Source organism: Neobacillus citreus, from assembly GCF_018343545.2.
Classification (GTDB): domain Bacteria; phylum Bacillota; class Bacilli; order Bacillales; family Cytobacillaceae; genus Neobacillus; species Neobacillus citreus.
Genome location: NZ_JAGYPE020000036.1, coordinates 11,588 through 57,507 on the forward strand (window position 1 = coordinate 11,588; position 45,920 = coordinate 57,507).

Annotated in this window: 48 protein-coding genes and 1 riboswitch; of the genes, 15 read left to right on the forward strand and 33 right to left on the reverse strand. The window is 45.7% G+C overall.

Translation table 11 applies throughout. The features are described from left to right. Positions 1-167: single-stranded DNA-binding protein (locus KHB02_RS18050; RefSeq protein WP_420848095.1), on the reverse strand; the 167-nt coding region annotated here is incomplete at its 3' end. A 212-nt stretch (positions 168-379) separates the two neighbouring features. Here KHB02_RS18050 and KHB02_RS18055 point away from each other — a divergent pair. Further along, positions 380-814 (forward strand): YwpF-like family protein, encoded by a 435-nt coding sequence (locus KHB02_RS18055; RefSeq protein WP_213148019.1) that lies wholly within the window; start codon positions 380-382, stop codon positions 812-814. 118 nt (positions 815-932) lie between these two features. Continuing rightward, entirely contained in the window at positions 933-1,190 is a 258-nt protein-coding gene (locus tag KHB02_RS18060) for a hypothetical protein (protein ID WP_213148018.1), read from the forward strand. 46 nt (positions 1,191-1,236) lie between these two features. On the opposite strand, the gene KHB02_RS18065 is transcribed toward KHB02_RS18060, so the two are convergent. The 5 genes from KHB02_RS18065 to spoIIID all read right to left on the reverse strand — a co-directional run bounded on the left by KHB02_RS18065 (position 1,237) and on the right by spoIIID (position 4,651). Continuing rightward, positions 1,237-1,599, reverse strand: coding sequence for a hypothetical protein (locus KHB02_RS18065; RefSeq protein WP_213148017.1), 363 nt, complete (start codon positions 1,597-1,599; stop codon positions 1,237-1,239). A 213-nt stretch (positions 1,600-1,812) separates the two neighbouring features. Then, positions 1,813-2,247, reverse strand: coding sequence for a 3-hydroxyacyl-ACP dehydratase FabZ (gene fabZ / locus KHB02_RS18070; protein ID WP_213148016.1), 435 nt, complete (start codon positions 2,245-2,247; stop codon positions 1,813-1,815). A gap of 91 nt (positions 2,248-2,338) precedes the next feature. Next, positions 2,339-2,659 (reverse strand): DNA-directed RNA polymerase subunit beta, encoded by a 321-nt coding sequence (locus tag KHB02_RS18075; RefSeq protein WP_213148015.1) that lies wholly within the window; start codon positions 2,657-2,659, stop codon positions 2,339-2,341. A 494-nt stretch (positions 2,660-3,153) separates the two neighbouring features. Beyond that, complete coding sequence (gene mreB, locus KHB02_RS18080) at positions 3,154-4,155, reverse strand: rod shape-determining protein (RefSeq protein WP_213117187.1); 1,002 nt, start codon at positions 4,153-4,155, stop codon at positions 3,154-3,156. Positions 4,156-4,378: 223 nt separating this feature from the next. Beyond that, positions 4,379-4,651: a sporulation transcriptional regulator SpoIIID gene (gene spoIIID, locus KHB02_RS18085; RefSeq protein ID WP_007086083.1), complete on the reverse strand. Its 273-nt coding sequence runs from the start codon at positions 4,649-4,651 to the stop codon at positions 4,379-4,381. A 640-nt stretch (positions 4,652-5,291) separates the two neighbouring features. Here spoIIID and KHB02_RS18090 point away from each other — a divergent pair. Further along, positions 5,292-5,657 (forward strand): MGMT family protein, encoded by a 366-nt coding sequence (locus tag KHB02_RS18090; protein ID WP_277398297.1) that lies wholly within the window; start codon positions 5,292-5,294, stop codon positions 5,655-5,657. A 752-nt stretch (positions 5,658-6,409) separates the two neighbouring features. Here KHB02_RS18090 and KHB02_RS18095 read toward each other — a convergent pair. The 4 genes from KHB02_RS18095 to KHB02_RS18110 all read right to left on the reverse strand — a co-directional run bounded on the left by KHB02_RS18095 (position 6,410) and on the right by KHB02_RS18110 (position 12,137). Further along, positions 6,410-8,461 carry a penicillin-binding transpeptidase domain-containing protein gene (locus tag KHB02_RS18095; protein WP_213148013.1) on the reverse strand — a complete coding sequence of 684 codons (2,052 nt, stop codon included), beginning with the start codon at positions 8,459-8,461 and terminating at the stop codon, positions 6,410-6,412. Between the two features lie 245 nt (positions 8,462-8,706). Then, positions 8,707-8,910, reverse strand: coding sequence for a hypothetical protein (locus KHB02_RS18100; protein WP_241113943.1), 204 nt, complete (start codon positions 8,908-8,910; stop codon positions 8,707-8,709). After that, positions 8,885-10,648, reverse strand: a complete 1,764-nt coding sequence (gene thiC / locus KHB02_RS18105; RefSeq protein WP_213148012.1) for a phosphomethylpyrimidine synthase ThiC — start codon at positions 10,646-10,648, stop codon at positions 8,885-8,887. The genes KHB02_RS18100 and thiC overlap by 26 nt, the downstream gene beginning before the upstream one ends. 153 nt (positions 10,649-10,801) lie before the next feature. Next, a riboswitch (TPP riboswitch) is annotated at positions 10,802-10,914 on the reverse strand. A 365-nt stretch (positions 10,915-11,279) separates the two neighbouring features. Next, positions 11,280-12,137 carry a stage II sporulation protein SpoIIQ gene (locus tag KHB02_RS18110; RefSeq protein ID WP_213148011.1) on the reverse strand — a complete coding sequence of 286 codons (858 nt, stop codon included), beginning with the start codon at positions 12,135-12,137 and terminating at the stop codon, positions 11,280-11,282. Between the two features lie 131 nt (positions 12,138-12,268). Here KHB02_RS18110 and KHB02_RS18115 point away from each other — a divergent pair, with 131 nt between their 5' ends. Then, positions 12,269-12,736 carry a VanZ family protein gene (locus tag KHB02_RS18115; RefSeq protein ID WP_213148010.1) on the forward strand — a complete coding sequence of 156 codons (468 nt, stop codon included), beginning with the start codon at positions 12,269-12,271 and terminating at the stop codon, positions 12,734-12,736. A 26-nt stretch (positions 12,737-12,762) separates the two neighbouring features. Here the strand turns inward: KHB02_RS18115 and KHB02_RS18120 are convergent, their stop codons facing one another. The 7 genes from KHB02_RS18120 to KHB02_RS18150 all read right to left on the reverse strand — a co-directional run bounded on the left by KHB02_RS18120 (position 12,763) and on the right by KHB02_RS18150 (position 19,354). Further along, on the reverse strand, positions 12,763-13,734 hold the full coding sequence (locus KHB02_RS18120; protein WP_213148009.1) for a nuclease-related domain-containing protein: 972 nt from the start codon (positions 13,732-13,734) through the stop codon (positions 12,763-12,765). An 824-nt stretch (positions 13,735-14,558) separates the two neighbouring features. After that, entirely contained in the window at positions 14,559-15,596 is a 1,038-nt protein-coding gene (spoIID, locus tag KHB02_RS18125; RefSeq protein WP_213148008.1) for a stage II sporulation protein D, read from the reverse strand. A gap of 390 nt (positions 15,597-15,986) precedes the next feature. Beyond that, positions 15,987-17,297, reverse strand: coding sequence for a UDP-N-acetylglucosamine 1-carboxyvinyltransferase (murA, locus tag KHB02_RS18130; RefSeq protein ID WP_213148007.1), 1,311 nt, complete (start codon positions 17,295-17,297; stop codon positions 15,987-15,989). A 32-nt stretch (positions 17,298-17,329) separates the two neighbouring features. Continuing rightward, on the reverse strand, positions 17,330-18,166 hold the full coding sequence (locus tag KHB02_RS18135; protein ID WP_213148006.1) for a YwmB family TATA-box binding protein: 837 nt from the start codon (positions 18,164-18,166) through the stop codon (positions 17,330-17,332). A 202-nt stretch (positions 18,167-18,368) separates the two neighbouring features. Further along, positions 18,369-18,602, reverse strand: coding sequence for a DUF1146 family protein (locus tag KHB02_RS18140; protein ID WP_213148005.1), 234 nt, complete (start codon positions 18,600-18,602; stop codon positions 18,369-18,371). 167 nt (positions 18,603-18,769) lie between these two features. After that, on the reverse strand, positions 18,770-18,949 hold the full coding sequence (locus KHB02_RS18145; protein WP_241113944.1) for a hypothetical protein: 180 nt from the start codon (positions 18,947-18,949) through the stop codon (positions 18,770-18,772). Positions 18,950-19,027: 78 nt separating this feature from the next. Then, a complete protein-coding gene (locus KHB02_RS18150) occupies positions 19,028-19,354 on the reverse strand; it encodes a YflT domain-containing protein (protein WP_213148004.1) in 327 nt (108 codons plus the stop codon). 213 nt (positions 19,355-19,567) lie between these two features. On the opposite strand from KHB02_RS18150, the gene KHB02_RS18155 reads away from it, so the two are divergent. Both KHB02_RS18155 and KHB02_RS18160 read left to right on the forward strand, forming a co-directional pair. Then, a complete protein-coding gene (locus KHB02_RS18155; RefSeq protein WP_213148003.1) occupies positions 19,568-19,885 on the forward strand; it encodes an IDEAL domain-containing protein in 318 nt (105 codons plus the stop codon). A 130-nt stretch (positions 19,886-20,015) separates the two neighbouring features. Then, positions 20,016-20,270 (forward strand): GlsB/YeaQ/YmgE family stress response membrane protein, encoded by a 255-nt coding sequence (locus KHB02_RS18160; RefSeq protein ID WP_213148002.1) that lies wholly within the window; start codon positions 20,016-20,018, stop codon positions 20,268-20,270. 51 nt (positions 20,271-20,321) lie between these two features. Here KHB02_RS18160 and KHB02_RS18165 read toward each other — a convergent pair whose 3' ends face one another. Both KHB02_RS18165 and KHB02_RS18170 read right to left on the reverse strand, forming a co-directional pair. Next, positions 20,322-21,221: a CheR family methyltransferase gene (locus KHB02_RS18165; RefSeq protein ID WP_213148001.1), complete on the reverse strand. Its 900-nt coding sequence runs from the start codon at positions 21,219-21,221 to the stop codon at positions 20,322-20,324. After that, positions 21,214-23,964: a CHASE3 domain-containing protein gene (locus tag KHB02_RS18170; RefSeq protein WP_213148000.1), complete on the reverse strand. Its 2,751-nt coding sequence runs from the start codon at positions 23,962-23,964 to the stop codon at positions 21,214-21,216. The genes KHB02_RS18165 and KHB02_RS18170 overlap by 8 nt, the downstream gene beginning before the upstream one ends. Before the next feature lie 180 nt (positions 23,965-24,144). On the opposite strand from KHB02_RS18170, the gene KHB02_RS18175 reads away from it, so the two are divergent. Then, positions 24,145-24,615, forward strand: a complete 471-nt coding sequence (locus KHB02_RS18175) for a Dps family protein (RefSeq protein WP_213147999.1) — start codon at positions 24,145-24,147, stop codon at positions 24,613-24,615. A 303-nt stretch (positions 24,616-24,918) separates the two neighbouring features. Here the strand turns inward: KHB02_RS18175 and KHB02_RS18180 are convergent, their stop codons facing one another. The 5 genes from KHB02_RS18180 to KHB02_RS18200 form a co-directional block, all read right to left on the reverse strand. Continuing rightward, positions 24,919-26,055: a PP2C family protein-serine/threonine phosphatase gene (locus KHB02_RS18180; protein ID WP_213148119.1), complete on the reverse strand. Its 1,137-nt coding sequence runs from the start codon at positions 26,053-26,055 to the stop codon at positions 24,919-24,921. Positions 26,056-26,233: 178 nt separating this feature from the next. Next, entirely contained in the window at positions 26,234-27,025 is a 792-nt protein-coding gene (sigB, locus tag KHB02_RS18185; protein WP_213148118.1) for an RNA polymerase sigma factor SigB, read from the reverse strand. Next, on the reverse strand, positions 26,991-27,464 hold the full coding sequence (gene rsbW / locus KHB02_RS18190; RefSeq protein WP_213147998.1) for an anti-sigma B factor RsbW: 474 nt from the start codon (positions 27,462-27,464) through the stop codon (positions 26,991-26,993). The genes sigB and rsbW overlap by 35 nt, the downstream gene beginning before the upstream one ends. A gap of 12 nt (positions 27,465-27,476) precedes the next feature. Continuing rightward, positions 27,477-27,788, reverse strand: a complete 312-nt coding sequence (locus tag KHB02_RS18195; protein ID WP_213147997.1) for an anti-sigma factor antagonist — start codon at positions 27,786-27,788, stop codon at positions 27,477-27,479. A 179-nt stretch (positions 27,789-27,967) separates the two neighbouring features. Beyond that, on the reverse strand, positions 27,968-28,894 hold the full coding sequence (locus KHB02_RS18200) for a magnesium transporter CorA family protein (RefSeq protein ID WP_213147996.1): 927 nt from the start codon (positions 28,892-28,894) through the stop codon (positions 27,968-27,970). Positions 28,895-29,019: 125 nt separating this feature from the next. On the opposite strand from KHB02_RS18200, the gene KHB02_RS18205 reads away from it, so the two are divergent. Both KHB02_RS18205 and KHB02_RS18210 read left to right on the forward strand, forming a co-directional pair. Then, entirely contained in the window at positions 29,020-29,292 is a 273-nt protein-coding gene (locus KHB02_RS18205) for a hypothetical protein (RefSeq protein WP_241113945.1), read from the forward strand. Between the two features lie 209 nt (positions 29,293-29,501). Further along, positions 29,502-30,188, forward strand: coding sequence for a hypothetical protein (locus KHB02_RS18210; protein WP_213147995.1), 687 nt, complete (start codon positions 29,502-29,504; stop codon positions 30,186-30,188). A 210-nt stretch (positions 30,189-30,398) separates the two neighbouring features. On the opposite strand, the gene KHB02_RS18215 is transcribed toward KHB02_RS18210, so the two are convergent. Next, positions 30,399-31,697: a hemolysin family protein gene (locus tag KHB02_RS18215; RefSeq protein ID WP_213147994.1), complete on the reverse strand. Its 1,299-nt coding sequence runs from the start codon at positions 31,695-31,697 to the stop codon at positions 30,399-30,401. A gap of 72 nt (positions 31,698-31,769) precedes the next feature. Beyond that, positions 31,770-33,272, reverse strand: a complete 1,503-nt coding sequence (locus KHB02_RS18220; RefSeq protein WP_213148116.1) for a mechanosensitive ion channel — start codon at positions 33,270-33,272, stop codon at positions 31,770-31,772. A gap of 205 nt (positions 33,273-33,477) precedes the next feature. On the opposite strand from KHB02_RS18220, the gene KHB02_RS18225 reads away from it, so the two are divergent. The 6 genes from KHB02_RS18225 to KHB02_RS18250 all read left to right on the forward strand — a co-directional run bounded on the left by KHB02_RS18225 (position 33,478) and on the right by KHB02_RS18250 (position 38,859). After that, positions 33,478-33,723, forward strand: a complete 246-nt coding sequence (locus KHB02_RS18225; RefSeq protein WP_213147993.1) for a hypothetical protein — start codon at positions 33,478-33,480, stop codon at positions 33,721-33,723. 69 nt (positions 33,724-33,792) lie between these two features. Beyond that, positions 33,793-33,963: a CsbD family protein gene (locus KHB02_RS18230; protein ID WP_213147992.1), complete on the forward strand. Its 171-nt coding sequence runs from the start codon at positions 33,793-33,795 to the stop codon at positions 33,961-33,963. Between the two features lie 48 nt (positions 33,964-34,011). After that, entirely contained in the window at positions 34,012-34,791 is a 780-nt protein-coding gene (locus tag KHB02_RS18235) for a general stress protein (protein ID WP_241113950.1), read from the forward strand. A gap of 242 nt (positions 34,792-35,033) precedes the next feature. Continuing rightward, entirely contained in the window at positions 35,034-36,131 is a 1,098-nt protein-coding gene (locus KHB02_RS18240; RefSeq protein WP_213147991.1) for a GerAB/ArcD/ProY family transporter, read from the forward strand. A gap of 12 nt (positions 36,132-36,143) precedes the next feature. Then, the gene (locus tag KHB02_RS18245) at positions 36,144-37,679 is read left to right on the forward strand and encodes a spore germination protein (RefSeq protein ID WP_213147990.1); all 1,536 of its coding nucleotides are present in this window, start codon (positions 36,144-36,146) and stop codon (positions 37,677-37,679) included. Between the two features lie 31 nt (positions 37,680-37,710). Further along, a complete protein-coding gene (locus KHB02_RS18250) occupies positions 37,711-38,859 on the forward strand; it encodes a Ger(x)C family spore germination protein (RefSeq protein WP_213147989.1) in 1,149 nt (382 codons plus the stop codon). A gap of 408 nt (positions 38,860-39,267) precedes the next feature. Here the strand turns inward: KHB02_RS18250 and nuoN are convergent, their stop codons facing one another. The 7 genes from nuoN to KHB02_RS18285 all read right to left on the reverse strand — a co-directional run. Beyond that, entirely contained in the window at positions 39,268-40,806 is a 1,539-nt protein-coding gene (gene nuoN / locus KHB02_RS18255; protein WP_213147988.1) for an NADH-quinone oxidoreductase subunit NuoN, read from the reverse strand. A gap of 6 nt (positions 40,807-40,812) precedes the next feature. Next, complete coding sequence (locus KHB02_RS18260; protein ID WP_213147987.1) at positions 40,813-42,318, reverse strand: NADH-quinone oxidoreductase subunit M; 1,506 nt, start codon at positions 42,316-42,318, stop codon at positions 40,813-40,815. Beyond that, the gene (gene nuoL, locus KHB02_RS18265) at positions 42,315-44,183 is read right to left on the reverse strand and encodes an NADH-quinone oxidoreductase subunit L (RefSeq protein ID WP_213147986.1); all 1,869 of its coding nucleotides are present in this window, start codon (positions 44,181-44,183) and stop codon (positions 42,315-42,317) included. The genes KHB02_RS18260 and nuoL overlap by 4 nt, the downstream gene beginning before the upstream one ends. A 169-nt stretch (positions 44,184-44,352) precedes the next feature. Continuing rightward, positions 44,353-44,667, reverse strand: a complete 315-nt coding sequence (gene nuoK, locus KHB02_RS18270; RefSeq protein ID WP_213147985.1) for an NADH-quinone oxidoreductase subunit NuoK — start codon at positions 44,665-44,667, stop codon at positions 44,353-44,355. Continuing rightward, complete coding sequence (locus KHB02_RS18275; protein WP_213147984.1) at positions 44,664-45,191, reverse strand: NADH-quinone oxidoreductase subunit J; 528 nt, start codon at positions 45,189-45,191, stop codon at positions 44,664-44,666. Before KHB02_RS18275 ends, nuoK begins: the two co-directional genes overlap by 4 nt. Continuing rightward, positions 45,188-45,607 carry an NADH-quinone oxidoreductase subunit NuoI gene (nuoI, locus tag KHB02_RS18280; protein WP_213147983.1) on the reverse strand — a complete coding sequence of 140 codons (420 nt, stop codon included), beginning with the start codon at positions 45,605-45,607 and terminating at the stop codon, positions 45,188-45,190. The genes KHB02_RS18275 and nuoI overlap by 4 nt, the downstream gene beginning before the upstream one ends. A 79-nt stretch (positions 45,608-45,686) precedes the next feature. Then, the coding region (locus KHB02_RS18285) for an NADH-quinone oxidoreductase subunit H (protein WP_241113946.1) at positions 45,687-45,920 on the reverse strand (234 nt) is incomplete at its 5' end.

Sequence of the window (45,920 nt, forward strand, 5' to 3'; positions counted from 1 at the left end):
TCAAATTCGCCATTGTGATTGCGGAAGTTCCGGTTCACCGCCAGGGTAATGTGCGATACCGGCGTTCCCTCCGTCGTTTGATTCAATTCCGGGTCCCTCGTCAAGCGGCCAACCAGCGTTACTTGATTAATCAAGGTATCATCTCCTCCAACATTTGATGATTTCATCTTAGACCCGGGCCAGAGCAAAGTAAAATTGCGATACAGCCCGTTTCAAGGTCGATTTTTCTCGAAAAAGCAATTTTCGAGAGGGTTTTTGTCACGGACGGGGTCAATTTTTTACAAATAAATTAAAAATCCTATTTCGGTCAAATATTTTTCGACATTTGCTTCTTTTTTGCGTATGTTATAATTAGGAAAAAACAAACAGGAGGTTGGTAATGAAGACGTTTAAATTATTCTCGCTGGAAGTTGTGGAAAATGACAAATCGGTTGAAGTTCCGCTTGAAGACGGCCTGATTCTCAACAAAGAAGACGAACGCTCCACCTGGTTGATTGAGGCGTACACCACTGATCTCTCCCTGTATGATTATTTTAAAAAAATATCTGAGCAAAACCGCGAAGTCATTGTCGAGGCAGTTATTACGAAGAAGGAAAACGCACCCGCTTATTTTCAAACGAAAATCGCTTCGCTGACGAAATTCGAAAGACACGCAAGCGTTCTGTTTTTAGGCCACCTGCGCCGCAACAAAAGCGACTATTCTGAGCTATTGCTCGACAGCCTCATTCAAAAAGGCTTATCAGGAGACGCCCTCCTTGCCGAATTCAAGGATAAAATGAAGAGCAAGCCGAAGCTGAAGGTCCACAATACGTAAAGTGTATACCAGTCTTCGGACTGGTTTTTTCTTGGAAAAATTATCTTGCTTTTTCGACAAATCCTCCCCATACTATTGATATATATGGAGAAATTTGGGAGGGAGGCAGAAGAAAGAGATGAGTTGGACTAGTTGGATTGTAAACGTCATAATTGCAATTTTTTTAGCCGTGGACGCACCGAAGCGCGGTAAGAGGCCCTGGCTATGGGCGATATTGGGATTTTTCTTCGGGGCCATTGCGCTTGGAATTTATTTAATTCAGACCGGACGAAAGGTGCTTGGCTGGATTATCACGATTTTGGCCATTATTGTTTATATTTTGATTTTCATTTTTGCTATTCTCGCAGCAGCATTAATGATGACGGGATTTTCTTAAAAAAAAGGGGACAAGGCGCTACCGTTCTAGCGCCTGTCCCATTTTTTTATTCGTCTTTGTTGTCGCGGTCTTTGCGGTCGATATCATCCTCGATAATATCTTCTTGCTTGGTGTTGTTGTCCTTAATCCAGTCCTTGTCAGTTGGTGTGTTCTTGTCCTCAGACTCCGGATAATGGTTGCGTCGATCCATCGGATTGTCATTTAGATCGTTGTTCAACCGGTTGTTTAGCCTGTTACGATCGTTCAGGTCATTCCGATTGTTCAGGTCGTTCCGATCCATATTGTCATTCAAATCGTTATCAACCCTCGGCGGTGGCGGGTTAATGTCGTTCCTTGCATTATTACAGCCAACCAGCATCATCGCCGACAATACAGAACCGGTGAGCAGCATAAACAGCTTCTTCTTCAAGCAAAAAACTCCCTTCAACTATCATGTTATTGCCTAACACTTATAGCTTTCCCGTTGTTTTTTAAAATTTGAATGGAATTTTTTGCATATATAAAAGGCCGAGGGTTGTCCCCCGGCCTTTACTCGTCAGTTCTGTAGTTTTACTCGCCTAATTGCAGAATTTACTCGCCTAAAACCAAATTTTACTCTCCAAACCCCACAGACAGCCTAAATTTATTCCCTTTTTTCCCCAAGCGCAAAAGTAATTTCCGCTTCGCAGGCGATTTCACCGTCAACGGTCGCCACGGCTTTGCCCTTGCCAATTGGTCCGCGCAAACGCACCATTTCCACCTCAAGGCGAAGCTGGTCACCCGGCTTTACTTGCTTTTTAAAACGGCAGCTGTCTATTCCTGCAAAAAATGCCAGCCGGCCGCGGTTCTCTTCCTTTTTCAAAACAGCGACTGCCCCGACCTGCGCGAGTGCTTCAACGATTAAAACCCCCGGCATGACCGGATAATCCGGAAAATGGCCGTTGAAAAATTCCTCATTGGCGGAAACATTTTTAATGCCAACCGCTCTTTTTCCCTCTTCCACCTCTAAAATTCGATCCACTAGCAAAAATGGATAGCGGTGTGGGATGATTTCTTTGATTTCATTAATATCAAGCATTTTGAATTAGTACCTCCTACTAGGAACAGATATTTATTTCTTATTGTACTATTTGTGATATGTAAAAGGGAAGGGCTAAGCCCTTCCCGGTTTATTTTTTATCAACTAAATCCTGAATATGTGTCCAAGTTGATTGCTTAAAGACATCGGCTGCATTGCCGCCGCCAAGGATGCCGTAACCGACCGCCGCCCCAGCTACAAGGCTGACAAATACAAACACCACCAAGAGTACAAGGCGAAGCCAAATTGGAATAAGCCGCACTCTGATGCGGGCATGGTTCTGCGGCTCTGCCTCCGCTGTCTTTCTTTCTTTAACAGAGGCTGTGTCCACCTTTTGCAAGGCATCTGTCTTTGCCTTTTTATATTCCTCTCGCGATTGAAATTGCTGTTGTTCTACATTATTTAATGACATTTTAATTTCCCCTTTGAATCCCGCCATTCCTTTTAAAGGATTTTGCCTATCAACCAACACGGGACTAGAGTTAATACATATTATAACCATTTTGAAGCCACACACGATGCTCATTTTATTCTATTATAAAAAATTATTCATGATTATACATTAACTTTTTGCGAGAAAAAGTAAATTGATGTAAAAAAAGCGCAGAAAATGAGGTCAAGCTGGAGGTCCAAGGGGTGTTTTCTGGAAGTTCATTTCCAATACTTTCCGAGTTTGAGGATTTACTTTCCGATTTGGAAATTTACTTTCCATGTTGGGTATTTTACTTACCTATTTTTGAGGTTTACTTCCCTTTTGGGTCCATTTACTTTCCTGAGTCCATTTTGAGGCACGAGAACCGTCCCCATGTCCCCATGCATCAAAAAAAGCCCAATGACCCAGGCTTGTCCAGCCGTTATCATTAGACTTTTGGTAATTGGTAAGAGGTCTTACCACATTCAGTTTTATTATCCTAGTTTACGGCCTGGAATTCGGTCGATGTTATCTAGCATGATGCCTGTTCCGATGGCGACACAGTCCATTGGATTTTCCGCTACTAAAACAGGTACCTTTAGCTCTTCCGCAAGCAGCATGTCGATGCCGTGAAGAAGTGCACCGCCGCCTGTTAAGATGACGCCGCGGTCGATGATGTCTGCTGATAGCTCAGGTGGTGTGCGCTCAAGAACGCTTTTTGCAGCCTGGACAATAACTGACACAGATTCCCGCAATGATTGCTCGATTTCCTCTGAACGAACGGTGATTGTGCGCGGCAGCCCGCTGACCATGTCACGGCCGCGAATTTCCATTTCCTCAGAACGAGAGCCTGGGAAAACAGTAGCGATGTTGATTTTGATGTTCTCAGCTGTGCGCTCACCAATCAACAGCTTGTATTCGCGCTTGATGTGGTTCAAGATCTCCATGTCGAACTTATCGCCCGCCATTTTGATGGAGGAAGAAGTCACGATATCGCCCATTGATAGAACGGCCACATCCGTCGTTCCTCCCCCGATATCCACTACCATGTTGCCGCTTGGCTGGAAGATGTCCATGCCCGCGCCAATCGCTGCCACTTTTGGCTCTTCTTCTAAATAAATCTTTTTCCCGCCGCTTTTTTCGGCAGCTTCCTTGATTGCCTTTTGCTCAACACTTGTGATGTTCGTTGGGCAGCAAATCAAGATGCGCGGCTTTGATAAAAAGCCTTTTACGTTCAGTTTATTAATAAAATGCTTCAGCATTGCTTCTGTTACATCAAAGTCAGCAATAACGCCGTCCTTTAACGGGCGAATTGCAACGATGTTTCCTGGTGTACGTCCAACCATGCGGCGAGCTTCTTCGCCGACCGCCAAAACCCGGTTTGTGTTTCTGTCGATTGCAACTACGGAAGGCTCGTTTAATACGATGCCGCGGCCCTTCACGTGGATTAACACGTTGGCTGTTCCTAAATCAATCCCAATATCCCTTGCAAACATTCTCTTTCCTTTCCTCCTCAAGACGGATTCCTTCTACCTAATTGTCTATTCTATCACATTCATTAAAATATCCATAACATTTTAAAACAATCAATGTAATTTTTTGCTGAATCTTGTCGGAATCGGAAATTCTTTGAGAAGGTGGGACATTTTTTTGTAAAAAAAAGAAATGGTGTAAGGCACCAGTTCTTTAATTGGCATTCATTTTTGAAAAAATCTCGGCCTACTTGACAGCCTCTCCTTCTTTTTCTTCTTTCTGGTACTTCATTTTAGTCGCCTCGCCGCCCCTTAAGTGACGAATGGATTTATGATAATCTAGAATTTCTTTCACTTCGTTTGCAAGCTCTGGATTAATCTCAGGTAGTCTCTCTGTAAGATCCTTATGGACTGTAGACTTGGATACGCCAAACTCCTTCGCAATGACGCGAACCGTTTTCCTCGTCTCCACGATATACTTCCCAATCTTGATAGTCCTCTCTTTGATGTAATCGTGCACACTCTCGCCCTCCCTAAATTGGATGTGAGACGTGTGAAATGAGACCCGCTTATCACTTCGACTGAATACTGCTTCCGTGCGAGCTGCTGACTGGCTCTTGTTTGCGCTTACGCGAAATTAGAAATGCCCAGTCCACATGGACAGTGTCCACGGATGGTATCAAGCACCAAATTTCGCCCTTGCATGTCACACGGCAGAAAGTTATCACTTTCTGATCATACGATGAATAATCATGTCCCCGGCTGGATACCCGCTAACTTCAAACGACTCCTCACCTCAAACACTCTCTTTGTATAAAGGTTTGTAACATTGTATTAGCTTGGATACGGGTTTATGCACAAAATACACAAACGGGACAAGGCATTGGACTATTTTTAGAAAATTCAAATATCATGTGTTTTTTCGACACTTAGGAAAAAAGCCCCAAACCCGCGCCACGACTATGGTTTATGTAGAAATAATCGCGGGCCGCTCGTTATTTCCCGAGAAATTTGTCGGATGAAAAATATATGTGTTTGATGTGTTTGTGTTGTGAAAATTTGGGGTTTTGGTAAAAAAATATTGAAATGTGGTAAGTAACATTGAAAAAGATGTAGGGTTTGTAGTGTCCGTGATATTGAATCGTTTTTAATATTATATAATGTGGTTAAGTTATTTAAGAAAGGATTTTACGACAGTGACACCTTTTACTGAACGAGTTATTTCGATTATAAAAAATATCCCCCCGGGGAGAGTCATGACGTACGGACAAATTGCAGGACTCGCCGGAAGTCCCCGCGCCGCCCGCCAGGTCGTCCGCGTCCTCCACTCGATGAGCAGGAAACACCGCCTGCCCTGGCACAGGGTCGTCAATGCCCAAGGAAAAATCGCCCTGCAGGATGACGAGGGCTACAACGAACAATGGCTGTCGCTCGAGGCCGAGGGCGTGGCAGTGGGGTTAAATGGGGTAATTGATCTGGAAAAATATCAGTGGCAGCCGGCTCTTGAGCACTCGGATTCCCCGTAAAAAATGGGTTAGGAAAGTAAATCAGGTATTTTGGAAAATATTTGGCTAGAAAGTGTAAGTAAAATCATGAATCTGGAAAGTATTTGTCCCCATTTAGAAAGTAAACACACCAAATCGGAAAGTATATCCAAATTAATGGTAATCACTCCAAAAAGGTAAATAAAAAGTTACCTTTTTGGGATAGTTTTGTCGCTCGAGATGGGGGTTGGCGAGTAAATTCTAAATTCAGGCGAGTAAATTTCAAAAATTGGCGAGTAAATCCTATCTTTTGACGAGTAATTTTAAAAAAGATCTCATATGTTACCTGAGCCTGGCTCACCGCCTGGCTTTTTGGATGAATTCCCCTGAAAAATAAGTTTGGAAAGTAAATCAGGTATTCTGGTAAGTATTTGGCTAATAAGTGTAAGTAAAATCATGAATCTGGAAAGTATTTGTCCCCATTTGGAAAGTAAACGCACCAATTCGGAAAGTATATCCAAATAACTGGTAATCACTCCAAAAAGGTAATTGAAAAGTTACCTTTTTTGGGATAGTTTTGTCGCTCGAGATGGGGGTTAGCGAGTAAATTCTAGATTCAGGCGAGTAAAATATAAAAATAGACGAGTAAATATCAAAAGTCGGCGAGTAAACTCACAAATCCAGCAAGTAAATTTAAAAAAAGGTAATTTTCAATGGCCATAGCCCACTCAAACCAGGTACTTTCTCCACAAAAAAGCACCTGACCCTCAGGCCAGATGCTTCCACACTCAAACTTATTTCCATTTCATATAAATATTCTTCACCATTTTCACCGGAATCCCGGAGCCGCCCCGGTCTTTTACGTTCTCGACCATCATGGCCACCATCAGATTCGGCGAATTGACGTTCCAGCCGATAAACCAGCCATTCTCGAGTCCGGTTTCGCCCTGTTTCTGCTTGAATTCCGCTGTTCCGGTTTTTCCAGCAAGCGGCTTGTCGGCCATTTCCGCCGCGTGGGCAGTCCCGCCAGCATCACCAACGACCTTGCGTAAATCAGAAGCAATCAATCCGGCGTTTTCCGGTGAAACAACGCCCTCTTTCAACACCTGCCCGCGCTTCTCTTCATCCAATAGAATCGGCTTAATCATATTGCCATTATTAACAAATGGCGTATAGGTGCTCATCAAATGAACAATGCTCATCTGCACCTGTCCCTGGCCATAACCTGAGTCGGCTAGCGCAATATCGCTTCCCAATGAGCCAATTTTTGAAGTTTCAAGCGGATAAGCGAACGGCAGCTGTTCCTCAAAGCCGAACTTCTTTAAGCCATCGGAAAAGCCATCTTTCCCCATTTTCAACGCTGCCTGTGCAAAATAAATATTATCCGAGAACACCAATGCTTTTTCGAGATTGATTGGGCTGCCCTCGTGCACCCGGGTTACGAAATAGCCGCCCCAGGACGCATCCTTCTGCCATTTCGGACCGAGGATCTGCACGCCCTCGTCCGGTTTAATCGCGCCGCTTGCGAGCCCCACAGCGGCCGTAATTGGTTTCATCACAGACCCAGGCGCAAATGCCTGTTTAAAGCGCGTTAACAGCGGCTGGCGGGCATCATCCTGCTGCGCCTTCCACTCGTCCCCAGAGAAGCCCAGCGCGGCCTGATTCGGGTCAAACGAAGGGCTGCTGACGAGCGCTAGTGTTTCCCCTGTCACCGGGTTCATCGCGGCCGCCGTCCCAACCTCGCCTGCCGGAGCACCAGCCCCAGCAGTTCCTCCAGCCACGGTCCCAGCGGCACCTGCTCCACCAGTCATCTCCGCATACACCACCGCCTGCAAATCCGCATCAATGGTCAGCTTGACATTTTTTCCATCAGCAACCGGCCTTTCCGCGAGTACTTCCTCGCCGCCGGCCTTCTTCTTAATCACAATCTTCACGCCGCTCTGGCCCTTCAGCTGCTCATCCAGCACCTGCTCCAGTCCGCGCTTCCCAATCACATCGCGGCTCGTGTAGCCCTTGTCCTTCCGCTTCTCGAGCTCATCCGCGGTAATCGACCCGACATAGCCAATCAGCTGCGAAGCGGCCTCCTTGTACGGATAAATCCGCGCATCAACCTTGCGCGTCTTCACCGGCTCGAGGGCCACCAACTGGGCAATCCTTTCAGAATCATCCATCGACACCTTCTTCAAAGGCACAAACATCCCCGGTTGTACCCAGCTCGCCTTCAAAGCCTTGTCGACCTGATCCGGCGTCATCTTCAACAAAGAAGCCAGCTGCTCCATCACCGGTGCCGCAATGTCCCCGGCCGTCACTCCGACCTCGTACACCTGGCCGTTCACAGCCATTCCCGTGCCGTTCCGGTCAACGATTTCGCCCCGCTTCGCCGGCACCGTGCTCAGGCTCAGCTTGTCGCCCTCCTGCATTTTTGGAAAAATGAACCCTGGATTCCAGTCCACAAACCAGTTTTCCTTATCGTCCTTGCTTTCCTTTTTCAACTGGGCTTCTTGCGTAAAATTAATCGGCCCCGCCACACTATTCATTTTGGCGCTAAAGGAATACTTGGCTTTCTCCCCATCCGCCTGTTTATCCTCTTTCGGTTTCTTGAAGTCAATCTTGAGGTCAGTAATCTGTAAATCGTCGTAGATTTTCTTATAGCGGTTCGTAAAATCACCTTTAGAGATTTTCTTTTTGGCATCATTCGAAAGGTAATTATACATGTCAGCAAACTTTTGCTTATTCCATAAGGCTATGTACTCCGAGAATCGGTCCTGCGGCGTCGGCTCCTTGCTGCAGCTGGCAAGCAAAACACCCAGCACCACGGCAAGCAAAAGCCCGGCAACTTTTTTCAAGACAAACCCCTCCTTTATTTTCCATTTTAACACAACCATAGACAGATTTCTCTTCAAAGCAACGCAGATCATCCTGTATACCAGGTATAATCAGCTGACTCTTTAACATATGCCCAAGCCCTCCAATCTACCGCAACAAAAACACCCCACCGCCAATTTCAGGACAAAACTCCTAAGGATAATAGCCGCATTAAAAAACCCCGGCTATTAAACCGGGATTTGCTTTGTGACTAGGGTTAATGAAATTAATAATAGGTGCTTTCTGCGAAACCGCACTTTCGGCATTTCCTCATACCGTATGTTTCGGAAAATATATGCCGGCAATGTTTCTGGATGTTTTCAATTTCCTTTTCCAAGCTATGAATTTTTTGTTTTAGGATGTCTATATCTTCATGTAATTTCATTACCTTAATGGAATTCGTCTCATCGGTAAATTCTTGATCCATCATGAATAAATTCCTCCGCTTTTTTCCTCATGCCTTCTTCGATGTCTACTTCTTTACTCGTTGCCTTTTCCCGAATGTCATGTGATATTCTCATCGAACAGAACTTTGGCCCGCACATGGAGCAAAAATGGGCTGTTTTTGCCCCCTCCGAAGGCAATGTTTCGTCATGGTATTCCCTTGCACGCTCCGGATCCAAAGAAAGATTAAACTGGTCTTCCCATCTGAATTCGAAACGGGCTTTCGATAAAGCGTTGTCTCTTTTTTGCGCACCGGGGTGGCCTTTGGCCAAATCAGCGGCATGAGCGGCAATTTTATAAGCAATGACTCCTTCCCGGACATCATCTTTGTTCGGTAAGCCCAGATGCTCTTTGGGTGTCACATAACAGAGCATCGCTGTTCCAAACCAGCCGATCATCGCTGCTCCGATTGCTGAAGTAATATGATCATATCCTGGTGCGATATCGGTGGTTAAAGGTCCTAACGTATAAAATGGAGCTTCTTTACAAATTTCCATTTGCTTATCGACGTTCTCTTTGATCATATGCATCGGTACATGACCTGGCCCTTCAATCATCACCTGCACATCATGTTTCCAGGCAATGTCTGTTAATTCTCCCAGCGTTTCAAGCTCTGCGAATTGTGCTTCATCATTTGCATCGGCAATGCTGCCTGGACGGAGCCCGTCTCCAAGAGAAACAGAGATATCATATTGTTTCAGGATTTCACATATTTCTTCAAAATGAGTATAGAGGAAATTTTCCTTATGATGAGCCAAGCACCATTGCGCCAATATCGAGCCGCCGCGGGATACAATGCCCGTTGTCCGTTTTGCCGTTAAAGGAATATATCGCAGCAAAACGCCGGCATGGATCGTAAAATAGTCGACGCCTTGTTCCGCCTGTTCAATTAACGTATCGCGGTATATTTCCCATGTTAAATTCTCGGCAATCCCATTTACCTTCTCTAGTGCCTGATAGATTGGGACCGTTCCAACTGGTACGGGAGAATTGCGAATGATCCATTCTCTCGTTGTGTGGATATTTTTTCCGGTCGATAAATCCATGATGGTGTCGGCGCCCCAGCGAGTTGCCCAGGTCATTTTTTCAACCTCTTGCTCTATAGAGGAGGTAACAGCCGAATTCCCGATATTTGCATTAATTTTCACATGAAAGTTTCGTCCTATAATCATCGGTTCGCTTTCCGGGTGATTGATATTGGCCGGGATAATCGCTCTCCCGCTGGCAACTTCCGCACGGACAAATTCCGGGTCCCTATGTTCACGAATGGCTATGTACTCCATTTCAGGGGTAATAATGCCTTTTTTGGCATAATGCATCTGGGTGACATTTTTTCCTGTTTTAGCTTTTAGGGGTGTTTTATTTACATTGGGATACCATTCAAGGTTTGCACGTTGGTCCCCTTCATGGTATCCGTTATCCTTAGCCTTTATTTCTCTTCCAACATATGCCTCCACATCATTCCGCTCGAGAATCCAATTCTTGCGCAATGCTGGAAGCCCTCTTTGAATATCGACCTGATAATTCGAATCTGTGTAGGGCCCGCTCGTATCATAGACCCGTACAGGCTTGTTTTCTTCTTCTCCAAAAGCAGCAACGGTTCGACTAAGTTGAATTTCTCTCATCGGGACCTTAAGATCGGGTCTTGCCCCTTCGACATATACCTTTTTACTTCCAGTGAATTGTGATTTTAACTCGATGTTCCCTTCCACTTGCTTCTGCATGTAACTTCCTCCTTCAAAATGGTTTGATTTTGCACCCTGGGAGTTACAGCGCAGTTCATTACTGGAAAGTAATGGAGGACAATACAAAAAGGTTCTGTTTGCACAGAACCTGATTTTTTCATCCAAAAGTAGCGGTACCCAAATTAAACACGGACACCTTTGATACTACTTCCCTACGCTGGTATAATCCAGATCAGGTTCAAAGGGTCAAAGAATTTATGCATTCTTCTCTCAGTCCGAGCCATCGGACCCCCCCAGTAGAGCATTTCAAACAATATTAAGTTATAATCTTACAGTCAAAATATATCAGAAATTTTTGAAAATGAAAAGCCTTTTGGTAAACTTTGTGGTTATCGGAACAGATAATTCTCATAACTGTTTTTCAAACTTTCACCTTTTGTTCATAGTTTGTTCATATCTGGAGGGTAAGATAAGAGTGTGAAAAGGACAATCTCAGTCACACTTTTTCATAACCCCCCCTTTTAATATATCGTGTTGGATCCGGCAATCGGCCGGGTCCTATTTTTTTGCTTAATGTGCGGAATCTGGCACTCGGCCGGATTCTTTTTTTTGAAAAAAAACACAAAAAAAAGAGGAAAGTATCCCCTTCCCCTTACTTACAATTGCGATATTAAGAATTTGTCTTTTCTTTTGAGTTAGTGGACTCGTCTTCTTTGGTCTTGCCGTCGTCCGTTTCCTTATCGGAAGACTGGTCGTCGGAGCCAGCTGGATCCTCCAACTCCTGCTGCTTTTTTTCGCTAGGAGTTGTTTGCATAGATTCCTTGCTGTTTGAAGGAGTCGCTTCTTGTAAAGTGCTTACCGGTTTGTCGATATACTTACTAGGGTTAACCGCGACGCCATCTTTACGAATTTCAAAATGGACGTGTGTTCCAGCTTTTTCATTGAACATGCTCTGCCCAGCCTTGGCAAGAACATCTCCCTGTTTTACCTTGTCGCCAACTTCAACTTTAATGTCTTTCACGGACTGATATTGTGTTACAATACCTTTGTCGTGTTCAATTTCGATGACATTTCCAAGCACCGCGTCTTCTTCAACACGAGTGACAGTTCCGCTGAGTGATGCTAATACATCAAACGTTTCGCCATCCTTCATGGTGATGTCGACACCAGTATTCGGGTTGTATGTGTTCTCGTAGAATACTAATGCGGCTTCCTGGTCTTCAGCTTTGGCTGTGAAATCATAGAACTTTGTCTTGATCACTGCTGATGCTGCATCCTTCACCGGCATTTTGACGTTTTCTAAAGCCGAGTTAACTTCAACTGCAGGCGGGTTGGTCTTTTTGCCAGTAATATCAGTAGACTTGTAATCGTATTTGTCTGAGTCTCCTGCGCTGGACTGGTACCAAAGAACACCTGTTAAAATGATTGCTGCACTTGCGATATAGATGGCTGGAAATACCCAACGCTTCTTGAAAAAGCGTTTTACGCTGGAACTTTGAGAAGATCGTTTGTTTTCTTCCTCTCTCATTTTCATCACCTCAGCAATCATTCTGAACAGATAACTAGAATTATATACACTAGTCTGAAAAAAATTTTATTTTTTGTAATCGCCTGCGTTTTTATGCATCTTTTTGAAAAATTTTTAGGGGGAATTGTTTCATGAAAGTCTTAAAATGGGTGCTGCGGGTCCTGCCCGTGCTTTATATGGCAGCCATCTTTATTCAATCGAGCCTGCCATCAGACCACTTCGTGCGCCTGCCCGATTCGTCGATTGACCATACTATTAAAGAATCGTTGCATTTAATAGAGTTTGCGATTTTATATGTATTACTAGTCCTCGCATGTTTGACGTTTAGACGCGGTGACGCTGACCTGCGCAGCAATGCTGTCGCCGGTTTCAGTTTTACACCAGGCTGGAACTTGGCCTGTGCCCTGTTTGCGGCCTTCTACGGCATCAGTGACGAAATCCACCAATCGTTCTATCCATACCGCTCCGCGTCGCTATTTGACCTGTTTAAGGACTTCCTCGGCATCAGTGTCTGCTATTATTTTATTCGCGGTGCGCTGTTTAAGGGTAAATTTGCGGGGCTGGCGAAGCTGCTCGGCCGCGTTCGGTCTGTTTCTTAAACCACTGCTGGTTGGCGGTGGTTTTTTTATTGCAATACCGGATGATGGTAAACACGGTCTTTAAATGTACCACTATGGGGAAAATCGGCGGTGGTTAGTAAATGGCTGGCCACTCTTATCGAATCTATTTGGAGAAACTCTCTTAGCTCAGAATTTGTGATAGTCGGTTTTATTAAAAGGAAATAATCGTTGATGGCTGGAATATGGGCCGTTTTCGATTTAGCATTACACTTTGGGCACCACCAGGTTCCGGAATGATAAATCATCGGCAGAAAGCGGCAATCGGGGCACTTCACACCAGTGGGGATTTCTTTAGGAGACAGGTGGAATTGCTTTAATATATCGGGATTATCGGGAGTGTGCTTCGATAGAAGTAATTTATTTACCTTTTTTAAATCCTTGGAGCTTAGCTTCTCTATCTTTTGAAATTCTTTAATTTGTTCTATTTTTTCTATTAAAAATTCACTATTACATACATTTCGAAGAATTTCTTCGTTCCCGTGCTCCGCTGTAATCAACGTTTTTTCATTACTGTTTACAAAAAGATAATGGATTGGAACGTTTGGAAAATGGTGCTCTTGCAGCCACCCGTTTAGCTTTCGCGCCTGGAGCTTGGCCTGCAGCACCGGATTCTTTATGCGTTCCTCCTGACCATTCTTTCGCAAAAAGGCCTGATTTAACTCTCTTTTAAAATGGATCTCTCCGCTCCTATTTTTCACCTCTAACGCCAGGCCAAACATCGCACACAGAAGCAGGATGTCAATTTGAAAGTAATACTTTCCATAAAGCAGGCGGATATCGTGGTAAATTTGATAGTCTGCCTCGGGAAGCATGCTCAAGTAAAAGTCCACAGATTTCTCGCCATGATACCCAGCCATCCTATTTTTATATTCGTGAACCAAATCCGGCCAATCGGGGTGATTGGGATCCATCCTCCCATCAAAAAGTGCCTGTAATTTCTTGATTCTTAATGACATTTCACAAGGTTTTGCAAACAATCGGATCTCTCCTTTCAATTTGCACTTACATTTCCTTTTTTGCTTGCCAATTTCCTGCAAAAATCGACATTAAATTTGAACTTTTTATGGCGTTTTATCCAATTAGGCCTGTCCCTAGGTTTCTTTTCTATGACCTTTTTTTTAGAGATTCCTATTTATTTGGATATACTTTCCGATTTGGTGTGGTTACTTACCGATTTAGCGCACTTACTTTCCACTTTGACGATTTTACTTACACATTTTGATCAAATACTTTCCATATTTCCTCTTTTACTTTCCAAACCTTTTTAGAGCAGCATCAGCCTTCCAACCGCCACCCCAAAACAGCTAAAAATCCAGGCGACGAGCCTGGACAGGTAATTTTAAATTACCTTTTCGGGAAATTACCATTTATTTGGATATACTTTCCGATTTAGTGTGGTTACTTACCGATTTAACGCACTTACTTTCCTTTTTGACGGGATTATTTACACTTATTAATCAAATACTTTCCAAATTTACTCTTTTACTTTCCAAACCCTTTTTAGAGCAGTATCCCTCTTCCAACCATCACCCAAAAACAGCTAAAAAGCCAGGCGATGAGCCTGGCCCAGGTATCTTTTCAATGACCTTTTTTGAACAATTACCATTTATTTGGATATACTTTCCGACTTGGTGTGTTTACTTACCGATTTAGATCACTTACTTTCCACTTTTACGCTTTTACTTACACATGCTCAACAAATACTTTCCAAATTTCCTCTTTTACTTTCCAAACCCTATGAACACCCAGCACCCACACAAAAAAGCCAGGCACCCCCACACGCCTGGCTTCCACACACACCCTATTTCTTCGCCGTAATCGTCGCCATCATGTTCTCCGCCGAGGTCACCTCTACGCCCTTGTAGTAGTACTGGACGATATCCTTGTAGTTCTTGCCCTCCGCGGCCATTCCGTTCGCGCCGTACTGGCTCATGCCCACGCCGTGGCCATTGCCGCGTGTTGTGATCACAATATTATTCCCCTTACGTTCCCACGAAAAGTCCGATGATTTCAAGTCCAACTTATCGCGGATGTTTCTTCCGGTCAATACCTTGCCATTAAAGTCAACCTTCGCCACGCGCTTGCCCTCGGTTCGGGCGACAATTTTTCCAAGCGCATTACTTGACCCGATTTTCACTCCAAGCCGTGATTCAAACTCTTTCACGGTTACAACCTTCTGATTGGTGAATTTAGGGGAATCCTTATCCCAAGGACTTGAAACACTTCGCAAATACGGGATACTTCCAGACCAGTAGTCCTCCGAGTTCTCCGTAAAGCCGTTGCTGGTGGAGAAAAACAACGCATCAATTGGCTCGCCATTATAAGTCAAAATCTGTCCGCTCGTTGACCGAACAGCCTCCATAATCTTTTTCTTTTTCCATTCATAATCTTTTCCCCAGTTCTTCCTTTGCTGAGCGTCATCTATGTAGGCTTGATGGAGCTGTGGGGTGTCCGTTACCTGCGAACCTTTTGGGGCACCAATCGTATCCCCTTTAACCAACCGATTAACAATATACGTCCGTGCCGTCAGCGCCTGGGCCTTGAGCGCCTCCTCATTGAAATCCGCCGGCATCTCGGCAGCGACTACCCCAACAAGGTAATCCTCCAATGGGGTTTCTTCGATCGCAGATTTGGCGGTGCGGAACACGGCCACGTCAATTGCCGCGTCAGAGGATGGGGAAGTAGTTTCCTGCGCCGCCGGCTGCTTCTTGGCGAGATCCTCGCCCAGCTTGCCGCTCGCCTTCTCGCTTGAAAAAGGCAATACCAACACAGCGGGGATAATCAGTGTCAAGGCAATAAGAAATGCTGCTAGTACGATGAGTGGTTTGATATTTTTCATGATTGTGCCTCCAGTTTGTAAATTCACAGCCCACTTGCGCCCGGGATGCGTCACATTACAACATATGGGAGCGGACAAGCATTTATTACTTCTTTTTCGAAAAATCAACTCGTTGAAAAGTTATCCACAAATCACAGAGTTATTCGACTTATCCACAGAGTTATCAGACACAATTGGGTATAATTCCACGTTATTTATAATGATAACCGAAACTGCTTGTGGACAACCCGCAACACCCCCAAACAAACACAAAAAAAACAGGACCCGTTATTCCAGGCCCCGTTGCTTTGGTTGTGTTCAGTTGTACCCTTAAAATAGGATTTTAGCTGAGTATAGAACTAAACACCCGCGGCATTTAGTCCAACTTTAGAATGGAACTTTGCTCGCCCCTTAGGCATTTAGATCCGTAACATATTTTCCAAGTTCGATAAAGGTTTCATCTGCTTCCTTCACACGCTCGATGTCAGCACCTAAGCCGGCAAGCTTTTCGTGGAAATTCACGTAGCCGCGGTCCAAATGCTTCAATTCAGTTACGCGTGTTACACCTTCAGCAACCAGCCCGGTTAAAATCAGTGCAGCTGCAGCACGAAGGTCAGTTGCCGCCACTTCAGCGCCTTGTAAGTTAGAAGGACCATTTAAGATGACAGAACGGCCTTCAATTTTCACATCGGCATTCATGCGGCGGAATTCCTCAACATGCATAAAACGATTTTCAAACACAGTTTCCGTAATCATTGACGTTCCATCTGCACAAAGCAGCAAAGCCATCATCTGTGATTGCATATCAGTCGGGAAGCCTGGATGCGGCATCGTCTTGATGTCGACCGCCTTCAAGCGCTCTGGTCCAATGACGCGAACGCCATCCTCTTCCTCGATAATCGTCACACCCATCTCCTCCATTTTCGCAATCAATGAAGAAAGATGTTCCGGAACTGCACCCTTTACAAGCACATTTCCGCCCGTAATCGCAGCCGCCGTCATGAACGTGCCTGCCTCGATCCGGTCCGGAATAATATTGTGGTCCGCGCCAAACAACACATCGACACCCTCGATGCGAAGCGTACCAGTGCCGGCACCCTTCACGCGCGCACCCATTTTATTTAAAAAGTTAGCTAAATCAACGATTTCTGGTTCTTTTGCGGCATTTTCAATTGTAGTTGTACCTACAGCCAACGTTGCCGCCATCATAATGTTTTCAGTAGCGCCAACACTTGGGAAATCTAAATAAACCTTTGCTCCATGCAGACGGCCTTCAACTTCCGCCTCGATAAAGCCATTGCCCACCTTGACCTTCGCACCCATGGCTTCAAAGCCCTTCAAATGCTGGTCAATCGGCCGGGATCCAATCGCACAACCGCCAGGCAAAGCCACCCGGGCACGGCCATTACGTGCAAGAAGTGATCCCATGACAAGCACAGACGCGCGCATTTTGCGAACATACTCAAAAGGCGCTTCCTCTTTTAACACTCTAGATGCATCAACAACAACGGTATTATTATCGAAAGCCACTTCAGCGTTTAGGTTACGTAGCACTTCATTAATTGTAAATACATCGGAGAGTGTCGGTACATCACGTATCACACTTTTTCCATCACTTGCTAATAATGTTGCAGCGATAACAGGCAGAACGGCATTTTTTGCTCCTTCAACTTTAACCGTTCCGTATAGCCTTTGTCCGCCGCGGACGATGATCTTTTCCAAGAGTATTCCCCTCCGCGTCCATTTTCTCTATATTAATATTCAATCGTAATGATAGGGGTTCCTACTACAACCGTAGTCGGACCGCCCAATCCTTCGGAGCGTAAGCCAATTTGCAAATTCATGTTATTATTTTTCAAGTCAATATCGTCTGAGAACATCGGCGACTTGGCCGAAACAGACATGAAATTCTCCTCTTTTAACGCCTCGATCTCTTTAGCTTGAAAGCCCGACATCAGTTCACTCGCCGTTTTTTCTAAAGCCTTATCAATCTTATCACTCACAACGCCTTTCATACAAGAAAAAACTGTTGGTTTACCACGAAATATGTCATTTAGCCTATTTCCAAATTGACCGCTCATGATAAAGGATTTAGAGGCCTCGTTCCACTCATTGCCCCTTACACTATATACTATATACGCAGTCGTAGGTTGTTTTGTGCGGGTTGCCAAGAATTGAAGCTTTTCCGTGTGGTGGTTAGATGCTGTGGATACTGCTGTCATCTCCCAAGTCTCGCTTGTTGTCCTCTCCGTCCAACGCCAGTCGGGAAACTTCTTCCGTAAAACATTCGCGTATTCCTTCACGTCAATACCAGCCGCCTGCTCCCTTGCATAAATAGACCAATCCTGAAGCATAATATCTTGGGCCTGAAAAACAGCTGCCATTTTTCCAAGATCCTTTTCTTCTTGGAAAAATACCTCGCGGACGCCAGCATCGGTTTGTTTTTGAATAGAGTTCGTGCCGACGCTCGTTTCTCCCTTAAAAAATGATGCCAGTCCGCCGTTTGCCTCAGTGGTTCGGTTCCCCATCACAACCAGAATAATACTAAAACATATAATCAGGCATATATAAGTGACTCTATTTCTGTTCATTCTCTCGTCTCCCCCTTACTACCATTGTTTCCAAGGAGAGAGAGAGCATACTTGGGAATTCTCGTCACTTTTAGACAAAATCCCGTTTTTTATCTATAGGTGGTAAAACGTCTGACAAGTTTCAGGTTATTTTTCCACATAAATTTGATTGTACTCAATCTATAACCATTTTGGAACCTTTAATTTTTTTCCAATTAATGTTTTATTGAAAGATTAACGGTAGTTGTCTCGACCATTGCAGGTAATCAAGGAAAAAGTTACTAACTGATGATCCAATGAAAATTGCCAATAATATGTACAATAAACGTGCTTGAAATACATGGTTAGGCTTCAGCAGTTTATCCAGGCGAATCGCCTGCAGGGCCCACCAGGAAACCGCGATACACACCAAATGAGACATAATGCTGACTAACGCAATTTGCCCAAAATCATCCATCTATTTCGCCTCCTTTTCACACAATCCCTATTCTAACATACCCTCCAACTTATTTCCTTTATTTAGGGGTTATTTAGAGAGGAGACTTTTGCCCATAATAAATTACCTGCCTAAGCACGATTGAACCGGTTAAACGTGTTTAGGCAGGTAATTTAAGGATGGCCAATTTATACCTCATTCCATATCTGCTGTAATCTTAGTGGTACATACACCCTTTCTCCATGAATTTCTCGATGAAGGATGGGCTCCTCGAAAAATTGCTCCAAGTGAAGCCTTGCCCGACTTTTGCGTCTTGCTCTGGTGCGTTCTCCCATTAATTTTTCAAATTTTATTGATGAAGTTTTCATAAAAGATTCTCCCTTCCCGATTTTTTTAGTGAGCCGTCGCCCTATTGATGAGGGCGGCAGCTCTTTTCCTTTAACCCCTTAAGCTGATTTTCCCGCGACGACGACGACTTTTCCTCGGTCCAATTCTTCTTCATAGCGCTCCGCCTCAAGCGGCGACATCCCTAATGACTCCAGCTTGGCGCGCAGTGCGTCTCCCCTTGTCCGAAATACGTTGGCAACCGACTCCAATACGCCTTGCTCCGCCACGCCAATATCCTTTATATCTAACGAATCACTTAAATCCTCAGACCGGTTTTTGTCATGTGCCAATAAATAAATTTCATTCTTTGAATAACCCTGCATGATTAAATCATCAATTTCCCTTTTAGCTTGCACACCATTTTCTACTACTTTAAAAGTATTCATGTTCCATTCCTCCTTTAAGTGTTGTACAGGTTATATAACCGCTCCGTTGAAAATTGAAACCTATTTTTTTTGGATTTTTTTGAAATGATGCATGGGGACGGTTCTAATGCATCACAAAGTGAGGCAAGAGAACCGTCCCCGTGCATCAAATTTTTTTGTAAATAGGTTACTCTGATTCAAAGCATGGGTATATAGGAAGCGGAGGTGGTTTAGATGAAGAAATTATCATGTAGGTATTGTGGGAACAAGGAATTTTACGTTCTTAGTGTAAATGAGACGCTGTGCAAATGCGGGATGCGTTTAAAGAAGTTTAGTGATTATCACACTGAAAGGGACGCCAAGTGGGAGCAGCTTTTTCGAAAGGAACAAAAGCGCAAGGCCGAACTCATCTCAAAAATCAGCCTGTTAACCCGTGAGATAGACAGTTGCCTCGATAACCGGGATGAGTCGCGGTTTCAAGAACTGACGGAAGAATTAAAGATCTGTTGGCGAGCCCTACATATAGGAAGAAATCATTCCGAAAAAGTGTAAAAGAGACATGGGGACGGTTCTTGTGCCTCACTTTGTAAGGCACGAGAACCGTCCCCATGTTCACTAAATGGTTTCATTTTCATTACAAACGGGTATTTAGTCTATATCTAATTGAAAGGGGAGATTATTTATGGGATTTATTTGGTCATTAATTATTGGAGGCGTCATCGGCTGGCTGGCCGGACTGATTCTTGGGCGTGATGTACCGGGAGGCATTATTGGTAATATTATTGCCGGTTTTATCGGCGCTTGGCTCGGATCATTTCTGTTGGGGAGCTGGGGACCGGTAATTGGCGGCTTCTACGTCTTTCCGGCACTGATTGGCGCAGCGGCTCTGGTCTTCATCCTCAGTCTGATTCTAAGAAACGCCAAACATTCTCATTAATATAGTAAGAAAAAAGAGACTGTCACCGCTGGACAGTCTCTTTTTTGCATTTCACCCTGCCCCATTACTTTTACGATAAATTCGTTCTTGCGCATTGAATTCTTCATAATGCAAGCCTTTTGGCAAAAACAGAATCGACTCCTTGCTGCCGAGCCCGATAAAGCCGCCGCTCGCCAAACTGCCGTAAAAGAGACGGTGGACCTGCTGCTGCAGGTTATTGTCAAAATAAATCATCACGTTCCGGCAGAGAATCACATGGAACTCATTGAAGGATCCATCCGTCACCAAGTTATGCTGGGCAAAAATCAGGTTATCGTCCAACAGCGGTTTAAAATAAGCATACTGGCGGTCGGTCGTATAGTATTCCGAAAATGCCTTGCGCCCGCCCGCTTTCAGGTAATTTTTCGTATATTGCTGCATTTTTTTTAGCGGGAAGGCGCCTTTTTGGGCAGCCTGAAGCGCTTTTTCGTTCATATCAGTTGCGTAGATTTCCGTTTTTTTCGCAAGCCCCTCTTCATGCAGGAGGATGGCCATCGAATAAACCTCTTCCCCGGTTGCACAGCCGGCATGCCAAATCCGGATTTCAGGAAGCTCCCGCAAGAGCGGAACCACCTGCTCGCGAAACGCAGCAAAGAAGCTGGGGTCGCGGTACATTTCCGTCATCCGGATTGACAGATCATTCAAAAGCCGCTCCAAAAAGCCCGATTCGTGGAGGACTTTTTCCAATAAGGCCGTAATCGTCGGCAGTCCTTCTGCCTTCATCCGGTTCATAATCCTCCGCGTCAACGAGGCCCGGACATAACCGCGAAAATCGTAACCATACATTTGATACAGCCCCTCGAGCAGCAAATTCAGCTCAACCTCCTGTACTTCCGTTAAGGCAAATGGTTCGGTCTCTGGTAATGGTGTATCACGCGTATCGCTAGGCGATATGCTCGTTTTGTTACTCATCTGGATTCACCTGCTCTGTCAGCCAAACCCGCATCAATGAGAAAAGCTGCTCTATATTCAATGGCTTCATGATATAATCGGACGCCCCCGCTTCCATGCACTTGTCGCGCTCGCCCTTCATCGCCTTGGCGGTCAAGGCAATGATTGGCAGGCTGTACAGCCCAAGCTCGTTGCGAATTATTTTCATCGCCTCGTAGCCGCCCATCACCGGCATCATGATATCCATAAAAATCAGGTCAAAATCGGCTTGCTCACGTAATCTTTCGATCGCTTGTTTTCCGTTTTTCGCCACTTGTACGGTAATCCCCTTGCGCTCAAGGGCCGTAACCAACGCATAAATATTGCGGCCATCATCCTCAACAAGAAGGACCTTTTTTTCATGAAACAGCTCGTCATCGGTGCAGTGCTCTGCCTCAATGATATCGGCGTCCTGAACTGGCTCTTCCGGAAGCAGCCCCCTCGGCATCTCGGCCTCACGGGTTGTCGCCACTTCCTCCAGTGCCGTGAACACCACCGGCTCCGGCTCCAGCTGGCTCGGAATATACAGGGTAAACGTACTTCCCTTCCCGACCTCGCTCTCGACCTCGATGACGCCGCCAAGCAGGCGGGTAAATTCCCGGCAAATCGATAAGCCAAGTCCGGTGCCGCCATATTGACGGTTCGTCGTCCCGTCCACCTGCTGAAACGCTTCAAAAATAATTTGCTGTTTATCATCCGGGATGCCGATTCCTGTATCGGCTACCGATATGGCCAGAACTGGACCGCTACAACGCAGCTGCTCCGCTTTTTCCGGAGGCGATACGGCAATCTGGACGGTGACTGAACCCTGCTCCGTAAATTTAAACGCATTTGATAGCAGATTTTTTAAAATTTGCTGCAAGCGCTGGCCGTCTGTCGAAATCACCGGCGGCACGTTCGCGTCTGTCAGGACCTCAAAAGTTACATTCTTTTTGGCTGCAACCGGATCAAACAGGCGCTTTAATGTTTGCGGCAGCTCGGTTACGTTGACCTCGTCTGTCAGGATTTCAATTTTTCCCGCCTCAATTTTTGATAAATCGAGGATATCATCAATAAGCCGTAACAAATCACCGCCAGCCGTGTTGACGACGCGGGCGTATTCCTCAACCTCGTCTTGGTCCATGCCGCCATTTTCCATCAGCATTTGTGACAGAATCAAAATACTGTTCAGCGGCGTCCGTAGTTCATGCGACATATTTGCTAAAAAGTCGGATTTGTACTGCGAGCTTTGCTGCAGCTGGAGTGAATACTCCTCGAGCTCATCTTTCGCTTTTTTCAGCTCAAGCGCCCGCTCTTCGGCTAACCGATTCTGCTCCTCTAAATATTCGTTCGTGTGCTTCAGCTGCTCCTGCTGCATTTGCAATTCCTCGGACTGTGCCTGCAGCTCTTCGGATTGAGCTTGGAGCTCCTCGGTCATGACCTGTGATTCCGCAAGCAGCCGTTCAACCTCCATCCGTCCGAGCACATTGGTAATCGAGGAGCCGAATTTATCCTGCAGGAGGTCGAGCAATGTTAGGTGCTGCGAAAGGAACGGCTGTAGTGCCGCAAACTCGACAACAGCTTCGACCCGGCCCTGATAGATAATCGGCGCCACCAATAAATTTCTTGGTGACGACGCCCCGAGGCCGCTGGTCACTTTCATATGCTCTTCCGGCAAACGGTCGATCAGAAAAATACGCTGGTCGAGTGCCGCCTGGCCGACGAGCCCTTCACCAAAGTGGAAGCTGGCCTTAACGTCGACCTCATCGGAGACTGCATAGCCTGCGACCTTGACGAAGTCGACCTCGCCGCCCTGTTCCCGGCGCAGATAGACCACGCCGTAACAGGCTTCAAATAGCGGTGCCAGCTTGTTGATGACCCGCTGCGCCAGCTCATTAATATCAGTAATTCCCTGATACAGCGTGGAAATATCTGTGAGACTTTTTTGCACCCATTGCTGTTTTTCGAGGCTGCCGAGCAGGCAGTTCATGGCCTCGGCAAGCTCACGCGTCTCGTCCTTCGCTTTCACGCTGATCCGTGTCGTCAAGTCAACCTTCGAGTCGGTGATGCTCTGGATCGTTTTTACGACTTGTTTGATCGTGTTGACAATCGAGTTTGACAAGAAAAGCGCCGTTAGGATGGTTAAGAAGGTTACAAAAATAATAATCCCATATAGGATGATTTTTAAATTGTTATTGTTCTGAAGGAGCTCATCTGTCCGTTTTGACGTCATCTCCTTTTCTTTTTCCAAAAACGAATCCAACTGGGTGCGGATCTGGTCGGTCACCTTTTTCCCAGTTTGTTCTGCAAAATTCTTAGACAGTGCTGTTTCGTTCCCTGCCTTTTTCTGATTGATGGTAAATTCACCGGTATTCAGGATCCATTTTTCAATCACCGGCTTGATGTCTTCGAGGTTTTGCTGCTGACTGCTGTTATCAGCAAGCAAGGAATGGAGCTTGTTGTAGTTGTCTAGCCAGCTGCGATTCCCTTCGTGATACGGCTCGAGATACTCCTCCTGACCGGTTAACGCATAGCCGCGAATTCCGGTTTCCATATCGAGGACATTTTTTTGAATCTGATTTGCCAGGTCATGGACCTCAATGTCGTTCTGCGAAATGAATTTTATTTCATCCTGCAGTGCGGTCATCCGGTTCACCACAACGAGCAGGGACAGCACAAGGCAAATCAGGATTGCGAAATAGCCTGTGATAATTTTTGCATGAATGCTGTAATGGACGCCTTTCATTGCGTCACCCCCCCTGTGTTTTTTTCTTAAAACTATCATATCGTTTCTATTACATTCGCCCAATGAGTCCCAGGTCCCGAGAGTCAGACGGGACGATAGACCCTTTTTAACATTTATTGTTTCATGCGCTTGAGTGACGGGTATTTACTAACTATCACCATGAAATGGGAGGTTATTAGAATGGCAAATACTAGAGCAAAAGCAAGGGATAAAGGCACACAATTATCTAATACGATGAACAAGCAGGTGGCCAATTTCTCGGTTCTTTATATGAAATTGCATCATTACCACTGGTACGTAAAAGGGGAAAATTTCTTCACGTTGCATGTAAAATTTGAAGAATTGTACAACGAGGCGGCACTGCATGTCGACACCATCGCTGAGCGGATGCTGGCCCTAGGTGCGGCGCCGGCATCCACACTCGAGGAAACTTTAAAGCTTTCGTCGCTTGAGGAAGCACTTGGCGACGAATCCGCAAACGACATGGTTCAGACACTGGTTGATGATGTGAACACTATTTGCAGAGAGCTTAGCGAAGGCATCACGATGGCCGAGGAGCACGAAGACGAGCCAACCGCCGACTTATTCACGGAGATTCGAGCCTCGTTGGAGAAGCATGGGTGGATGCTGAGGGCGTATTTGGCGTCGTAGCTGGCGGATAAGGGTTGGTTACTGGCACACGAAGTTTTAACTTGCGGATAAGTGATGGCTACTTGCGCATACGGACGGCCTAATTGCGGATAGGGCCGTCTTACTTGCGGATAACGTTTGGCTACTTGCGTATGAAGTTCCAACTTGCGGATAAGAAGTTGCAACTTGCGGATAAACGTTTCTTACTTGCGATAGCGCGCATTACATGTCGGATAAAGTGTTATTACTTTCGCTCATAACCCATACCAACGTCCGATAGAGGTGTCGGCACTCAGCCGGCACCCTCTCATTTTGCCCGTCCATCTAATTATTCGCAGCAAGCATCACCAGGCACAGGTCATCCTTCTGCTCTTTCAACGGCTCCGCGCCCGGCAGCAGCTGCTCGAGCAAGCGCTCCGGATTATCGGTCTGCTGCAAACCGCTAATTAGCTTTTCCCATGCATCCTCGTATTCCTCCTCCAGCCATTCCGACAACCCGTCGGTAAACAGCAGGATCCGCGCACTTTCCTTATAAGAAATCACACCCTTGGTTACCTCTATTTTTTCAAAAAAGCCAATCGCAGAAGAACCTTGGTCAAGCTGCTGCACTTCCCCATCAATCAGCGCAAGCCCTGCCGGATGCCCCGCATTCACATACTCGATGGTCTGTTTTTCCGTATCCAGCACAAAATAAATCGCAGTGAAATAATAGTTTATCAGACTTTCAGGCATATGCAGCTGATTCATGCGCCGATTCAGCTCCTGCATCACGGCCGCCGGGTCGCCCATTCCTGTAATCGCGTCCTTTAATGCAGAATATATGTACATACAGACGAGTGACGAGGAAATACCGTGCCCCATCATATCAAGCAAAATAACCCCATAGCGATGGGGGCTGATTTGGTACCAGGCGTACAGGTCGCCGGCCAGTTCAAAGGAAGGCCTATAAACGGCGGAAATCGTCACATCTTCGTTCTCAAGCGGACTGCCAAGCACGCTGCGCTGGACCTGCTTGGCCAGATCCAGCTCAAATTGAATCCGCTTATCTCGTTCCTTGCGCAAATTCTTCTCATGTTTTAGCCGCAGCACCGAGCGAATTCGCGCCAGCAGTTCAACCTTGTTGATGGGCTTCATGACATAATCGAGCGCCCCAGCATCCATTGCTTCGGCCATTTTATAGGAATCGCCCATGGCCGAGACAAAAATAATCGGCAAGTCGTGGAAACGCTCGTTGGCGAGAATCGTCCGGCACGCCTCGATTCCGTCGATTTCCGGCATCATCAAATCCATCAGAATTAAATCAACCGGAACCTCTTGCGGTCTATCCGCCTCCAGCTGCAAATAGTCATAAACTTGCCGGGCTGATGTCAACAGCATCAATTTATCGTAACCCGCCTTCTGCAGGATTTTTTCTATAATCATCAGGTTTGTGCGATTATCGTCGACAATTACTATATTCATAGCTGCTCCCCCCAATCTTTTGATGCTTTTTTCAGCGTGCATCGAGGTCCTTCCTGTCTCCCGGCGATTACCCTCATACTCTATCGGAGAGGCTGACCCTGGGTCGATCACCGCGCCACCTTATTCAAGCGGCTATGCCTAGTTCTTTACTTGCCGCCTCATCCCGAGCTAACCCCGTTCACCGCGCCACCTCATCAGGTGCCTGACTCCCCAGTGCTCTCCGCAATTTTTCAAGCGCCTTCTTCTGTAGCCGGGAAACGTGCATTTGTGAAATTCCCAGAAATTCTCCGGTTTCCCGCTGGCTTTTGTTTTCGATAAACGTGCAATGGATGATCAGCTTTTCGCGCTCTGACAGTACTTGGAGCGCGTCTTCGAGCAGGAGCTTCTGGTCAACTTTTTCAAAGCCTTCATCGGGAGCCCCGACAATATCCAATACGGTCACCGTGCTGCCGTCCGAGCCTGCTTCGATCGACTGGTCGACAGAAGATGCCTGATAGCTCTTGCCCATTTCCATCGCCTCCAGCACTTCCTCCTCGGAAATCTCCAGATACTCCGCAATTTCATGAACCTTCGGTGACCGCTGATACTGGTTGGTCAGCTCGTCCACCACGTTTTTTAGCTTCGGCCAAACATCCTTGACCCGCCTCGGCACATGGACACTCCAGGTTTTATCCCGTAAAAATCGCTTAATTTCCCCGATTACCGTCGGGATCAAAAAGGACTCAAACGGCCTTCCAATGCTTGGGTCGAATCTTCTGATTGCCGATAACAGCCCAATCATCGCCACCTGCATGATGTCCTCGTGGAAGCTTTTCCCCCTTGAATATTTCTGCGCAAGGCTTGCGACCAAAGCCGTGTAATGCTCGACTAAGATGTTCTGGGCTTCTGGACTTTCATTTTTTTGGAATTCGGCAATTAACGCTTCGATTTCTTCCTTAGTTCGTTTCATGGTTTGCGATGGCTGTGTCATGATTTTCACGCTCCCCGCCCAGATACTTCGCCATGAAGACCGTCACTCCGGAATTGTTCAACACTCGGACTTCATCCATCAGCGTTTCTATTAAAAATAGTCCTAACCCTCCCTCTGTCAATTGCTCCACAGTACTTGATTCGGTGTAAGGACCCAATTCATTTTTTGCCTGAATAAAATCAAAACTCTTGCCGCTGTCGGCCACCGCCATTTCCAGCTTGTCCTCGTAAATGCCAAAGCCGACAATCACTTCCCCGCCCTCATCCTTGGTGTACGCATGCTGGACCGCGTTTGTAACCGCCTCGCTCAAGGCAATTTTTAAATCCTCAATTTCCTCGTATGTATACCCCATCCGGCTAGCAATTCCCGATAACGTCAAACGCATGACACCCACATACTCCGGCTTGGCCGGAATTTTCATTTCAATATAATCCATCATATCGTTCTTCCCCTATCCTTTAATTTCCATAACATGACTCAATCCCGTGATTTGAAACAGCCGCTTCAGGCGCTCCGACATTTCAATCAGCCTGAGCTCGCCGCCATTATTTTTCAATTGCTTGAACAAACCGACAAACACACCAAGCCCGGTACTGTCCAAATACGACACGTCCTTTAAATCGATGGTAATCACTTTATTTTTTCCATCCACAAGTGCCGCTAATTCCTCTCTAAGCTTTGGTGCCGTAAACGCATCAATTTCCCCTGACGCTTTAACTACCACTTCATTCTCATTTTGCTGCTTGTCTATCGTTAAATTCATCCATCCTCACCTCTACATGATTTATAGCGTATATACCCACGTTGTTTATATCTGAAACCTATTTTTTTGAAAAAATTTTTTCTAGTATTATACCAAAATATGCTAAAGGCACGAATCGAGCGGATGGCCTAGATAAATAGTGGGATATCCGTACAAAAAACACGCCCTAAAGACGTGTCTTATTTAAAAAATGATCCTCTCTTTTTCCCCTTCAACAAGTCCCCGGTCCAGCCTTTCATTTTTAAATAGCCATATAATAAGGCGGTCGATACGATAATCAACACGAGCGATAGAATATAGCCAAAGCGCCACTCGAGCTCCGGCATGTGTTTGAAATTCATCCCCCATAACGCCCCGAAGGCCATCACCGGCGTAAAAATCGTTGTCATCACTGTCAATGTTTTCATAATTTCATTGCCGCGATGCGAGGAAATGACCTCCTCTAGGTTGATCATCGCATCGAGCTCGTGCTCATATTCGCCAAGCAGCTCCATCGCCCGCTCAATCCGCCTGCAGGTGCTCTTATATACCTCGCTATTGCCATGAAGATTGATCTCTTCAATCGCCATCCGTAGCTCTTTGATTGGAATTAACACGTTCTTCGCTACCAATAATTCGTGCCGGCGCGTGTAGAGCAGCTCGAGAATCTTCGTTTCATTTCGTTTTCGTACACCCCAAATCAACGTTTTGAGCGCCACTTCAAACTTATCAATCTCCACAAGCAAGCCATTGACAATTTCCCCGAGGAAAAATAAAAAGCCGTCGACAGCGTTTTCCGCGCTGCCCAACTGCTGTTGTATTTCTTCCTGCTCATCCCCCGGCAATTCCAGACCGACCGTTACCAGCAGGTCCTTTTTCAAATAAAAATGAAAGATTTTAAAGTCCCATTCCTCACTAAAGTTTTGTTGATAAATCAGCGATCCTTTCAATACCTTTTCTCCCTTTTCAAGACTGCCGACCTTGACATAGTTGGTTTGATGTTTACGGGCATGCTCAAGCCAGGCATCCGAAGCAGGATCTTGAGGAAGCGGCGGGGTGATATTCTCCAGCTCCATTTGGTGCAGCAACACCCATTTCCAATTGTGTTTGCCAAAGTAAGTCTCCAAACTACTCGCTCCCTTCTCAAAAACTATTATTTTCTTTTTCTCCCCAAAAATTAGCCGCCCCAAACACGTTTCATGTGAGGGAGCTTGGGGTATGCATATAGAAAATCGATAAGGAGGCTTTTAATATGAAACGAGTTGTAGGTATAGGATCGTTAGTGGCAGTAGGAGCTGGAGCCTCAGCGGCCGCGATGTGGCTATCAAATAAACCAAACCGCCTCAAAGCGGAAAGCTTTCTAAGAGACATGAAGCGAAAAGTGATGCCGACAGTCTTTGAAAAAGCGGAACAACTCCCAATCCATAAAGGCGGCCACCCCCACCCGCACGACATCGAAGACAACAAAATGGTCGACGAAGGCGCCACCTACGCCGTCCAATTCTACAACGAAAAAATGCAGTGATGCATGGGGACGGTTCTTTTGCCTCATTTTTAGAGTGATGCATGGGGACGGTTCTCCTGCCTCATTTTTGGGGAAGAAACAGCGAAATCGTTCACAAGTACCATCGAACTTTCATTAGTAGCCCATTAAAACCAAATTCGAGGCTTATCAAAAAATGAGACAAGGGAAACGCCCCTTGTCTCATTCTTCTGTCTTAACTGGAGGTGACCATGATAGCCGTTTTTCTATTCATTTATATCGTGATCATTCTAACCGTGATTGAAATTTTTGTGATTTTGTTTCGTTTGACAGGCTTAAAGGTGGAGATATCGAGGTTTCAGGTGATTTCGATGATGACAGGCACGGGGTTTACCACTAAAGAATCCGAGTTAATCTCAGGGCATCCGATTCGCCGCAAGCTCGCCACCTTTCTCATTCTGTTTGGCGCCTTTTCCCTGGCCGTGATTATCTCTTCCATCAGCGAATTCCTTTCCAACGGACTGAGAACAAAGGAGATTCTTCTTAGTGCTGCGTCAGTCCTAATTGTTTTTGGCATCCTAAGACAACGCCACGTTCAAAAGCACTTATCCAATCTTTTTAATCGAAAAATGAAACAAAACATCGAGCTCGCCGATCTGCCGATAAGGGAAGTATTTTTAAAAAACCAACAAGACACGATGCTTTTTCTTACCATTTACCAAGATTCCCAGCTTGCTAACTGTACTATCCGGCAGGTACTTCCTGACATCGATGCCCTCGACCTTGAAGTCGTGTTCATCAAGCGCGGTGACGCTGTCATTCGAAAGAAGGTCTATGATAGTCCACTCCATGAAGCCGATCAAATTCTGCTATACGGCAATAAGCAGGTGATGTTCGAAACATTCCAGCATGATATGGAGATTATGGAGAAACATTAGAGTTTACTGAACCTTAGACATTGTGTGCCCCATTACTCCAAAAAGGCAACCATCGCAGGGAACCCGGATTAAAGACAATTTAGCTCAAATCCGGGCTGATTTGTCTTTAAGAAGTACTATCAAAGACATTTTCCCCTCAATTTCACACCATTTTGTCTTTTAGAAGCCCTCTTGCATTAAAAAGTGAGGCACGAGAACCGTCCCCATGCCTCACTTTTGGACATCCAGATACATTATGTGGGATCCGTTTGCTTCATTAATTTTGAAGAGCCAGCCTTGGGTTTCGAGGGTGGCGCCGGTTCCGAGTTGGGGGGCGTTGTGTTGGGTGAGGAACCAGCCGCCAATGGTGTGGACGTCTTCGGCGGCTAAACTTGTGTCGAGGAGGTGATTGACCACATCGATTGGAACTTTGGCATCTATTATATAGTGGTTTTCCGCTACCTGCTGAATGTCCGCGACTTCATCGGCATCAAATTCATCCCGCACCTCACCGACAATTTCCTCAATGATATCCTCAACCGTCACCAGCCCCGAGGTGCCGCCATATTCATCGTGCAAAATCGCCATATGAATTCGTTCCATCTGCATTTTGACCAGCAAATCATGAATCGGGATCGTCTCTATCACCGTAATCACCGGCTGGATGTACGATTTAATTTTCCAATTTTCATAGAGACCTTTATTCATCAATCTCGCTGTTAAAAACCTTTTTACGTTCAGCACCCCAATTATATGGTCCTTATCGCCTTCGACAACGGGATAGCGGGTATACCCCTCCTCCTTCAACTTTTGGAGCACCTCCTGAACGGGCTCATCGACCGAGATGCAGCTCATATCCAGCCGCGGCACCATAATTTCCTTGGCGGTCCGCTCATCAAATTCAAAAATATTGCTGACATATTGATATTCATTCTGATTAATCTCGCCCTGCTCCAAGCTTTCCGCCAGCAGCAGGCGCAGCTCTTCCTCCGAGTGGGCCAGTTCCTGCTCCGTTGCCGGCTTAAAGCCAAACAAACCGACCAGCGCACGTGCCGAGCTGTTCAATGCCCAAATAAATGGATGCATGAGTTTGTTGAACCAGATCATCGGCCGGGCAAAAAGCAGCGTAATCGCCTCCGCCTTTTGGATCGCCACGGTCTTTGGCGCCAGTTCCCCGACCACAACATGCATAAAGGTAACCAAAACGAAGGCTAGCACAAAGGCTAGAAAATGCGAAACAGATTCATTTAAATGCAAGACGCTGAACAATGGATGCAGCAATTTTTCAACGGTCGGCTCTCCTAACCACCCGAGTCCTAGCGCCGTAACGGTAATGCCGAGCTGACAGGCCGAGAGGTATTCATCGAGCTTGCTGACGACCTGCTTTGCCGGCAACGCCCCCTTCTTCCCGGCGAGCACTAATTCATCAAGCCGCGACGGCCGTACCTTGACAATCGCAAACTCCACCGCCACAAAAAAGCCCGTCAGGATAATCAAAACCGCGATTGTCACTAATTTAAAGATCAGCATTGACGACTTCCCTCCTTTTTTTAAAAATAACAATCCGAAATCGGGTTATCGATTCCGGATTGTGGTCTTCCTTTATTGCTGATCTCCTCCCTGATCCAGCTTGTTATCGAGCTTGCGTAAATATTTCGCCGCAAAGTCTTTGCCTCCGAGACCAAATGACAGGCCGAACGCCAAGGCCAAGCCGCCTAAGAGGAGAATAAACGCTGCATTGACAATCGAATGGGCCACGCCAAGCTGATCGAGCGTCATAAAAATACTAACTGCAAAAATGGCATACTTAGCAACCACCGCTAGCGTACGGGCATAGCTTTTCTTAACCACATTTTTGACAATGCGCTCAGCCAGGTTCCCGACATACAGGCCAACCCCCAGAATCACCAGAGCGGCGAACAGCATAGGCAGGTAAGCCAGCACCGCCGACGCAAGGGTTACTAAGAAGTCCAAGCCAACCAATTGCAATGCTTCCACGGTAAATAACAAGACAATGACAATTTTCACTACCATACCGACAAGCTGGGAAAGGCTGTACTTCGCTGACTCAGGACCAGCACCACCACCGATACCCAGCTGGTGCAGCAAACCATCAAACCGCAGACGCCACAGCATTTGCGCAACCAGTTTTTCAACCCACTTGCCAAGCCAGATTCCCGCCAATATCAAGACGACTGCTACCGCGATATTTGGAATCAATGCCACCACTTTTTGCAGCATTGCAATCGCCGGTGCAGATACCCCTTGCAGGTCCAATTTTTCCAGAGCAGTAATAATCGTAGGAATTAAAATTAAGATAAACGCAATATTTCCGACGATCCCAGCCAGGTCTAGGCTCCCCTTCAGGCCAACCCGTTCGCCAAGCTTTTCACTGCCAATGCTCTTTAAAAAATTCGTTAAAATATCACGGACCAATTTCGCCAGCAGCCAGCCAATGAACATAATCAACGCGGCCGCAAACAGCTTCGGAATAAACGATAAGAAGCTTGTCAGAATTCCGGCAACCGGCTCTGATACGCCTTCGATTTGCAAGGCGCCAAGCACACCCGGAAGGAACAGCAGCAGGACGAAATAGAATAGCGCTTTGGAGATCTTCGCCACTTTTTCACGGCCATCGATTTCCGACTTCGCCATCTTCCATTGAGTCAACCTGTCTGGCAAATGAAGCGCCGCCGCCCCTTTTTCAAATGCCTTGCGCAGGACGGTCGCGACGATCCAAGCAAACAATAGAATTAATGCAGCTTTTAATACATTAGGTATCGCGCCGGTAATTGAAGACAGCATATGCACCAGCGGCGAAGCAATAAAGCTCAAGTTCAACATATTAAAGAAGATAATTAACACAAACACCAGTGATAGGTAGTAAACAATTTTTCCAATGATTTTTTCTGAAGAATACTTTCGGCTTCCGTAGCCTGAAAAAAGCTTGTCATCGAAGCTAGTTTTTTTGAGGGCCCTTTCCGTTACTTTCCCTATTTTTTTGGCCACCAGCCAGCCTACTATTAATAGAAGTAGTGCGAGGATTAAGATCGGCAGCCGATCCGTGTATATGTACCACTCGGCCAACATGTCCTTTACGTTCATATTCATCTCTCCTTTTTGTTTGTCGTGCTCTGATACGTATTTAACCCCGTTTGGAAAAATTGAAACCTCTTTTTCTAGCAGAAAAGTTTTTTCAAAAAAATGTTTCATCCTTTTTTCCGCTGGGAATATAGATGGTGCACGGCAACGAACCGGGAGGCGTCAAGCTGATTTGGTTCGTTAAAAATTTTTGGGAGGGAATAGAATAATGTTGAATCGCAAGAATTTAGCTGTTGCCGGAATGGCTGCGTTATTGACATTTGGCGGGTTGGCCGGCTGCGGTGATGGCGTCGACCAGGATAATGGCCTTAGCGATGGCGAGCAAAAGGATCAGATTGATAACGATACAAAGGCCGACGCCAAAGGCACCATGAAAGAGGCAAAAGATAATATTAAGGAAGCAATGAAAGATGTCGAGCAGGAAATGAAGGAAAAAAGCAAAGAACAAAATTAAAATTTTTCTAAAAAAGGTTTCACGGTAAACCGATTAGGGAAAGCAACAAATTAAAGGAGGCTAAAAACAATGAATAAAGAAAAGGTAAAAGGCAGTGTTGATCAGGTGAAAGGTGAACTAAAAGAACAATGGGGCCGTTTAACGGATGACGAGTCCAAGGTCGTAGAAGGTAAGGTCGACAAGGCGAAAGGAAAAGTAAAGGAAGGATACGGAGAAGTCAAGGACAAGCTATCGGACTAATGTAAGCCTAGCATCTAGTAATCTATTAAAAATAGAGGAGGAAATGAAATGGACAAGCATATGAAGAATGTGGTTGGGGTATATGACACGGAACAGGAAGCGATTAATGCGATTGATCGACTATTAGATCAAGGATACCACAAGAATGAAATCTCTATGATTGGAAAAAACGTTGAACAGGTTTCCGTGGACACAGGTACTGCGATAGAAGAAACCGCGGCGACCGGAGCAGCTGTCGGCGGTGTCCTTGGTGGAATACCAGGATTACTGGCAGGGGCGGGCGCGCTGGCTATACCGGGGATTGGCCCGCTTGTCGCGGCCGGACCGATTGCGGCCGGGCTAATGGGAGCCGTTACTGGGGCTGGTATTGGCGGTTTAACCGGAGCGTTTGTCGGAATGGGCATTCCCCACGAAGAGGCGGAGTCCTATGAAAAGTCAGTTAAAGAAGGAAAAATTTTAGTATTGGTTGAAAAGCGCTGTGATAATCGAAATGACCGGAACTATTTACATGAGGATACCGAGCTTGATCACCCGCCATTAGTGGGAGTAGATGGGCGGAATCGGAATCTTAAGGAAGATGGATTTATTAAGGAGGGGCCGCCGTTTCAGGGTTCAAGCTATAAATCTAATGAATTTGGCTCGAACATGGAGGAAGAGTCGTCACTTAAAGATGACCGCACCTTAAAGAAAGCAAACAACAGCTCAATGGCCCAAGACTATTCCGAAGTGAAGAAGCTTGGCCGTGAAATGGAACAACAACCTACAGAGGAAAAACTCCGAGACGAACATCTTAAACCAGACCCGCTGCAATCAACTAAAAAAGCTTAAGATTCATTCACCCACTACCATCTACCATCCTAAAAAAGAGGCTTAGGCCTCTTTTTTGTGTGCATGAAGGAAGCATGGGGACGGTTCTCGTGCATCATTTTGCTGTTGATGAGACATGAGAACCCTCCCCGTGTCCCCTTCACATGCCCATCTCCCCCATGCATAAGGAACCACTTAATGGAAAATAGTAAATATGCGTGAATTAATTTCCAAATGGGTTTTTCCTTTTAAGGGTGATAAGGATGAAAGTTGAAAAAATCAGCGGACTCCAGCTTTTTTATTTAATGACTGGGTTTGTATTAGGAACTGCGATGATTTTAGGGCTTGGCCATGAAGCAAAACAAGATTCGTGGATTTTTATTCTGATCGGCATGTCCTCCAGCCTGATTTTAATGGCCGTCTATACTCAATTGGCTTCCTATTATCCGGGTGATTCGCTGGCCCAGATGCTTCCTAAGCTGCTCGGGAAGTTTCTTTCCTATCCAATCATCCTGTTGTATATTTTCCATTTTACCTATTCGGCTGCCAGAGGGAGCAGGGAATTGGGGGAATTGATTGACTCGACCATATTAAGTGAAACCCCGTTAGTTGTTATCATCGGAAGCTTTATGGCACTGATGGTGTATTGTCTGCGGGGCGGAGTGGAAACGTTTGGCCGCATGGCCGAAATCGTCTTTCCCATTTACATATTTTCTCTCATTCTGATTTGGATTCTTTTGTTTAGTGTCGACCAATTTAGTTTAAAAAACCTCACTCCCATACTTGGAAATGGTGTAACACCAGTTTTAAAAAAAGCAGTCCCTACCGCAATCAACTTTCCATTCGGCGAAACCATTGTCGTCCTGTTGTTTTTCCCGTTTTTGACCCACAAGGGGCAGGTTCGAAAGATTGGCATGTCCTTCCTTCTTGTAGGAGGCGTCCTGTTAACGATCAATTCCATCATGCTGATTGCGATATTGGGACCGGAAATTTACAACTTTGACCTTTTTTCACTGCTCTCTGCGACGCAGATGGTTTCCGTCGCCGATTTCCTCGAGCGATTTGATGCTCTTGTTATTTTAATGATGGTATCTGGCGTATATTTTAAGGTTGGTGGTTTCATATTAGCGGCAGCTATTGCCACTTCTCATTTATTCAAATTAAAACAAACCCGTTCTGTCGTGCTGGGACTTGGTACCATCATTGTCCCTTTATCGTCGATAACCGCGTTAAGTTATGTTGAACATTTAGAATTTGGATTTAAGTTTTATGTCCCATATGTCCATACCGTTTTGCAAATTATTTTGCCGATTCTGTTTCTATGTATTGCCTTCATTCGTAAAAAACTAGGGTCTAAATAGGTGGTGCCGCCTTTGAGATTTTTCAAGCGACAAAAAAAATTACCAGCTCTTCTTCAGGAGCAAAGTGAAAATAATCCATTATCAGGAAATCTCGAGGAAGACCTTCATCGGTTTAAACAGCTTTTTGAAGGGGCTGCTGATTTTAGTTATCGAGAGCTGCAAATAGGTTCTAACTATTCAGCCGTTGTTTTATACCTGAATGGATTGGTTGATATGGAAAGAATGGAACTGAATGTCATCCAGCCTTTGATAAGCCGAAACGAGGAACTGCTCCAGCATCCTAAGCCGGCCCTTGACCAATTTAAGGGCGTTCTGAATGCATCTCAAGTGGTTCTGGAAGAAACGTTCCAAACAATCGTGGACCAACTTTTGGCAGGCGGCACCATTGTCTTAATTAATACGTTTAAAAAAGTGCTTGTTATCAGCGAACAGAAATGGGAGCAGCGCTCCATTGATGAACCTGTTTCTGAAGCGGTTGTGTTGGGCCCGCGCGAAGGGTTTACGGAAAATATCCGAACGAATGTCAGCATGATTCGCAGACGTTTAAAAACAACCAAACTGAAATTGGAATATATGAAATTAGGAAATCTGTCGAAGACGAATGTGGTCATCGTCTTTCTTGAAGGAATCGCAGATGCCTCCATTGTGGAGGAGGTTCGCAGCCGATTAAACAGGATTGAGATTGATGCGATTGAGGACAGCAGTTATATTGTTGAGTTTATTGAGGATGAACCGTTCTCCGTGTTTCCCCAGGTTTTGCAAACGGAACGGCCCGACCGCCTTGCGGGCAACTTGTTGGAAGGAAGAATCGGCATTATTGCGGACAACAGCCCTTTTGCCCTCATTGTTCCGGTCACTTTCTTTCAAATGATGAACTCTCCGGAGGATTATTATGGAAGGTTTATTATGACAACGTTTATTCGCTTATTACGGTACTTATTTTTATTAATTGCCTTATTATTTCCCTCTATTTATATTGCGGTGACTACGTTCCACCAGGAATTGCTGCCTACTAATCTTTTGTTCAGTGTCGCAGCCTCAAGGGATAAGGTACCCTTTCCTGCAGTTATCGAAGCGTTATTGATGGAAATCACCTTCGAGGCGCTGCGTGAGGCCGGGCTCCGCTTGCCAAGACCGATCGGGTCGACTGTCAGTATTGTTGGTGCGTTGGTGATTGGCCAGGCTGCTGTTGAAGCGGGAATTGTTTCCGCTCCGTTAGTCATTGTGGTCGCAACGACAGGGATTGCCTCATTCATGTTTCCGAGTTATCCATTGACAGGGGCCATCCGGCTTCTTCGCTTCTTTTTGATTTTTATGGCTGGGACGCTTGGTTTTTATGGTATTCTTCTCGGCGTTTTCTTTATCTTGGCTCACCTTGTACAGCTTCGATCGTTCGGTGTTCCCTATCTTGCACCGCTCGCTCCGTTTCATTTTAACAATATGAAGGATATCATCATTCGCGTCCCTTGGTGGAAAATGAATGAACGGCCTCATGAAACAGGTAAAAGTAATTTGAAGAAGATGAATTATAAACCTCGTAAATACTAGTTTGTTTTTTTAAAAAAGGGCAGGGATATGAATGAACGTGATGAGACTGTTTTTCCTATTAGTCATAACCATGTTTCTGACAGGCTGCTGGAACCGTATTGAGATTAATGATATTGCCATCGTGACAGCAATTGGATTAGACCTTGTGGAAGACGATAAGGTCCATCTCTCCCTTCAAGTAGCCATTCCATCAAAGCTGGGTTCGACATCAGGAAGCGGCGGAGAAAGCGGCAAAGGTTCATTGGTTATTTCCGATACCGGTGTCACGATTTCTGAAGCATTCCGAAATATTCAAGGCAAGCTTCCAAGACGGATTTTCTTTTCCCAAAGCCGGGTTCTGTTAATTGGCGAGGATTATGCCAAAAAGGGCGTCTCCCCGGTTATCAATTTCCATACAAGGTACAATAAAACGCGGATCAACAGTTTTATTATGTTTACAAAAGGCGAAGCATCTAAAGTCATCAATAGCATGCCAAAGTTTGAGAATATTTCCGCCGAAGAAATAAAAGAACTTAACAAGCTGAACATTGGGCTGAAAGTTTATATACGAGATTTTCTCAATATGCTTCTTACAGATGGCTTGGAGCCATACGCACCACTGTTTACATTAGAAGCATTGGAAGTAAAACCGAATAATAAATCAGAGCACGTCCAAAGCATCAAGGGAACGGCCGTGTTTAAAGGGGACAAGCTAATCGGCTGGATGGATCAATTGGAAACCCGGGGTCTTTTATGGATCAAGAATGAAATAGAATCAGGGATTGTTTCCATTAAAATACCGAAGGAGCAAGGCGGAGGAAATATCAGTATGGAAATCCTCAAAACAGATACAAAGTTGGAGCCAAAACTAAAAAGTGGTCATTTACAAATGAACCTAACTGTCTCCACTAGATTGAATTTAATAGAAAATGATTCACAGTTAAATTTATTTGATACAAAAGTAATCAAGGATTTGCAAAACAAAGTGGATAAAGAAATTGACGGACGTATTCAAATGACGGTTGATAAGGTCCAAAAGGAGTATCATTCGGACATTTTAGGATTCGGGCAAGCGGTCTACAGGAAATACCCGAAACAATGGAAAACCAGCTATCAAAAGAACTGGGATCAAGAATTTCCTAGATTGGCGGTCACCATCCACACGAATTCTATTATAAAAAGAACCGGTGTAACTAAATAATTCCAAAAGGGGACATGACCATGCTAAGGACCCTTATCATCGCCCTCGTTTTTGTCGTCATATTTATATGGGAAACATCAGGGTTATTGAGAAAAAAGGAAATAAAAGAACTCATTATCTTTTCTTTTTTAACTTTGATCGGATTAGTATTATGTATCATTGGTGTAATACGGGATTTAATTTGATTTTGGATTATGGTGATGGTGAAAAATTGATTGTTTTACTTCAGATTAGTTACTTCTAAGATTACCTTTTTCCATTTACTCGTCACTTTACCGAGTTTACTCGCCGAAATTTCGGTTTTACTCGCCAACTTTTGCGATTTACTCGCCCAAATCTAGATTTTACTCGCCAACCCCCTTTCTAAACATAAAAAAAGCCAGGCAATCAGCCTGGCTTAGGTAATTTTTAACTAAAGAAATCCTGAACAATATCCAGGTTATTATGCATAAAGTCAAGTGCGATGTTTGGCATGATACCGAACAACACCGAACCAACCACTGCGACAATCAATACAACCACAATTCCGAACGGCATGTTGAATTTGCTGCCCGCACCCTCACCTTCTCCTTCAGATGCGGCCGGAGCCGGACGGAAGAAGATTTGCGTCATGACGCCGAAATAATAGAAGTAGGACACGACCGTGGTCGCAATCATCACCGAAGCCAACACGTAATGCGGTTGACCGGCAAAGGCGCCCACAAAAATGTTCAACTTACCGATAAAGCCCGCTGTTCCCGGGAAGCCAGCCAAGGAAATCAACAGAATTCCCATTGTCACAGCCAGCCACGGTGAGCGGCGGTACAAGCCGGCAAAGTCCGCAATCTTCGTGGAGCCTGTTTTTTCCGACACCACTTGAATCACTGCGAATGCGCCCATGTTCATGAACAAGTACGCCAGCAAATAGAACCAGATGGAATAGAACATATTCGATGTTAACGTTGTTACAGCTACTAATAAATAACCAGCGTGCGCGATACTCGAATACGCGAACATCCGCTTAATATCGGACTGCCGCAATGCCACAACGTTACCGATAATCATCGTAGCCGCTGCAATCACCGCAAGGTAATTTTGCATATCCAGCAAAATTGGAATCGAACCCGGCCCGTTTGTGGCCGCGGAACCAAATACTGTTAACAAAATCCGCACGACTATTACAAAACCGGCTGTTTTCGAAACAACGCTCAAGAACGATGTAACCGGCGTTGGTGCACCTTGGTACACGTCTGGTGCCCACATGTGGTATGGAGCAGCCGCCAATTTAAACGATAAACCAACCAAAATCATCAAGAACGATAAGCCAAGCAGGTACGCCTGTTGCCCGTCCATAAGCATCGACAGCTGGCCCGCAATTTCCAGCAAGTTCGTCGAACCAGTTAAGCCGTACACATAGCTCATCCCGAACAACGCAATCGCGGACGAAATACCGCCGTTGATGACGTATTTCATCGCGGACTCGTTGGAGCTTAACCGGTCCTTCTGAATGCCCGCTAAAATATAAGACGGAATCGATAACAGCTCAAGGCCGATATAAAGCGTGATTAAATCGCCGCTTGACGTCATCACCATGGCGCCTAATAACGCCGATAATAATAGGTAATAAAACTCGCCCGTATATCTTTCCAAGCCATCGGTCGCTTTGTAGCTAGTCGCCAAGAACAATACCAGCGCCCCGCCGCCTAGAATCAGCAGCTTAAATGCGATCGCAAAGCTGTCGAGGCGGAACGTGTCGTGCAGGATTGACTCGACGTGACCGCCGGCCATTCCGAAGACCGAAACCATCGCCGCAAGGATGGCCGCAATGCCGATCCAGCCAAGGATTTTCCGGTCCATATGTTTTGGCATAAACAGATCCATAATCACCAAGATTGCAATCACAGCAAGGATGATGAATTCCGGTGTCATGATGCTCCAGTTTAACGATTGAAATTGCTCAAAACTCATCCTTCATCACCCTCCTAACCCAAGCATGATAGTCTCAAGTGTGGCTTGAAGCGGTGCGCTTAGGACACTTGGGTAAACACCAATTAACACGATTAACGCTAGTAAAACCACAACCGGCACGAATTCTACGCCCTTCAAATCGACCACACCGGTGAACTCGCGGTGCGCCTTACCAAACGTCATGCCAAGTACAGCACGAAGCAGGTACGCTGCGGTCATGATGATGCCGATTGTTCCGACTGCAGCCACCCATGGAAGTTCTTTAAACAAGCCAAGGAAGGCCATGAATTCGCTGACGAACCCGGACATGCCTGGCAAGCCGAGCGACGCCATTGCACCAGCCAATAAGAAGCCGGCTGCAAGTGGCATGCCTTTCGCCACACCGCCAAGGTTTTCGATGAGAGACGTGTCGGTCCGCTCGTATAAAACTCCTACTAAGAAGAACAATAAAGCTGAAATCAAACCATGCGATACCACTTGGAAAATCGCACCTTGGACGCCGGCCTCATTCATGGCGGCCAGTCCGATTAACACGATACCCATGTGGGAAATCGATGAGTAAGCCAAGACCATTTTAAAGTCGGATTGAATAAACGCAAGGAACGCTCCGTAAAGCAGGTTGATCACGCCAAGAATAGCAATCAAAGTCGCAAGCGTTTCGAATTGCTTTGGAAAAATTCCCATTCCAAAGCGGATTAAACCGTACGCACCGATTTTTAGTAGAATCCCAGAGTGAATCATAACTACGGATGGCGGTGCCTGCACGTGGACTTTCAGCATCCAGCTGTGCAGTGGGAAAATCGGTAATTTTACACCGAACGCAATTAATAAGGAAATCAATAAACCTAATTTCAAGTCATCTGACAGCGGCGCACTTGGGTCCGCCATAATTTTTGTTAACAGGTCGATGTTGGTCGTGCCTGTTTTGGCAAAAAGAATCATGATCACGATTAATAAAACCGCTGAGCCTAATCCGTTATAGATTAAGAAGCTGTAAGCTGCCTTTTCTTTTTCAAAATAACCCCATTTTCCAATCAGGAAGAAAGTTGGGATAAGCGTAATCTCGAAAAAGATGAAGAACAGGATTAAGTTTTCCGCTGTGAATACGCCGAGCATGCCGACTTCTAAAAGAAGGAACAGCATGAAGTAGCCTTTCCATTCTTTTTTCACAAACCGTGCTGCAATGGCCGCAAGTGTTGCAACAACCGCAGTTAACACGACGAGCAGCAGTTGGAAGCCGCTTAAACCAAGCTCATAATACACTGAAAAAATTGGCGCATCGCCGCTCATACCGCGGAATTGAATCCATTCATGTCCAAATGTGAAGTCCGATAATTTTTTTCCGGCAAGATAATGAGCGTACGCCGCAAGCGCTAAAGCTAGTGCCGGCAGTGTTGCCAGGAAGCCGACGAATTTGATCGCTTTTTCCTGCGATTTTGGCATAAAAGCTAACACGACAATACCTAGTAAAGGGGAGAATACTAGTGTTGTCAGAACCCAAGATAAATTCATTTCAAGTACCCCCCTGTTAATGCAAAGATGACCGCTAATACTGCGAGTCCGATAAAGGCCACTGCCCCGTAGGTTTGCACCTGTCCGTTCTGCATTTTCGAGCCTGTTCTGCCAAGCCCTTGCACGAACCCGGCCACGCCTTTGACGATGCCTTCAACAAGGAACACGTCAATAAAGCGCAGGAAGTAGCTGAAGCCTTTGACAAAATTAACGACGATTAATTGATAGAATTCGTCCACATAATATTTATTCAGTAAAATGGTATGCAGTGTACCGCCTGCGCCGCTAAGCCAGTCGCGGGCTACACTCCGCTTGCTGTACATTAACCATGCCAAGAAGATTCCTAGTAAGGAAACGACGGTGGCAGCAATCATGATCCAGGCTGGACCTTCGATATGGCTATGCCCGAGTGCTTCGTTGCCGTCAACAAGCCAGTCGCCAAGGAACGAACCGAACCATGGTGTGTTCACGTAACCGCCGATGATAGCCAAAACGCCAAGGACAAGCATTGGCAGAGTCATTACGGATGGTGACTCGTGAACATGTTTCTGTTCGCCGCGTGCTTCGCCAGTGAACACCAGGAAGAACAGGCGGAACATATAGAATGCGGTAAAGAACGCCGCGATTAACGCTAATAGGAATAGCACCGGATGGCCGCCTTCCCATGCTGCGACTAGAATTTCATCTTTACTGAAGAAACCGGAAAGTCCCGGCACCCCGCTGATTGCGAGTGTTCCGATTAAGAATAACGGACCGGTAAATTTTAATTTTTTCCAAAGGCCGCCCATTTCCTCGATGTTTTGAGTGTGAACCGCATGGATTACGGAACCGGCTGCCAAGAATAGCAATGCTTTGAAAAATGCGTGTGTCATCAGATGGAACACACCGGCCACATAACCGGCAGAACCGAGCGCCAGCATCATGTAGCCAAGCTGTGAAACCGTCGAGTACGCAAGAACGCGTTTAATATCCGTTTGCACCAAGCCGATGCTGGCTGCGAAAATTGCCGTAAACGCACCGATAGTTGCTACAGTCAACAGCGCTGTTTGGCTCGCTTCGAAAAGCGGGAAAAGCGCAGCAACCAAGTACACACCGGCGGCAACCATTGTTGCGGCGTGGATTAACGCCGAAACTGGTGTTGGACCTTCCATTGCGTCCGGAAGCCAGGTATGAAGCGGGAACTGACCAGATTTACCAACCGCTCCGATAAAGATTAAGATGGCTGTCAAGGTAATCATCGTCTGTGATACAGCGCCGCCTTCCACTGCCTGGAAAATTTCGCTGTATTCAAAGCTATTTGTTTGCCAGAAAAGAAGAATCATCCCGATAAACAGACCAACGTCCCCGATCCGGGTCATGATGAAGGCTTTCTTAGCCGCTGCCTTCGCTTCTTCTTTGTAAAAATAAAAACCGATTAATAGGAACGAACCGACACCGACAAGTTCCCAGAAGATATAAGTTTGGAGCAGGTTCGGCGAAATGACGAGACCGAGCATCGCAAACGTAAATAGTCCTAAGTATGCATAGAACACTGGAAAGCGCTCATCCCCATGCATGTACCCTTTGGAGTAGGTATGTACAAGAAAGCTGACAAGCGATACGATAAACAGCATTAATGCATTTAATTGATTCACTTCAAAGCCCGCTGTTAGATGCAGATCTCCTATCGTGAGCCAGTCAAACTTGTTGATATAGGTTGGCTCTGAAAAGCGCTCGAATAACACGAGAATTGAGAAAACAAGCGATGCCAGCGTAAGCAGAATCCCTACATACGCACTCGCCTCCCTCAGCCGCTTACCGATGAGAAGAAGGATCAAAAACGATAATAGCGGGAAAAGCGGTATAAGCCATGCATTTTCCATCATTATCATCCTTTGTCTGGGTGGTTGAATGCCCCACCCGGAATTAGTCGAAATTGGCGTCGTCTCCACCTTGGGCGGACAAATGTCCACGCCTGGTGCCTGACACCCTTAGTGTGCTGTGCACTATTGTTACAGTGGCAATGCCCGCCTGACCGGGCCCATCTGCCACCTTTTAGTGTTTCATTTGGTCCATTTCGTCAATATTGACCGTTTTCCTGTTACGGTAAAGCGACATTAGGATAGCCAGACCTACAGCTGCTTCGGCAGCAGCGACGGCCATAGCGAACAACGCGAAAACCTGTCCGGTGATGGACGGGCTCAAGCCGTATTTGCTGAAGGTGACGAGATTGATGTTCACAGCATTCAGCATCAATTCAATGGAAATCAACACAATCACGGTATTTCTTTTTGTAAGCGCACCGTACAAGCCGATGCAAAATAAAATGAGTGCTAGTGCCAGGAACGCTGAAGCGGGGACTGAACTCATTTGCTATCCCCCTCCTTATCCTCTCGTTTTGCTAAAATAATCGCTCCGATCAGAGATGCTAATAGTAAAACAGATACAAATTCAAACGGAATAATATATTTGCTGTATAATGCTTTACCAACTTCCAGCGTGTTGTTTTCATGCAGGGTTGAAGGAACCTGCTCGATTGGGAAATTGTAAATGCCGACGTAAACGGCAAAGGCAAAGCCCACAACACCTAGGAATAACAAGATTTTTCTCCACTTGCTGCCATGAGAGCCACTATCACCCTCATCATCGTACGGCTTCGTTAACATGATCCCGAACAGCATGATGATCGTAATCGCACCGGAATAGATCAGTATCTGCACCGCTGCCACGAATTCGGCATTGAGCAGAATGTAGATTCCGGCAATGGCCACGAATGTGAAGATTAAGGCCACGACCATGTGTACGACTTTGTTCAGGTTCAGTAAAAGCACGCCGCCGATAATCGCCACAAGCGCAAGGGCCATAAATGCGAAAAACTCGCCTGTTAATGTCATGCTTTATTCACCTGCCGTACGTTTTCGTCGTTCTCATCCAAATATTCAAGGTTCTTAAATAACATGTCCCGGCTATATTCTGCCAGCTCAAAGTTATTGGTCATAACGATCGCCTCTGTCGGGCAGACCTCTGTACAAAGGTCGCACAAGATACAGATTTCAAAGTTAATATCATATGTGTCGATGATTTTCCCTTTTTTCGTTGGGTCCGGATGCTTCTTACCCGTTAACTGAATGCAATCCGTCGGGCAAATATTTGCACACTGGTTACAGACGATACATTTTTCAGGATAAAACTTCTGAATCCCGCGGAACCGGTCCGGAAGCGGCAGCGGCTCATTCGGATAATCATAAGTAACCTTCTCACGAGACAACTGCTTCAGGGTATACTTCAAGCCTTTAGCTAATCCAAGCACGTTTTTCACCCCTTTTAAAAATTTTCACTTCTATTAATATGTGGTGCCCATAAGCGGTGCCTGACACCCATTTATTTTTTTAAAAAAACAACGATTTGATGATGGCCGTCAGCATAATGTTTGCTAATGCCACTGGCATTAAGATCTTCCAAGCGAATTCCATAAGTTTATCGGCGCGCATCCGTGGGAATGTGCTTCGGAACCACAGATAGAGGAACAAAATTGCGCAGAACTTCAACGCGAACCAAACGGCTCCCGGGATAAAGTCAAGGAATCCGAATGGGGCCATCCAGCCGCCAAAGAATAATACGGT

What these genes read in the sequence shown, in the direction of transcription:
- KHB02_RS18055 (WP_213148019.1), top strand. Translation starts at nt 380, where the DNA reads ATGAAGACGTTTAAATTATTCTCGCTGGAAGTTGTGGAAAATGACAAA.
- KHB02_RS18060 (WP_213148018.1), top strand. Translation starts at nt 933, where the DNA reads ATGAGTTGGACTAGTTGGATTGTAAACGTCATAATTGCAATTTTTTTA.
- fabZ (WP_213148016.1), bottom strand. Translation starts at nt 2,247, where the DNA reads ATGCTTGATATTAATGAAATCAAAGAAATCATCCCACACCGCTATCCA.
- KHB02_RS18075 (WP_213148015.1), bottom strand. Translation starts at nt 2,659, where the DNA reads ATGTCATTAAATAATGTAGAACAACAGCAATTTCAATCGCGAGAGGAA.
- mreB (WP_213117187.1), bottom strand. Translation starts at nt 4,155, where the DNA reads ATGTTTGCAAGGGATATTGGGATTGATTTAGGAACAGCCAACGTGTTA.
- KHB02_RS18090 (WP_277398297.1), top strand. Translation starts at nt 5,292, where the DNA reads ATGTGGTTAAGTTATTTAAGAAAGGATTTTACGACAGTGACACCTTTT.
- KHB02_RS18100 (WP_241113943.1), bottom strand. Translation starts at nt 8,910, where the DNA reads ATGATGGATCAAGAATTTACCGATGAGACGAATTCCATTAAGGTAATG.
- thiC (WP_213148012.1), bottom strand. Translation starts at nt 10,648, where the DNA reads ATGCAGAAGCAAGTGGAAGGGAACATCGAGTTAAAATCACAATTCACT.
- KHB02_RS18110 (WP_213148011.1), bottom strand. Translation starts at nt 12,137, where the DNA reads ATGAGAGAGGAAGAAAACAAACGATCTTCTCAAAGTTCCAGCGTAAAA.
- KHB02_RS18115 (WP_213148010.1), top strand. Translation starts at nt 12,269, where the DNA reads ATGAAAGTCTTAAAATGGGTGCTGCGGGTCCTGCCCGTGCTTTATATG.
- spoIID (WP_213148008.1), bottom strand. Translation starts at nt 15,596, where the DNA reads ATGAAAAATATCAAACCACTCATCGTACTAGCAGCATTTCTTATTGCC.
- KHB02_RS18135 (WP_213148006.1), bottom strand. Translation starts at nt 18,166, where the DNA reads ATGAACAGAAATAGAGTCACTTATATATGCCTGATTATATGTTTTAGT.
- KHB02_RS18140 (WP_213148005.1), bottom strand. Translation starts at nt 18,602, where the DNA reads ATGGATGATTTTGGGCAAATTGCGTTAGTCAGCATTATGTCTCATTTG.
- KHB02_RS18145 (WP_241113944.1), bottom strand. Translation starts at nt 18,949, where the DNA reads ATGAAAACTTCATCAATAAAATTTGAAAAATTAATGGGAGAACGCACC.
- KHB02_RS18150 (WP_213148004.1), bottom strand. Translation starts at nt 19,354, where the DNA reads ATGAATACTTTTAAAGTAGTAGAAAATGGTGTGCAAGCTAAAAGGGAA.
- KHB02_RS18155 (WP_213148003.1), top strand. Translation starts at nt 19,568, where the DNA reads ATGAAGAAATTATCATGTAGGTATTGTGGGAACAAGGAATTTTACGTT.
- KHB02_RS18160 (WP_213148002.1), top strand. Translation starts at nt 20,016, where the DNA reads ATGGGATTTATTTGGTCATTAATTATTGGAGGCGTCATCGGCTGGCTG.
- KHB02_RS18165 (WP_213148001.1), bottom strand. Translation starts at nt 21,221, where the DNA reads ATGAGTAACAAAACGAGCATATCGCCTAGCGATACGCGTGATACACCA.
- KHB02_RS18170 (WP_213148000.1), bottom strand. Translation starts at nt 23,964, where the DNA reads ATGAAAGGCGTCCATTACAGCATTCATGCAAAAATTATCACAGGCTAT.
- KHB02_RS18175 (WP_213147999.1), top strand. Translation starts at nt 24,145, where the DNA reads ATGGCAAATACTAGAGCAAAAGCAAGGGATAAAGGCACACAATTATCT.
- KHB02_RS18180 (WP_213148119.1), bottom strand. Translation starts at nt 26,055, where the DNA reads ATGAATATAGTAATTGTCGACGATAATCGCACAAACCTGATGATTATA.
- sigB (WP_213148118.1), bottom strand. Translation starts at nt 27,025, where the DNA reads ATGACACAGCCATCGCAAACCATGAAACGAACTAAGGAAGAAATCGAA.
- rsbW (WP_213147998.1), bottom strand. Translation starts at nt 27,464, where the DNA reads ATGATGGATTATATTGAAATGAAAATTCCGGCCAAGCCGGAGTATGTG.
- KHB02_RS18195 (WP_213147997.1), bottom strand. Translation starts at nt 27,788, where the DNA reads ATGAATTTAACGATAGACAAGCAGCAAAATGAGAATGAAGTGGTAGTT.
- KHB02_RS18205 (WP_241113945.1), top strand. Translation starts at nt 29,020, where the DNA reads ATGAAACGAGTTGTAGGTATAGGATCGTTAGTGGCAGTAGGAGCTGGA.
- KHB02_RS18210 (WP_213147995.1), top strand. Translation starts at nt 29,502, where the DNA reads ATGATAGCCGTTTTTCTATTCATTTATATCGTGATCATTCTAACCGTG.
- KHB02_RS18215 (WP_213147994.1), bottom strand. Translation starts at nt 31,697, where the DNA reads ATGCTGATCTTTAAATTAGTGACAATCGCGGTTTTGATTATCCTGACG.
- KHB02_RS18220 (WP_213148116.1), bottom strand. Translation starts at nt 33,272, where the DNA reads ATGAACGTAAAGGACATGTTGGCCGAGTGGTACATATACACGGATCGG.
- KHB02_RS18225 (WP_213147993.1), top strand. Translation starts at nt 33,478, where the DNA reads ATGTTGAATCGCAAGAATTTAGCTGTTGCCGGAATGGCTGCGTTATTG.
- KHB02_RS18230 (WP_213147992.1), top strand. Translation starts at nt 33,793, where the DNA reads ATGAATAAAGAAAAGGTAAAAGGCAGTGTTGATCAGGTGAAAGGTGAA.
- KHB02_RS18235 (WP_241113950.1), top strand. Translation starts at nt 34,012, where the DNA reads ATGGACAAGCATATGAAGAATGTGGTTGGGGTATATGACACGGAACAG.
- KHB02_RS18240 (WP_213147991.1), top strand. Translation starts at nt 35,034, where the DNA reads ATGAAAGTTGAAAAAATCAGCGGACTCCAGCTTTTTTATTTAATGACT.
- KHB02_RS18250 (WP_213147989.1), top strand. Translation starts at nt 37,711, where the DNA reads ATGAACGTGATGAGACTGTTTTTCCTATTAGTCATAACCATGTTTCTG.
- nuoN (WP_213147988.1), bottom strand. Translation starts at nt 40,806, where the DNA reads ATGAGTTTTGAGCAATTTCAATCGTTAAACTGGAGCATCATGACACCG.
- KHB02_RS18260 (WP_213147987.1), bottom strand. Translation starts at nt 42,318, where the DNA reads ATGAATTTATCTTGGGTTCTGACAACACTAGTATTCTCCCCTTTACTA.
- nuoL (WP_213147986.1), bottom strand. Translation starts at nt 44,183, where the DNA reads ATGATGGAAAATGCATGGCTTATACCGCTTTTCCCGCTATTATCGTTT.
- nuoK (WP_213147985.1), bottom strand. Translation starts at nt 44,667, where the DNA reads ATGAGTTCAGTCCCCGCTTCAGCGTTCCTGGCACTAGCACTCATTTTA.
- KHB02_RS18275 (WP_213147984.1), bottom strand. Translation starts at nt 45,191, where the DNA reads ATGACATTAACAGGCGAGTTTTTCGCATTTATGGCCCTTGCGCTTGTG.